This is a genomic window from Cupriavidus pauculus (assembly GCF_002858765.1).
GTDB classification, from domain to species: domain Bacteria; phylum Pseudomonadota; class Gammaproteobacteria; order Burkholderiales; family Burkholderiaceae; genus Cupriavidus; species Cupriavidus pauculus_B.
Genome location: NZ_PJRP01000005.1, coordinates 121,973 through 178,635 on the forward strand (window position 1 = coordinate 121,973; position 56,663 = coordinate 178,635).

General features: G+C 64.0%; 51 protein-coding genes and 1 tRNA gene (2 of these 52 running past the window's edge). 19 read left to right on the forward strand and 33 right to left on the reverse strand.

All coding sequences use genetic code 11. The features are described from left to right. A protein-coding gene (locus tag CYJ10_RS13245; protein ID WP_180862924.1) for a ribosomal protein uL16 3-hydroxylase crosses the window boundary here: on the reverse strand, nt 1-1,201 show its 5' portion. Its footprint begins 8 nt before the window's first position; the window shows 1,201 of its 1,209 coding nt (coding positions 1-1,201); it begins with the start codon at nt 1,199-1,201; the stop codon falls past the left edge of the window. A gap of 11 nt (nt 1,202-1,212) precedes the next feature. Here CYJ10_RS13245 and CYJ10_RS13250 point away from each other — a divergent pair, with 11 nt between their 5' ends. Further along, nucleotides 1,213-1,752 carry an FKBP-type peptidyl-prolyl cis-trans isomerase gene (locus CYJ10_RS13250; protein ID WP_101681956.1) on the forward strand — a complete coding sequence of 180 codons (540 nt, stop codon included), beginning with the start codon at nt 1,213-1,215 and terminating at the stop codon, nt 1,750-1,752. Nucleotides 1,753-1,922: 170 nt separating this feature from the next. On the opposite strand, the gene CYJ10_RS13255 is transcribed toward CYJ10_RS13250, so the two are convergent. The 4 genes from CYJ10_RS13255 to CYJ10_RS13270 form a co-directional block, all read right to left on the reverse strand. Continuing rightward, nucleotides 1,923-2,975 carry a hypothetical protein gene (locus tag CYJ10_RS13255; RefSeq protein ID WP_101681957.1) on the reverse strand — a complete coding sequence of 351 codons (1,053 nt, stop codon included), beginning with the start codon at nt 2,973-2,975 and terminating at the stop codon, nt 1,923-1,925. Beyond that, entirely contained in the window at nt 2,972-5,578 is a 2,607-nt protein-coding gene (mutS, locus tag CYJ10_RS13260) for a DNA mismatch repair protein MutS (protein WP_101682136.1), read from the reverse strand. Before mutS ends, CYJ10_RS13255 begins: the two co-directional genes overlap by 4 nt. A gap of 397 nt (nt 5,579-5,975) precedes the next feature. Beyond that, on the reverse strand, nt 5,976-6,380 hold the full coding sequence (locus tag CYJ10_RS13265) for a type II toxin-antitoxin system HicB family antitoxin (RefSeq protein WP_101682137.1): 405 nt from the start codon (nt 6,378-6,380) through the stop codon (nt 5,976-5,978). Between the two features lie 29 nt (nt 6,381-6,409). Next, nucleotides 6,410-6,592, reverse strand: a complete 183-nt coding sequence (locus CYJ10_RS13270) for a type II toxin-antitoxin system HicA family toxin (RefSeq protein ID WP_101681958.1) — start codon at nt 6,590-6,592, stop codon at nt 6,410-6,412. Nucleotides 6,593-6,904: 312 nt separating this feature from the next. On the opposite strand from CYJ10_RS13270, the gene CYJ10_RS13275 reads away from it, so the two are divergent. After that, nucleotides 6,905-7,426 carry a pilin gene (locus CYJ10_RS13275; protein ID WP_101681959.1) on the forward strand — a complete coding sequence of 174 codons (522 nt, stop codon included), beginning with the start codon at nt 6,905-6,907 and terminating at the stop codon, nt 7,424-7,426. A gap of 18 nt (nt 7,427-7,444) precedes the next feature. Here the strand turns inward: CYJ10_RS13275 and CYJ10_RS13280 are convergent, their stop codons facing one another. Then, nucleotides 7,445-8,278, reverse strand: coding sequence for an inositol monophosphatase family protein (locus CYJ10_RS13280; protein ID WP_101681960.1), 834 nt, complete (start codon nt 8,276-8,278; stop codon nt 7,445-7,447). A gap of 229 nt (nt 8,279-8,507) precedes the next feature. Between CYJ10_RS13280 and CYJ10_RS13285 the strand changes: the two genes are divergently transcribed. Next, nucleotides 8,508-9,398 carry an RNA methyltransferase gene (locus CYJ10_RS13285; RefSeq protein WP_101681961.1) on the forward strand — a complete coding sequence of 297 codons (891 nt, stop codon included), beginning with the start codon at nt 8,508-8,510 and terminating at the stop codon, nt 9,396-9,398. A 301-nt stretch (nt 9,399-9,699) separates the two neighbouring features. After that, nucleotides 9,700-10,443 carry a serine O-acetyltransferase gene (gene cysE, locus CYJ10_RS13290; RefSeq protein WP_101681962.1) on the forward strand — a complete coding sequence of 248 codons (744 nt, stop codon included), beginning with the start codon at nt 9,700-9,702 and terminating at the stop codon, nt 10,441-10,443. Between the two features lie 63 nt (nt 10,444-10,506). On the opposite strand, the gene CYJ10_RS13295 is transcribed toward cysE, so the two are convergent. The 4 genes from CYJ10_RS13295 to CYJ10_RS13310 all read right to left on the reverse strand — a co-directional run bounded on the left by CYJ10_RS13295 (nt 10,507) and on the right by CYJ10_RS13310 (nt 13,324). Continuing rightward, complete coding sequence (locus CYJ10_RS13295; RefSeq protein WP_101681963.1) at nt 10,507-11,298, reverse strand: UDP-2,3-diacylglucosamine diphosphatase; 792 nt, start codon at nt 11,296-11,298, stop codon at nt 10,507-10,509. Nucleotides 11,299-11,364: 66 nt separating this feature from the next. Continuing rightward, a complete protein-coding gene (locus CYJ10_RS13300) occupies nt 11,365-11,865 on the reverse strand; it encodes a peptidylprolyl isomerase (protein ID WP_101681964.1) in 501 nt (166 codons plus the stop codon). Between the two features lie 50 nt (nt 11,866-11,915). Further along, on the reverse strand, nt 11,916-12,524 hold the full coding sequence (locus tag CYJ10_RS13305) for a peptidylprolyl isomerase (RefSeq protein ID WP_101681965.1): 609 nt from the start codon (nt 12,522-12,524) through the stop codon (nt 11,916-11,918). An 83-nt stretch (nt 12,525-12,607) separates the two neighbouring features. Continuing rightward, nucleotides 12,608-13,324: a tetratricopeptide repeat protein gene (locus tag CYJ10_RS13310; protein WP_101681966.1), complete on the reverse strand. Its 717-nt coding sequence runs from the start codon at nt 13,322-13,324 to the stop codon at nt 12,608-12,610. A gap of 166 nt (nt 13,325-13,490) precedes the next feature. Here CYJ10_RS13310 and cysS point away from each other — a divergent pair, with 166 nt between their 5' ends. The 7 genes from cysS to mqo all read left to right on the forward strand — a co-directional run bounded on the left by cysS (nt 13,491) and on the right by mqo (nt 22,242). Next, nucleotides 13,491-14,879, forward strand: a complete 1,389-nt coding sequence (cysS, locus tag CYJ10_RS13315; protein WP_101682138.1) for a cysteine--tRNA ligase — start codon at nt 13,491-13,493, stop codon at nt 14,877-14,879. Further along, on the forward strand, nt 14,876-15,703 hold the full coding sequence (locus CYJ10_RS13320; RefSeq protein ID WP_101681967.1) for a DNA-3-methyladenine glycosylase family protein: 828 nt from the start codon (nt 14,876-14,878) through the stop codon (nt 15,701-15,703). Before cysS ends, CYJ10_RS13320 begins: the two co-directional genes overlap by 4 nt. A 135-nt stretch (nt 15,704-15,838) precedes the next feature. Next, on the forward strand, nt 15,839-16,810 hold the full coding sequence (locus CYJ10_RS13325) for an acetyl-CoA carboxylase carboxyltransferase subunit alpha (RefSeq protein WP_101681968.1): 972 nt from the start codon (nt 15,839-15,841) through the stop codon (nt 16,808-16,810). Beyond that, on the forward strand, nt 16,776-18,251 hold the full coding sequence (gene tilS, locus CYJ10_RS13330) for a tRNA lysidine(34) synthetase TilS (protein ID WP_180862926.1): 1,476 nt from the start codon (nt 16,776-16,778) through the stop codon (nt 18,249-18,251). The genes CYJ10_RS13325 and tilS overlap by 35 nt, the downstream gene beginning before the upstream one ends. Nucleotides 18,252-18,427: 176 nt before the next feature. Next, nucleotides 18,428-19,678, forward strand: coding sequence for an aspartate kinase (locus tag CYJ10_RS13335; protein ID WP_101681969.1), 1,251 nt, complete (start codon nt 18,428-18,430; stop codon nt 19,676-19,678). Between the two features lie 137 nt (nt 19,679-19,815). After that, a tRNA-Ser gene (locus CYJ10_RS13340) sits at nt 19,816-19,909 on the forward strand. A 617-nt stretch (nt 19,910-20,526) separates the two neighbouring features. Next, nucleotides 20,527-22,242 (forward strand): malate dehydrogenase (quinone), encoded by a 1,716-nt coding sequence (mqo, locus tag CYJ10_RS13345; RefSeq protein WP_101681970.1) that lies wholly within the window; start codon nt 20,527-20,529, stop codon nt 22,240-22,242. Between the two features lie 92 nt (nt 22,243-22,334). Here the strand turns inward: mqo and CYJ10_RS13350 are convergent, their stop codons facing one another. The 4 genes from CYJ10_RS13350 to CYJ10_RS13365 all read right to left on the reverse strand — a co-directional run bounded on the left by CYJ10_RS13350 (nt 22,335) and on the right by CYJ10_RS13365 (nt 25,362). Beyond that, nucleotides 22,335-22,778 carry a cupin domain-containing protein gene (locus tag CYJ10_RS13350; protein WP_101681971.1) on the reverse strand — a complete coding sequence of 148 codons (444 nt, stop codon included), beginning with the start codon at nt 22,776-22,778 and terminating at the stop codon, nt 22,335-22,337. 229 nt (nt 22,779-23,007) lie between these two features. Next, nucleotides 23,008-23,349: a YciI family protein gene (locus CYJ10_RS13355; RefSeq protein ID WP_257993301.1), complete on the reverse strand. Its 342-nt coding sequence runs from the start codon at nt 23,347-23,349 to the stop codon at nt 23,008-23,010. Nucleotides 23,350-23,441: 92 nt separating this feature from the next. Next, nucleotides 23,442-24,656: an MFS transporter gene (locus CYJ10_RS13360; protein ID WP_101681973.1), complete on the reverse strand. Its 1,215-nt coding sequence runs from the start codon at nt 24,654-24,656 to the stop codon at nt 23,442-23,444. 238 nt (nt 24,657-24,894) lie between these two features. Further along, complete coding sequence (locus tag CYJ10_RS13365) at nt 24,895-25,362, reverse strand: DUF6884 domain-containing protein (RefSeq protein WP_257993302.1); 468 nt, start codon at nt 25,360-25,362, stop codon at nt 24,895-24,897. A 219-nt stretch (nt 25,363-25,581) separates the two neighbouring features. Between CYJ10_RS13365 and CYJ10_RS13370 the strand changes: the two genes are divergently transcribed. After that, a complete protein-coding gene (locus tag CYJ10_RS13370; RefSeq protein ID WP_101681974.1) occupies nt 25,582-26,652 on the forward strand; it encodes a GlxA family transcriptional regulator in 1,071 nt (356 codons plus the stop codon). Here the strand turns inward: CYJ10_RS13370 and mug are convergent. Continuing rightward, nucleotides 26,649-27,215, reverse strand: a complete 567-nt coding sequence (gene mug / locus CYJ10_RS13375; protein WP_101681975.1) for a G/U mismatch-specific DNA glycosylase — start codon at nt 27,213-27,215, stop codon at nt 26,649-26,651. The two genes, CYJ10_RS13370 and mug, sit on opposite strands and share 4 nt — an antisense overlap. Before the next feature lies 1 nt (nt 27,216). After that, a complete protein-coding gene (locus CYJ10_RS13380) occupies nt 27,217-27,636 on the reverse strand; it encodes a hypothetical protein (RefSeq protein WP_146002037.1) in 420 nt (139 codons plus the stop codon). A gap of 335 nt (nt 27,637-27,971) precedes the next feature. Between CYJ10_RS13380 and aceE the strand changes: the two genes are divergently transcribed. The 3 genes from aceE to CYJ10_RS13395 all read left to right on the forward strand — a co-directional run bounded on the left by aceE (nt 27,972) and on the right by CYJ10_RS13395 (nt 34,326). Beyond that, nucleotides 27,972-30,683, forward strand: a complete 2,712-nt coding sequence (gene aceE, locus CYJ10_RS13385; RefSeq protein ID WP_101681977.1) for a pyruvate dehydrogenase (acetyl-transferring), homodimeric type — start codon at nt 27,972-27,974, stop codon at nt 30,681-30,683. Between the two features lie 242 nt (nt 30,684-30,925). Next, a complete protein-coding gene (locus tag CYJ10_RS13390) occupies nt 30,926-33,748 on the forward strand; it encodes a 2-oxoglutarate dehydrogenase E1 component (RefSeq protein WP_101681978.1) in 2,823 nt (940 codons plus the stop codon). Nucleotides 33,749-33,927: 179 nt separating this feature from the next. Continuing rightward, on the forward strand, nt 33,928-34,326 hold the full coding sequence (locus CYJ10_RS13395) for a winged helix-turn-helix transcriptional regulator (protein WP_180862927.1): 399 nt from the start codon (nt 33,928-33,930) through the stop codon (nt 34,324-34,326). A 105-nt stretch (nt 34,327-34,431) separates the two neighbouring features. Here the strand turns inward: CYJ10_RS13395 and CYJ10_RS13400 are convergent, their stop codons facing one another. From CYJ10_RS13400 to CYJ10_RS13415, 4 genes are all read right to left on the reverse strand, one after another. After that, nucleotides 34,432-35,970: an efflux transporter outer membrane subunit gene (locus tag CYJ10_RS13400; RefSeq protein WP_101681980.1), complete on the reverse strand. Its 1,539-nt coding sequence runs from the start codon at nt 35,968-35,970 to the stop codon at nt 34,432-34,434. Then, nucleotides 35,967-37,043, reverse strand: coding sequence for an HlyD family secretion protein (locus CYJ10_RS13405; RefSeq protein ID WP_101681981.1), 1,077 nt, complete (start codon nt 37,041-37,043; stop codon nt 35,967-35,969). The genes CYJ10_RS13400 and CYJ10_RS13405 overlap by 4 nt, the downstream gene beginning before the upstream one ends. A gap of 13 nt (nt 37,044-37,056) precedes the next feature. Continuing rightward, nucleotides 37,057-38,682, reverse strand: a complete 1,626-nt coding sequence (locus CYJ10_RS13410) for an MFS transporter (protein ID WP_101681982.1) — start codon at nt 38,680-38,682, stop codon at nt 37,057-37,059. A 122-nt stretch (nt 38,683-38,804) separates the two neighbouring features. Next, complete coding sequence (locus CYJ10_RS13415) at nt 38,805-39,479, reverse strand: antibiotic biosynthesis monooxygenase (protein WP_101681984.1); 675 nt, start codon at nt 39,477-39,479, stop codon at nt 38,805-38,807. Nucleotides 39,480-40,102: 623 nt separating this feature from the next. Between CYJ10_RS13415 and ilvB the strand changes: the two genes are divergently transcribed. Next, nucleotides 40,103-41,905: a biosynthetic-type acetolactate synthase large subunit gene (ilvB, locus tag CYJ10_RS13420; RefSeq protein WP_101681985.1), complete on the forward strand. Its 1,803-nt coding sequence runs from the start codon at nt 40,103-40,105 to the stop codon at nt 41,903-41,905. A gap of 25 nt (nt 41,906-41,930) precedes the next feature. Here ilvB and CYJ10_RS13425 read toward each other — a convergent pair whose 3' ends face one another. The 4 genes from CYJ10_RS13425 to CYJ10_RS34715 form a co-directional block, all read right to left on the reverse strand. Continuing rightward, complete coding sequence (locus CYJ10_RS13425) at nt 41,931-42,851, reverse strand: LysR family transcriptional regulator (protein ID WP_101681986.1); 921 nt, start codon at nt 42,849-42,851, stop codon at nt 41,931-41,933. Between the two features lie 204 nt (nt 42,852-43,055). Continuing rightward, nucleotides 43,056-44,132, reverse strand: a complete 1,077-nt coding sequence (locus CYJ10_RS13430) for a porin (RefSeq protein WP_101681987.1) — start codon at nt 44,130-44,132, stop codon at nt 43,056-43,058. A gap of 138 nt (nt 44,133-44,270) precedes the next feature. After that, nucleotides 44,271-45,773: a monocarboxylate uptake permease MctP gene (mctP, locus tag CYJ10_RS13435; protein WP_101681989.1), complete on the reverse strand. Its 1,503-nt coding sequence runs from the start codon at nt 45,771-45,773 to the stop codon at nt 44,271-44,273. Beyond that, complete coding sequence (locus tag CYJ10_RS34715) at nt 45,770-45,970, reverse strand: DUF3311 domain-containing protein (RefSeq protein WP_374703264.1); 201 nt, start codon at nt 45,968-45,970, stop codon at nt 45,770-45,772. Before CYJ10_RS34715 ends, mctP begins: the two co-directional genes overlap by 4 nt. A 392-nt stretch (nt 45,971-46,362) precedes the next feature. Between CYJ10_RS34715 and CYJ10_RS13445 the strand changes: the two genes are divergently transcribed. The 3 genes from CYJ10_RS13445 to CYJ10_RS13455 all read left to right on the forward strand — a co-directional run bounded on the left by CYJ10_RS13445 (nt 46,363) and on the right by CYJ10_RS13455 (nt 49,976). Next, nucleotides 46,363-47,289 carry a LysR family transcriptional regulator gene (locus tag CYJ10_RS13445; protein ID WP_257993304.1) on the forward strand — a complete coding sequence of 309 codons (927 nt, stop codon included), beginning with the start codon at nt 46,363-46,365 and terminating at the stop codon, nt 47,287-47,289. 30 nt (nt 47,290-47,319) lie between these two features. Next, nucleotides 47,320-47,670 (forward strand): hypothetical protein, encoded by a 351-nt coding sequence (locus CYJ10_RS13450; RefSeq protein ID WP_146002038.1) that lies wholly within the window; start codon nt 47,320-47,322, stop codon nt 47,668-47,670. 206 nt (nt 47,671-47,876) lie between these two features. Next, nucleotides 47,877-49,976, forward strand: a complete 2,100-nt coding sequence (locus tag CYJ10_RS13455; protein ID WP_101681993.1) for a TonB-dependent siderophore receptor — start codon at nt 47,877-47,879, stop codon at nt 49,974-49,976. 12 nt (nt 49,977-49,988) lie between these two features. Here the strand turns inward: CYJ10_RS13455 and CYJ10_RS13460 are convergent, their stop codons facing one another. The 9 genes from CYJ10_RS13460 to CYJ10_RS13500 all read right to left on the reverse strand — a co-directional run. After that, nucleotides 49,989-50,228, reverse strand: a complete 240-nt coding sequence (locus CYJ10_RS13460; protein WP_101681994.1) for a DUF2789 domain-containing protein — start codon at nt 50,226-50,228, stop codon at nt 49,989-49,991. Nucleotides 50,229-50,268: 40 nt separating this feature from the next. Then, a complete protein-coding gene (locus tag CYJ10_RS13465; RefSeq protein WP_101681995.1) occupies nt 50,269-50,466 on the reverse strand; it encodes a hypothetical protein in 198 nt (65 codons plus the stop codon). Nucleotides 50,467-50,546: 80 nt separating this feature from the next. After that, nucleotides 50,547-51,245, reverse strand: a complete 699-nt coding sequence (locus tag CYJ10_RS13470) for a hydrolase (protein WP_101681996.1) — start codon at nt 51,243-51,245, stop codon at nt 50,547-50,549. A 271-nt stretch (nt 51,246-51,516) separates the two neighbouring features. Further along, nucleotides 51,517-52,698 carry a DUF3300 domain-containing protein gene (locus CYJ10_RS13475; protein ID WP_257993305.1) on the reverse strand — a complete coding sequence of 394 codons (1,182 nt, stop codon included), beginning with the start codon at nt 52,696-52,698 and terminating at the stop codon, nt 51,517-51,519. Continuing rightward, a complete protein-coding gene (locus tag CYJ10_RS13480; RefSeq protein WP_257993326.1) occupies nt 52,695-53,597 on the reverse strand; it encodes a DUF2950 domain-containing protein in 903 nt (300 codons plus the stop codon). Before CYJ10_RS13480 ends, CYJ10_RS13475 begins: the two co-directional genes overlap by 4 nt. A gap of 32 nt (nt 53,598-53,629) precedes the next feature. After that, the gene (locus CYJ10_RS13485) at nt 53,630-54,007 is read right to left on the reverse strand and encodes a hypothetical protein (protein ID WP_146002039.1); all 378 of its coding nucleotides are present in this window, start codon (nt 54,005-54,007) and stop codon (nt 53,630-53,632) included. A 241-nt stretch (nt 54,008-54,248) separates the two neighbouring features. Next, nucleotides 54,249-55,196, reverse strand: a complete 948-nt coding sequence (locus tag CYJ10_RS13490) for a Bug family tripartite tricarboxylate transporter substrate binding protein (protein ID WP_257993327.1) — start codon at nt 55,194-55,196, stop codon at nt 54,249-54,251. 121 nt (nt 55,197-55,317) lie between these two features. After that, nucleotides 55,318-56,118: an SDR family oxidoreductase gene (locus CYJ10_RS13495; RefSeq protein WP_101682000.1), complete on the reverse strand. Its 801-nt coding sequence runs from the start codon at nt 56,116-56,118 to the stop codon at nt 55,318-55,320. A gap of 69 nt (nt 56,119-56,187) precedes the next feature. Beyond that, nucleotides 56,188-56,663, reverse strand: the 3' end of a protein-coding gene (locus CYJ10_RS13500; RefSeq protein ID WP_101682001.1) for a tripartite tricarboxylate transporter substrate binding protein. 493 nt of this gene lie beyond the right edge of the window; 476 of the gene's 969 nt are visible here — the last part of the coding sequence; its start codon lies off the right edge, out of view — the gene reads right to left on this strand; its stop codon occupies nt 56,188-56,190.

The following is a 56,663-nucleotide window of genomic DNA, read 5'->3' on the forward strand; positions in this document are numbered from 1 at the left end:
GTGCCGGCGCAATCTGCAACCAGCCTTCCATGGCCCAGTCGTGAAACGTGTCCATGAGATCCGGAAGCGCAGCGCACGCCGTCACTTCCTCGGCGGTGAGCTGACGCAGGTCTGCCAGGCGGCGCAGCCATTTAGCCAACGCTGGCGGCGGTTCGTACGCTTCGCCGTTCAGGAAGAAGTTCGTGCGGTCGTAGAGCGCAATAGAGCCGGGAGCAAGGACCACGCCATGCGCCTTGGCAAGCTTTGTGTACTGCTTCAGGCTGATTTCGGCGATTTCGTCAAACTGGACCGATTGCTTGGGCTCCGACAGGTACGACCCGAGGAATTCGGACACCATGCCGCTATTCCATTTCAGCGCCTGCAGCCGCTCGGCCACGGCACGCGCCAGCCCGGCGGGCAACTGGGCCGGGGTAGCGGTAGCGGACTCGCCGGCATCGGCGTAGCGGCCGTCCAGATCTTCATTGCCTTCGACCGTTTCAGACAGCCAAGCCAGGAAGTGGCCCGCCAGTTCCCGGTAGGCGGGCGCACGGAAGCCGATCGAGGCGGTCATGCACTCGCCCTCCGACACGCCATCGTGCGCGTATTGCGGCGGCAGGTAGAGCATGTCGCCGGGCTCCAGCACCCATTCCTCCTCGGTGCTAAAGTCAGACAGGATCTTGAGTGGCATGTCGGGAATCAGGTCGAGTTTCGTCTGTGACGAAATACGCCAGCGGCGTCGGCCCGATACTTGCAGCAGGAACACATCGTAGGAGTCGAAATGCGGGCCCACGCCGCCGCCGTCGGTGGCGTAGCTGATCATCACATCGTCGAGCCGCGCGTCCGGGACGAAGCGGAACTGGCTCATCAACTCGGCGGCCGCGCGGTTGTGCAGGTTCACCCCCTGCACCAGCAGCGTCCACTTGCCAGACTTGCGTGACGGCAGGTTGTCCTCGGCGAAAGGACCATGTTCGAGCTTCCAGCGGTTGCGAAAGTACGACACCAGGCGCGATTCCACATCGTCCCGATCGGCCAGTTCAAAAAGCGCTTCGCGCGACACAGGGGGCACAATTCCGGGCACGGCCTGTCGAATCAGCAACGGTTTGCGGTGCCAGATGTCACGCATGAATGCCGCGGGCGTCATGCCCCCGAGCAGCGTGAGCGGTGCGTCGGGATCAATGGGGCCCGCAGGCAGGGCCTGCGCGTATAATGCGGAATCGCTCATGGAGTCAAGAATTGAAAATCGCTAAGAACACGGTGGTGTCCGTTGTGTACAAGCTGTCGGACGCGCAGGGCAATCTCATCGAGGAATCCGATGAGCCCATGGTCTATTTGCACGGCGGGTATGATGGCACGTTCCCCAAGATCGAGGAAGCGCTTGACGGCCACGATGCCAGCTTCGAGACCGAGCTCCAGCTGGAGCCCGAAGACGCGTTCGGCGACTACGATGCCGACCTGGTAAAGGTCGAGCCGCGTGACCGCTTCCCCGAGCCGCTGGAAGTCGGCATGCAGTTCGAGGGTGTGCCCGAAGACGGTGATGACGAGGATTCGATCATCTACACGGTGACCGACGTTGCCGAAGACAAGGTTGTGCTGGACGGCAACCACCCGCTGGCCGGCATGGCGCTGCGCTTCTGGCTGAAGGTGTCCGAGGTGCGCGAAGCCACCGCCGAGGAAGTCGAACACGGTCACGCGCACGGCGCTTCGGGCATCGAAGTCGTCGACGAAGACGAGGATGAAGGCGGCGAGGGCAACAGCCCGCGCACGCTGCACTGATTCGATACCGGATCCCTGCCAGTCGAGCGATACGCGACAGGTCATCGCGAACATGAAAGAGCCGGCAATTTGCCGGCTTTTTTCTATTTTGGGCTGACCTGGGCAGGCGGGAGCAGGGGGATGGAGGCGCAGCAAATGCATGACGGATGCATGACACACGTCAATTTTCCCTAGTTGGGCTTCGGTCCGTCCTGCAGCTCCACCTGGAACACCGACCGCGTGCCGGGTGTGATGGTCAATTCGACCCAGCGCGACGGATTGCCGATGGGCAGCGCCACGCGTGTGAAATTTCCCACCACCTTGCCTGCCGCATCGCGCAAGGGCTTGTCGACGCTGAAGCCGCTGTCGCTGGCATGTACGAGCAACACCTGACCGGTAAACTTGGCTGTCAGGTCACGCAGTTGCCGCTTGAATTCCAGATAGCCGTCGCGCGTGCCGCGTCGCAAGAATCCATCGAGCAGTGAAGGCTTGCCGCGTTTTTCCCACCCGTTGCCGAACATCGGGTCGGCGTGCACCACCACGAGGATGCCTGGCAGGTCGCGCTGGGTGGCTACCGAGAATGCCCTGCCCAGCCATTGGCGATTGGCTTCGCGCCGATCCTCGAATTCGCCATTGCGGCCGCCTTCGCTGCGATAGTGATTGTTGTCCCCGGGCAGGTTCAGCCCGACCACCATCACATTGCCGGCCACCAGCCGCACGTTCTCGCGAAAGCTGCGGAACATGGCCTGGTCAGATTGGCGTACCACGGGAATTGTGCGTCGGCCGAGCGTGGCGTCGACCGGAAAGAACAGCTCCCGCAAACGATTGAGCCGCTCGACCGCGTCAAATCGGCCGTTGACGGCCTTCTGGCATTCCGCCCAGTCAGTTTCCCCCGGGACGTACAGCACGGGTGCGGGCGAGTAGTCGAGGGCCTGTTGCCGGGCGCCCAGCACGGCATCGCCGCAGGATTCTGTGTCGCCCTTGATGCCGCCAGCGTGAATGATGAGCGCTACCTGTTGCGCGTTCATCTGCTCGAACAGCGTGGCCATGTCGGCTTCCGCAGCGGGCCATTGCGGCACGTCGGCGATCAGCGCCATGCGCGTCGACGGTACGGCCGGCACCGGTGGTGGCGTCACCTTGCTGGTGCGAGCTGCCTGGACGGCGGCAGGCGCCGTCAGGCAGACGCAGCCCGCCAGCATGGCCGCTGCCAGGGCTACGCGTCCGGAGCCATGCCAAGTGTTCATGCTTTACCGGCCGATTCCGCAATGGCCTTGAGCCGGTACAGTGCCTCCAGCGCGTCGCGCGGCGACAGATTGTCCGGCTCGATGTCGGTCAGCGCCTCCAGGGCCTCGCGCGCGGCTGCCTGTTCTGCCGAAGCGGGCACTGCGTCAGCTACTTCATCGTCATCCGGCGGCGTGGCCGGTGCTGCGAACAGGTCCATCTGCGGCGTGGGCGTGGCGTCGGCCGATTGCTGTTCCAGCCAGGCCAGGTGCTTGCGTGCGGCGCGAATCACCGGTTGGGGCACGCCAGCCAGTTGCGCGACTTGCAGGCCGTAGCTCTGGCTGGCCGGGCCGTCCTGCACGGCGTGCAGGAAGACGATGCCGTCGCCGTGCTCCACGGCAGAGAGGTGGACGTTCGCCGCCTGCGTAAACTCCTGTGGCAGCTGCGTGAGCTCAAAATAGTGCGTGGCGAACAGCGTGTGACTGCGGTTGTGCGACAGCAGGTGGCGCGCAATCGCCCATGCCAGCGCCAGGCCGTCGAAGGTCGACGTGCCCCGGCCGATTTCGTCCATCAGCACCAAGCTGGAAGGCGTGGCGTTATGGAGGATGCCGGCCGCCTCGGTCATTTCCACCATGAAGGTGGACCGTCCGCCGGCAAGGTCGTCTGCAGCCCCGATCCGCGTAAAGATGCGGTCGATCGGCCCAATCCTGGCTTGCCGCGCTGGCACCCACGCGCCTACGCAGGCCAGCAGCACGATCAGTGCCGTCTGACGCATGAACGTCGACTTGCCGCCCATGTTCGGGCCGGTAATCAGCAGCAGCTTGCGCGCCTCGTTGAGCTGGCAGTCATTGGCGATGAAAGCGATCGATTCCGCCGCCAGTTGGCCTTCCACCACCGCATGCCGGCCCTGCGCGATGTCGACCACGTTTTCGCTGACCCGCTCCGGCTGGGTCCAGTCGAGCGTGCGGGCGCGTTCGGCCAGCGTGGTCAGCACGTCAAGCCGCGCGAGCGCACCCGCCACGCGTTGCAGGCCACTGATGTGCGGGAGCAGCGCCTGCAGCAGGGCTTCGTAGAGCTGCTTCTCGCGTGCCAGCGCACGGTCCTGCGCGGACAGGGCCTTGTCCTCGAAGGCCTTCAGTTCCGGCGTGATGTAGCGCTCGGCATTCTTCAACGTCTGGCGGCGACGATAGTCGTCAGGAACCTTGTCGGCCTGGCCGTTCGTCACCTCGATATAGAAGCCATGCACGCGGTTGTACTCGACACGCAGGTTCGAGATACCGGTGCGTTGGCGCTCTCGCGTTTCGAGTTCGATCAGGAACTGGCCGCAGTTTTCCGAAATGTCTCGCAGTTCGTCGAGTTCGGCGTCGTAGCCGCGTGCCATCACGCCGCCATCGCGGATCACCGTCGAAGGCTCCTCGGCCACGGCGCGCACCAGCAGCGACAGGCAGTCAGTTGGGACTTCGAGTTCGTCGATCGTCTGGGCCAGCAACGGAGACTCGTGTGCGGCGCTGACGCTGGCCCGCACGGCGGGCAGTGCCTTGAGCGTGTCGCGCAGCGACGACAGGTCTCGAGGCCGTGCGGACAGCAGCGCCAGCCGCGCCGTCACGCGTTCGACATCGCACAGCCTGCGCAGCGTGGTGCGCACGATTTCCGGATCCTGCGCGATCAGTATGCCGATGGCCTGCTGGCGCGCACGCGGCAGCGCGGGGTCGCGCAGCGGGTGATGCAGCCAGTGGCGCAGCGCGCGGCTGCCCATCGTGGTCGAACAGGTATCGAGCAGCGAAAACAGCGTTGGCGATTCGCCGCCACGGAGCGTTTCGGTCAGTTCGAGATTGCGCCGTGTGGCGGAATCCAGCCCGACGAACTCGGATTCGCGCTCGACGGTCACGCCCTGCACGTGGCGCAGCGATTGCCCTTGCGTGGTGGCGGCGTAGTTGAGCAGCGCACCGGCCGCGCCAAGGGCGGCACCCAGTCCGGCGCAGCCAAACGGTTCCAGACTGGCTACGCCAATTTGCTCGCGCAGCCGGCGCGTGCCGGCGTCCTGGTCGAAGTGCCATTCGGGCAGGCGGGTGCGGGCACACGCCAGCACCGGCAGATCGATCCCGTCCGCATACAGCAGCTCCGCCGGACGAATGCGTTCGAGTTCGCGCGACAACTGGGCGGCATCGCATTCCATCAGGCGCAGCTCGCCACTGGCCAGGTTCAGCCACGCGAGGCCCGTCTTGCTGACACCGCGCCGCGTGGTCTGCTGGTGCACGGCCATCAGGTAGCTGTCGGTCTTGTCGGGCAGCAGCGCAGCATCGGTCAGGGTACCCGGCGTCACGATGCGTACTACCTTGCGCTCCACCGGGCCCTTGCTCGTGGCCGGATCGCCAATCTGCTCGCAGATCGCCACCGATTCGCCAAGCTTGACCAGGCGCGCCAGATACTGATCGACGGAATGGAACGGAATGCCGGCCATGCGAATCGGCACGCCGCCGGACTGGCCGCGCGATGTCAGCGTGATGTCGAGCAGGCGTGCGGCCTTCTCGGCGTCGTCGTGGAACAGTTCGTAGAAGTCGCCCATCCGGTAGAAGAGCAACGTATCCGGATGATCCGCCTTGATGCGCAGGTACTGCATCATCATGGGGGTGTGCTTTTCGGCCTTCTCGGCCTTGCCCGACTTGCCGGCTGTTCCGTTGCGCGCGCTCCGGCCTTCGGCAGCAGCCAGTGCATCGGCCGACAGGCCGTCGTCGTCGGCTGGGCGGATGGCATCCTCGCGCGGGGTCTCGTCGGGCGAGGTCGTGGACAGGTTGGAAAGGGCTTCGGCGGACATGCATTCCTCTCGGGTGGCGCCACAACGGGGCCACCGGTATATCGGTTGCCGCGGGTCAGGCAAGTTGTCTGGCAGGCGCTCGGGGTTTCCCCGGCGTCACCGGCCTGTCCTGGGCTGCGGCGCAAACCGGCATTTTACTGCCAGCCCATCCCGGAACCTTGTCCCGAATTCTCATTTTTGCTCGGGAGTTTGGCGCCTTGGTGCCAGCTCATGCTTCACTGGCCATGGCTTCCAGCGCGGCGCGGGCCAGAAAGCCGCTGCGGGTCTCGTGGCGGGCGCCGACAAAGGTGTCGATCCTGTGCAGCACGAAGCGGGGCAGGCTGATGTTGATGCGCTCGGGCCGGTTATCGAGCTTGGTCAAGTCGACGTCAGCCAGTGCCCAGACCGCCTCGGCAAATTCGGGCCGCGCCGCCAGTTCGGCAATCGGTGTCGCCGAGAGCGTGATTTCCTCGCCCAGTGACAACAGCACCTCGAAGTGGCTGATGATCGCCTCGCGTGCATTGCGAATGGCGTCCTCAATGGTGTCGCCGGACGAATAGCAACCCGGTACGTCGGGCACGGTCACGCCGTAGATGCTCTCGGGGTCCTTGTGAATGGCAATCGGAAATTCCATGTCGTTGCTCTCCATGCGTTGCGCGGCGGTCATATCAGCCGCGCCGTCCTCATGATGCTGCGTACCGTGCCGGTCGGCAGGTCCTTCTTCGGGTGCGGGACCGTGACGATCTGTACGCGCGACGGATGCTTGTAAGTGAGATGGCTGCCCTTGCTGCGCACCAGGCGCCATCCCTCATGTTCCAGCAGGCGGATCAAGGCCGATGAATGCAAAAGTGCCTCCTTCAGGCGATCCGTGTGTAAAGATACACACGATAGTGAAGGGGGCGCAAGCGGTTTGTGTATGGAGGGAGACTCTACGTGGCGCAGATCAAGAAGTCGTGGGCCGGATTCTCAAAATGCAGGCAGGCGACGGGATTTGTCACCAAGCCATGCGGCGCGCTGCAAACTTGTCAGTCATCACAGTCTGTAACCAGATGTTTCCGACAAAAACTGTCACCTGCGACGTCAGATCGGCCTGGCACGATCCTTGGATAGGTCAGGTGAGCCAGCACGCAGAGGCCGGCAACCAGACGGGTCGCAAAAATGAAAAAAGCACGGACGGGAAGATGGCCGGGGAGGGCCGCGGCAGGCGTCCCGGTGCAGTGCATGGCCTGGCGGCCATCACTAAACCGCGGATTCACGCTGATCGAGGTGATGATCGTGGTGGCGATCGTGGGCATTCTGGCCGCGATCGCCATTCCGACATATCAGAACTTCTTGGTGAAGGCCGAAATAGGCCGCGCGCTATGGGAAGCGTCGGCCTACAAGATTCCGGTCGAAGAGCGACTGGATAATGGGGTGCACGAGTTTGCGAACCCGACCGATTCGCTTGGCTACGTCAAGTCGTCGTCGACGGCGACCGCGAACCGGTTCACGTTCAATGCGGACGGCTCGGGCAGCATCGTCGTCACGCTCGACGGCAATGTGCATCCGGCAGTCAAGGGTACTCGCATTACGGTAGGGCGCCTGTCAGACGGTACGTGGAACTGCGCGGTGCGGGGCGGCACGGATGCCATCACCGCCGTGCACCTGCCGCTGTCATGCTCCCTCGACACTTCGAGCTGAACTGTTGCGCCCGGCGGCTCAGTCCGCGATCGGCTTCAGCTTGGGCTTGACGTTGTCCAGCGAGAACGGCGACAGCAGGCGCACCATCTGCGCGAACGCCTTCGGGTTGCCCGCCAGCACTTCGCCCTGTTCCATCTGGCGCGATTCGCCGTTGTAGTTGCCCACCAGGCCGCCCGCTTCGGTGATCAGCAGCATGCCGGCAGCCATGTCCCACGGCTTCAGGCCACGCTCGAAGAAGCCATCCAGGCGGCCGCATGCTACATAGGCCAGGTCCAGTGCGGCAGCACCCGGGCGACGCAGGCCGGCGCAGCTGCGCGTCATCAGCGCGAAGATTTCCAGGTATTCGTCCATCCCTTCCAGGTCGCGGAACGGGAAACCCGTGCCGATCAGGCAGTCGGCCAGCTTGTCGCGGCGCGTGACGCGGATGCGGCGGTTGTTCAGGAATGCACCGGCGCCCTTGCTGGCCGTGAACAGTTCGTCGCGCGTGGGATCGTAGACCACGGCTTGCGACGGCACGCCCTTGTGCAGCAGGCCGATGGACACTGCGTATTGCGGAAAGCCGTGGATGAAGTTGGTGGTGCCGTCCAGCGGATCGATCACCCAGGTGAATTCGTGCTGGTCGTCGCCCTCGGCCCAGGATTGGCCGGACTCTTCCGCTAGAATGGCGTGCTCGGGGTACGCCGTGCGGATGATCTCGATGATGGCGGCTTCGGCCGCGCGGTCGACTTCGGTCACGAAATCGTTGTGCTGTTTGCGCGAAACGCGGACCAGATCGACGTCGATCGACGCACGGTTGATGATGGATCCCGCCTTGCGGGCCGCCTTGACGGCGATATTGAGCATCGGATGCATGAATCTCTCCAGGGGCCGCACGGACGTGATTCGCGACAGCAGCATCCACCGGCAGTGGGTGGTTGGCGCGCGAACCGCCCGGCATTGGCCGAACAGCACAACAGATTGTAGAAGAACGAGGGGCGTCGCCCTGTTGGGCGCCGCACCGCAATTGGAAGGCGCCATTGTATAGGAACCCGGCCCGCTGTACGAGCCGACGACGGCAAAGGCCGTGGCAAGGGCATCCCAGATGACTGAAGCATTGAATTCCCAGGTGGGACCCATTTCCGCAGACGTCGTGAGTGGCGTTTCGAGCATTTTTGACCGTGTGCGCGTGGTGCTGGTGGAAACCAGCCACCCAGGCAACGTGGGCTCGGTGGCGCGGGCGATGAAGACCATGGGCTTCGGCGACCAGCCTGGCAGCCTGGTACTGGTATCGCCTCGCGAGCCGGGCGTGCTGACGCACCCGGATGCCGTGGCGATGGCCAGCGGCGCCGATGACGTGCTGGCCGGCGCCCGCATCGTCGACAACGTGGAAACCGCGCTGGCAGGCACGGCCTTTACCGTGGCGATGACCGCGCGGCAGCGCGAATTTGGCCCGCCGCGGCTGTTGCCGCGTGCCGCCGCCGCGCGGGCCCACGCCGTGCTGGCGGCCGATGGCGGGGGCGCCATTGCCTTCGTGTTCGGCAACGAGCGCTACGGGCTGCCCAACGAGGCGGTGCTGCGCTGTTCGGCCGTGACCCATATTCCCGCCAACCCTGCGTACGCGTCGCTGAACCTTGCGCAAGCGGTGCAACTGATCGCCTACGAGATGCGGCTGGCACTGCTGGAAGGGCAGCCGATGCCGGGCGAGGCGCCGGACGGCGTACCGAATATCGGCTATGCTGGGGAGCCCGCCACGGCGGAGCAGGTCGAATCGATGTTCGGCCATCTGCAAGCCGGGCTGGTCGCCATCGGATTCCTCGATCCGGACAACCCGCGCAAGCTGATGCCGCGTCTGCGGCGGATGTTCGCCCGGGCCGGGCTCGAACGCGAAGAGGTCAACATCCTGCGCGGCATCGCCAAACGCATGCTGCTGACGGGCGATGACGACGGCAAGGGCCCACAGGGCGGCCAGACAGACGGCAACAAGGAAAGCTGAACCGTGATTTCCATCCCGGCATACGACATGCGCAACGATTCCACTGGCCTGCCCCCCGGCCAGATCGGTCTTCGCGCGTGCGTGAGTCAGCCGGCGCGATGTTGAAGCCGTCGCGACCCGAAAAGCCCTGATGGCCTCAGGGCCCGGCGGCGGGCGCACAAATCTCTTACACTCCCTGCTCGCACGCGCCCAGGCCGTCCCCCACGCAATCAAGAAGCACAATACCGGCTCCTGACCGCGCCGGCGACCGTTCGCACGTTGGGCGAATGGCGCATCGGCGCGGCAACACGACACGACGAAGATGTTCACTCGCCTGAAGGAAGATATCGATGCCATCATGCGGCGCGACCCCGCCGCACGCAGCCGCCTGGAAGTGCTGACCTGCTACCCGGGTCTGCATGCGGTGATATTCCATCGCGTGGCCCACGCTTGCTGGGGCGGCGGATTTCACTGGCTCGGCCGCTGGATTTCGCACTGGTCGCGCTGGCTGACCGGGATCGAGATCCATCCGGCGGTCAAGCTGGGCCGCCGCGTATTCATCGACCACGGCATGGGTGTGGTGATCGGGGAGACGGCCGAAATTGGCGACGACTGCACGATCTATCAGGGCGTCACGCTGGGTGGTACGTCGCTCTACAAGGGTCAGAAGCGCCATCCGACGCTGGGCGCTGGCGTGGTGGTCAGTGCCGGCGCCAAGGTACTCGGCGGATTCGAGGTGGGCGACGGCGCCCGCGTCGGCTCGAACGCCGTGGTGCTCAAGCCGGTGCCGCCGGGCGCCACCGCGGTGGGTATTCCGGCCCGCATCATCATGCCGGACGCGCCGCCGCAGCAGCAGGGCGCCAGGCAGGAATTCTCGGCCTACGGCATCACGCCGAACGCCGACGATCCGGTATCGCTGGCGCTCAAGAGCCTGATCGACAACGCGGCCAAGCAACATGACCGCATCGAGGCCGTGCTGGCCGCGCTCGACCGCCTCGGCGAACATCTCGAGAACACGCCGAACGACCGCTTCGACGCGAGCGAACTGCGCAAGCTGATGAAATAGGCGTACGGGCGACAGACTGGCACGCCGTGCGGTGTGGCACGGCTCGCGGGGTGGATGGCATCGTCAATCCACCTGCGGCAATAACGTGAAACCGCCAGTATCCAGTTGCAGCACGGCCGCCCGTGGATGGCGGCCATCGAGATCCCAGTCGGTGAGCACCCAGCGGTCGCCGCGTGCGTGCGCGTGGCGGGCCGGCCGGTGCGTGTGGCCGTGGATCAGCGTAGGCGCGCCGCTGGACGCCAGCAGCGCATCGACGGCTGCGGGTGTGGCATCGCCGTAGTCTGGTGGCGCAGCGCCTTCGGCCTGGCGTGCCCGGCCTGCCTCGCTGTCGGCCCGCAGCCGGCGCGCGATCTTCATCCGCGTGGACATCGGCAGTGCCAGGAACAGTCGCTGCACCCAGCGCTTGCGGGTCCAGTTGCGGAAGCGGATGTAGCGCGGATCGTCGGTGCAGAGCATGTCGCCGTGGCTCAGCACCACGCGCTGACCGGCGCAATGGATGACCGAAGGGTCCGGCAGCAATGCGGCGCCGGCCGCATCGGCAAAGCGTCGGCCAATCAGAAAATCGCGATTGCCGTGCATCAGGTAGACCGGCACGCCGGCATGGGCCAGCCGGCGCAAGGCGGCCGCCACCTCCGCCGCGAACGGTGTCCCGGTTTCCTCGTCGCCCACCCAGAACTCGAAAAAATCACCCAGGATGAACAGCGTTCCTGCCTGCCGGGCGGCCTGGTCCAGCACGCGCTGGAACGCGGCCAGCGTGCGCGGCATGCCGGGCGTCAGGTGCAGGTCGGAAATGAACCACGCCGGCGCCTGCACCTGGATCGGTGCGGCCGCCGGCGTGCGGTCGGATGCGGTCATGCGTTTCGAAAGAGGTGTGTTCACCACGAGCGGCATGCCGCCATCGACAGGAACGTTGCCGTCGGATTACTCGACGATCGTGGCCTTCTGGATCACCACGTCGTCCATCGGCACGTCCTGGTGGAAGCCCGAGCTGGCGGTGCGCACGCCCTTGATGGCGTCCACGACGTCGGTGCCTTCCACGATCTTGCCGAACACGGCGTAGCCGAAGCCTTGCGGCGTGGGCGAGCTGAAGTTCAGGAAGTCGTTGTCCACCACGTTGATGAAGAACTGGGCCGTGGCCGAATGCGGCGCGTTGGTGCGGGCCATGGCAACCGTGTAGCGGTCGTTCTTCAGGCCATTGCCGGCCTCGTTTTCGATCGGGGCATCGGTGTCCTTCTGCTTCATGCCCGGCTCGAAGCCGCCGCCCTGGATCATGAAGTTCTTGATCACGCGATGGAAGATCGTGTTGTCATAGTGGCCCTTGCGCACGTACGACAGGAAGTTCTCCACCGTCTTCGGGGCCTTTTCGGCATCCAGTTCGATCGTGATGACGCCTTGCGTCGTTTGGAGTTGTACCTTGCTCATGGGTTACCTCTGTTCTGTGACGGTTATGGCCACGCGCGATGCGCGCGGTATTACTTGGTGACGACGGTGGCGGACTCGATCACGATCGGTGCGGCCGGCACGTTGCGCATGGCGCCGTAAGCCGTGGTCGGAGTGGTCTTGATCTTGTCGATCGTGTCCATGCCCTCCACCACCTTGCCGAATACGGCATATCCGTTGCCATCGGGCTGCGGGTAGTCGAGGCTCGGATTATCCACCACATTGACGAAGAACTGCGCAGTGGCCGAATTGGGATTCGACGTGCGCGCCATGGCAAGCGTGCCGGCCTTGTTCTTCAGGCCATTCTGCGCTTCCAGCGGAATCGGGGCGCGCGTGGCCTTTTCCTTCATGTCGCGGTCGAAGCCGCCACCCTGCACCATGAAGCCATTGATCACGCGGTGGAAGATCGTGCCGCCGTAGAAGCCGCTCTTCACGTATTCCATGAAGTTGGCGACGGTCTTCGGGGCGGCGTCGGGGTACACCTCGACCGTGAACTTGCCTGCGCTGGTGACGAACTGCACACGCTCGGTCTTCGGCGCGGCGGCGGCCGGGCTGGCGCCCTGGGCCATGGCGGCCAGCGGAGACAGTGCGGTGGCGGCGGCCACCAGGCCAGCCAGGACGATGCGGCGGGAAAGGTTCATCTGTGGAACTCCGTCTTGCAATACAGGTAAGCGGATCGGGCAGGCGGCCGGCGCCAATGACGCCGGCACGGCTGCCTGGGTGTCTAGCGGGCCGCCGGCGCGCTGGCCGGTGCCTTGCGCGATCTTGGGGCGGCGGCCGGGGAAGCAGCTGGTGCCGGAGCCGGGGCTGCGGCCGGGGTCCCGCCTACTTGGCGCAAGCCTGCCGCGGCGCGTGCGTCGGCCGGATTGCGGCGTACCGCATCGCCGTATGCCTTTTCGGCCAGGCGGCGATAGACATCGCCCAGGTTGCTGTAGGCGATGGCGTAATCGGGCTTGGCATCGATGGCCAGCAGCAGTTCGGCCTCGGCGCGCTTCAGGTCGCCGCGCTTGGCGTAGAGCAGGGCGAGGTTGTTGTGCGGCTCGGGCAACTCGGGAAAGTCCTGTGCCATTTCGGCAAACGCCTGGATGGCCTGGTCGTCATGGCCTGCCTGCGCCATGGCCCATGCGCGCTGGAAGCGGGCCTGGGCGTTGCGCGGGTTGCTGGCAAGCACCTTGTCGAAGCCCTTGATGGCGTCCTCGTAGCGCTTGTCGTTGACGGCCTTCTGCGCCGGCACCATGCCGGAGTCCGTGGACGCCACGCCGCTGGTGGGTGCCGGCGGGGCCGGCACGGACACCGGCCCGTTCTGCGCCAGGGCCGGCGCGGCAGCCAGGGTCGCCGCCATCGCCAGCGCGCCGCCGGCGGCACGAAGGGCGGAGCGGCCGGACAGGCCGGCGCCGCGGCGGGCCGTTGCAAGAATGGTGAGAGGCAGAAGCAGGCTCATGTAAGGGCGGTCCGTTATACTCCGCGGCATTCTAGCAAAGCGGCAGGGCGTGCAGGACAGGGCGCAATGCCGAGGCCCGCCTCAGGTCGTCCCGACAAGCTTCCGGTAAGATATGGGGCCCGTGCGCCATCGCGCGCACCGCATCGTCACCCAATCACATCGCTCCATGCAGCAACTGAACATCTACAACACGCTTGCGCGTGAAAAGCAGCCTTTCGTGCCTATCGAACCCGGCAAGGTCCGCATGTACGTGTGCGGCATGACCGTGTACGACTACTGCCACGTGGGCCACGCACGCGTGATGGTGGTGTTCGACATGGTGCATCGCTGGCTGCGCGCCGCGGGCTACGATGTGACGTACGTGCAGAACATCACCGATATCGACGACAAGATCATCCGCCGTGCCGCCGAAAATGGCGAGACCATCGGCCAACTGACCACGCGTTTCATCCAGTTCATGCATGAGGATGCTGCCGCGCTGGGCGTGATCCGGCCCGACTACGAGCCTCGCGCCACGGAATTCGTGCCGCAGATGCTCAACATCATCGAAAAGCTCGAGGCGAAGGGCCTGGCCTACCACGCGGCCGACGGCGACGTGAACTACTCGGTGCGCAAGTTCCCGGGCTACGGCAAGCTTTCCGGCAAGTCGCTGGAAGACTTGCGGGCCGGCGAGCGCGTCAGCGCCAACGACGCCAAGCAGGACCCGCTGGACTTTGTACTCTGGAAGTCGGCCAAGGAAAGCGAGCCGCCCGAGAGCAAGTGGGACTCGAAGTGGGGCAGCGGCCGGCCGGGCTGGCACATTGAGTGCTCCGCCATGAGCTGCACGCTGCTGGGCGAGCACTTCGACATCCACGGTGGCGGCGCCGATCTGCAGTTCCCGCACCACGAGAACGAGATCGCGCAGTCGGAAGGCGCCAGCGGCAAGCCGTTCGTGAACATGTGGATGCACAACGGCTTCGTGCGCATCAATGACGAGAAAATGTCGAAATCGCTTGGCAATTTCTTCACGATCCGCGAAGTCCTGAAGCAGTACGACCCGGAAGTCGTGCGCTTCTTCATCCTGCGCGCGCACTACCGCAGCCCGCTGAACTACAGCGACGCCCATCTGGATGATGCGCGGCACGCGCTGACGCGCCTGTACACGGCGCTCAAGGAAACGCAGCCCGGCGGCTGCGCGGTGGATTGGGCCGAACCGCACGCCCAGCGCTTTGCCGACGCCATGAATGACGACTTCAACACGCCGATCGCCATGTCGGTGCTGTTCGATCTGGCCAGCGAAGTCAATCGCACGGGATCAGTCCAGGCCGCCCACCAGCTCAAGGCCCTGGCCGGCACGCTGGGCCTGCTGGAGCGCGACCCGCATACCTTCCTGCAGGGCGGCGCGGCAGCCGATGGCCTGAGTGCCGAGCAGATCGAAGCGCAGATCGCTGCACGCCGTACGGCCAAGGCCGAGCGCAATTTCGCCGAGGCTGACCGCATTCGCGCGGAGCTGCTGGCGGCCGGCGTGGTGCTGGAAGACAAGCCGGGTGGCGCCACCGAGTGGAGGCGTGCTTGAACGCTGCCGTGCGCAAGCCGAAGTCCGCTGCCGTGGCGCCGAAGCCTGCCGGCAAGACTGCGGCCAGGCAGGCGCCCAAGGTGCCGGCGAAAGGGCTGGCCAAGGACGTCGCCAAGGTATCCGCGACGGCCAGGGGCAAGGCGCGCAAGCCTGACATGCCCGAGGCGCAGGCCGTTCCGCTACCCGTGGAGACGGTGGTGGACGCTGTGCGGCCCGCCTACTGGGACGAAGCCTGCGCGGACCTGATGAAGCGGGACCGCATCCTGCGCAAGATGATTCCGACGTACGGGCCCGCGCACCTGGTGTCGCGCGGCGATCCGTTCATTACGCTGGCCCGCTCGATCGTCGGCCAGCAGATTTCGGTCAAGGCCGCCCAGTCTGTCTGGGAGCGCCTGGTGACGCTGTGCCCGCGCGTGACGCCGGCCCAGTTCCTGAAGGCCGGCACCGAACAACTGGCCGGCTGCGGCCTGTCGAAGCGCAAGGCCGAGTACATCACCGATCTGGCCGAACATTTCAAGGCTGGCACTGTCCATGTCAAGGAATGGGCCGGCATGGATGACGAAGCCGTGATCGCTGAGTTGACGCAGATCCGTGGCATCGGCCGCTGGACGGCGGAGATGTTCCTGATGTTCAATCTGATGCGGCCCAACGTGCTGCCGCTTGATGACGTCGGTCTGATCAATGCGATCTCGACCAACTATTTCAGCGGCGAACCCGTCACGCGGAGCGAGGCGCGCGAGGTGGCGGCGAACTGGGAGCCCTGGCGCACCGTGGCCACCTGGTATATGTGGCGCAGTCTGGACCCGTTGCCAGTGACGTATTAGGTACTGGATCGGGTGCATTGCAGCAGTGACAGCGTTGATTCTTGCTAAATATGCATAAGAATCAACATATTGGGCGGCGGATTTCCGGATTTTTTCCGGTAGAATGCGCCCCTTCACAGACAGGTCCGCGTTTTTATGAAAACCACCTTCCTGGATTTCGAGCAGCCAATTGCCGAGCTCGAGGCAAAGATCGAAGAACTGCGTTTTGTGCAGGACGATTCGGCTGTCGATATTTCCGAAGAGATTTCGCGGCTGGCCGGCAAGAGCCAGCAGCTGACCAAGGATATCTATGCCAACCTGACCCCGTGGCAGGTTGCGCAGATTGCGCGTCACCCCCAGCGTCCGTACACGCTGGATTACGTGCGCGAGATCTTTACCGACTTCCATGAACTGCACGGCGACCGTGCGTTTGCCGACGATCTGTCGATCGTGGGTGGTCTGGCGCGCTTCAATGGCCAGGCCTGCATGATCATCGGTCACCAGAAGGGCCGCGACACGAAGGAACGCGCGCTGCGCAACTTCGGCATGTCGAAGCCCGAGGGCTACCGCAAGGCCAAGCGCCTGATGGAACTGGCCGACAAGTTCGGTCTGCCGATCTTCACGTTCGTCGACACGCCGGGTGCGTTCCCGGGGATCGATGCCGAGGAGCGTGGCCAGTCGGAAGCCATCGGTCATAACCTATATGTGATGGCTGGCCTGAAGGTGCCCCTGATCGCCACGATCATCGGCGAAGGCGGTTCGGGCGGCGCACTGGCGATTGCCGTGGGCGATGTCGTGCAGATGCTGCAGTTCGCCACGTACGCGGTGATCTCGCCGGAAGGCTGTGCGTCGATCCTGTGGAAGACCGCCGAGAAGGCGCCGGAAGCCGCCGAGGCCCTGGGCCTGACCGCGCATCGCCTGAAGGCGCTGGGCCTGATCGACAAGATCATCAACGAGCCGCTGGGCGGCGCCCATCGCGATCCGAAGGGCATGGCCACGATGCTCAAGCGCACGCTGGCCGAATCGCTGCGCCAGTTCCAGGGCATGAGCGTCAAGGAACTGCAGGCCCGTCGCCACGAGCGCCTGATGGCCTATGGCAAATTCAAGGAAACCGGCGCCCAGGAGTAATGTGAGCGCTGAAGACTCGACGCACCTTACCGCGCGTCTGACCGACAAGGTCGCACAGGCTGTCCAGGCCAGTGCGGCCTTTGTTGTTTCTGAGGACGGCCGGCCCTTCACCGTTGCCGTGGCGCTGTCCGGTGGCCGCGATTCGGTGGCGCTGCTGCACGCGACACGCGATGCGCTGGCCGCGGCATGGCCGCTGGCGCGCGTGGTGGCGCTGCACGTGCATCACGGCCTGCAGGCGCAGGCCGACGACTGGGATCGCTTCTGCGCCGTGCTTTGTACCGACCTGCGGGTGCCGCTGGCGAGCACGCGCGTGACGGTGCAGGCCACGACGGGCGAGGGCATCGAAGCTGCGGCACGGCGTGCCCGGCATGCGGCGCTGGGACGCATGTGCCGCGAGCAGGGCGCCCGGCTGCTGCTGTTTGCCCATCATCGCGACGATCAGGTTGAAACCGTGCTGCTGCGGCTGTTTCGTGGCACTGGCGTGGCGGGCATGGCCGGCATGCCCGCCAGCCGGCCGCTCGATGCCTTGGGAGATGCCAACGGCGAGGTCCGGCTGCTGCGACCGTGGCTGGACGTGCCGCGCGCCGACATCGATGCCTACTGCGCGGCACACAGCCTGCGCTGGATCGACGATCCCTCGAACACCGACACGCGCTTTGCGCGCAATGCCTTGCGCGCCCAGTTGCCGGCGCTGCTGCAGGCGTTTCCTGCCCTCTACGACAACGTTACCCAGGCGGCCACGCACTTTGCGCAGGCCGCCGGCATGCTGGACGCACTGGCCGCGCAATCGCTGGCCACGCTGGTCTGCAGCGGCCGCGATGCCGATACCCTTTCCGAACTGGACCTCGCTGGCCTGCGCGCGTTGCCTCCAGAGCATGCCGATGCGGTGCTGCGGCACTGGCTGCGCGATCTCGGCGCCCAGCCGCCATCGACGGCCCGGCTGGCTGCGATGCGTAGCCAGCTGATCGCCCATACAGGCGGCGAGCCGGCCATTGCGCATGATGGGCTGGTGCTGCGCCGCTTTCGAGACCGCGTACTGGCCTGCCACGCCGTGCCGGCCGGGGTGCCGGCGCCGTTCGCCTTCGCGTGGCGTGGTGAGGCGCGCTTCGTGGTGCCGGCCTGGCGAGGCGAACTGCGCTTCGACCGGGATGACACCTTTGGCGTGCCTGAGGCCGTCCTGCGGGCGCCGCTGCACCTGGCGGCGCGGGCAGGGGGCGAGCGCATCGTGTTGCGTCCGGGCGGGCCGGCTCGCGCGCTGAAGCAGGCTTACCAGGAGGCGGACATCCCCGCCTGGCGGCGCGCCCATCTGCCGCTACTGTGGAGCGGCGACACGCTCGTGCTGGCCGCGGGGGTGGGCATGCACCGCCGCTGGCCGGCCGCTGCGCCGCACGCGCCCCGCTGGCGGGTGGAGTGGGTAGGGCAGCCCGAGCGGCACGGATAGCGCGGCCTCTCGCTTATAAGTGGGGACAGATCGAATTTTCTATGTGAATATTATTCACATAAAAATCGCGTCAAATGTGCGACGTTTTTGCGGGATTTTCGCCCTTCGGCCTTTACGGGTAGCCACTCTTGGTGTAATTTCATCGGCTTTGCACAATCGCTGGCATCGACAAGAAGATGGCTCTCATCGTTCACAAATACGGCGGCACTTCGATGGGTTCCACGGAACGCATCAAGAATGTCGCCAAGCGCGTGGCCAAGTGGCACCGCGCTGGTCACCGCGTTGTCGTGGTGCCTTCGGCCATGTCGGGCGAAACCAATCGCCTGCTGGGCCTTGCCAAGGAAATCTCCGCGCAGCCTGACCCGCGTGAACTGGACATGCTGGCCTCCACGGGCGAGCAGGCCAGTGTGGCGCTGCTGGCCATCGCGATGCACGGCGAAGGCATCGACGCGGTCAGCTATACCGGCTGGCAAGTGCCGGTGAAGACCGACTCGGCCTTCACCAAGGCCCGTATCGAGTCGATCGACGACGAGCGCATCCTGGGCGACCTGGATGCCGGCAAGGTGGTGGTGGTCACTGGCTTCCAGGGCATCGACACCGAAGGCAACATCACGACGCTGGGTCGCGGTGGTTCGGACACCTCGGCCGTGGCCATCGCCGCCGCCATCGAGGCGGACGAGTGCCTGATCTATACCGACGTGGATGGCGTGTACACGACCGATCCGCGCGTGGTCGAGGACGCCCGCCGGCTGGACCAGATCACCTTCGAGGAAATGCTGGAAATGGCCAGCCTGGGCTCGAAGGTGCTGCAGATCCGCTCGGTGGAATTCGCCGGCAAGTACCGCGTGAAGACCCGCGTGCTGTCGTCGCTGACCGACCCCCTGATGCCGCTCGAACAGGAAATGCATTCGGGCACGCTGATTACTTTTGAGGAAGAGTCTGAAATGGAAGCAGCCGTCATCTCCGGCATCGCCTTTGCCCGTGACGAGGCCAAGATCACCGTGCTGGGCGTGCCGGACAAGCCGGGCATCGCCTACCAGATCCTGGGCCCGATCGCCGACGCCAACATCGACGTCGACATGATCATCCAGAACCAGTCGGTGGACGGCAAGACCGACTTCACGTTCACCGTGCCGCGCGGCGACTACCAGCGCGCGCTGACCATCCTGAACGACAGCGTGAAGGCCCATATCGGTGCCGCCAGCGTGTCGGGCGACCCGAAGGTGTCGAAGGTGTCGGTGGTGGGCGTGGGCATGCGCTCGCACGTGGGCATCGCCAGCAAGATGTTCCGCACGCTGTCGGAAGAGGGTATCAACATCCAGATGATCTCCACCTCGGAAATCAAGATCTCGGTGCTGATCGACGAGAAGTACATGGAGCTCGCCGTACGCGCGCTGCACAAGGTGTTCGAGCTGGATCAGGCGTGATCCGCTTCTGAAAATTCTGGCGCGGTGGGATTGCCGTGATTTTTGTCACAGGTCATCGAAAATTCATTGACCAGTTGAGACTGTCTCGCTAGAATACGCGCTCTGTTGTGCAGCCTCCCTTGCACAACAAAAGTTTGGGAGACGTGGCCGAGAGGTCGAAGGCACTCCCCTGCTAAGGGAGCATCTGGGCCAAAACCTGGATCGAGGGTTCGAATCCCTCCGTCTCCGCCAGTAATGGCGGCGAACCCCGGAAGATCGCGGTCTTCCGGGGTTTTGTTTTTTTGGGGCAGCGTTCAGGCGGTACACGATGCTGCGCAGGTATTTCTCCAGTACCTGCGAGAACCCGATTGGCGACCGACATCCCGCTTCGCGCCAGTATTTAAAAACTCCATCGCAAAATCCCTCTGGAAGTCATCGAGCAACGCAGCCGCAAGCGCGCGAGCTTGTCCGCAGCTTGGGCTTGAAGAGCCGGGCTGGAGTTTGTGGCATGGACCTGCGCAACTGGCGCAGCGGACGTTGCCGGGGCATCGCGCTGACTAGATGAAGAGGATGGGGCGCGTACTGCCGCCTGCTTCGTCGCTACGGTGGATGCACAGGGACCGTAGGCTCCCTGGCTGGCACGGACGTTGTTGGCACGTTCGGAGCGGTCTTATCCTGTATTAGGGTTTTCACCTACAATTTGCACCGCCTGCGTTACAATCCCGCGCTTTCTCGTATCGCCCGGCTTGTGGAATCGCTTGCGACCCGCCGTGCATAGACAAGACAGCGCCCCCCCAGTCTGAATCAACGTCGGCAAGGCCCGGCTTGGTCAGTCTGTCGACGCTGCACGCAAACTTGAAGTGACACCCATGACTCAAACGGACAACAAGACCGCAGCAGGCCGCGGCCGCAAGCCTTTCACCCGTCGTAAATTCCTTGCAACCGCTGTCGGCGCCGCAGCCGTATGGGGCGGATATTCGTACTTTTTCGGCAGTCAGTATCGTGCCGCGAAGGCGGACCGCAAGGTCGATGTGCTGCTGATTGGCGGCGGCATCATGAGCGCAACGCTGGGCGTCTACCTCAAAGAGTTGGAACCGAACTGGACGTGCGAGGTTTTCGAGCGCCTGGACAAGGTCGCGGAGGAAAGCTCGAACGGCTGGAACAACGCCGGCACCGGACACTCGGCGCTGTGCGAGCTGAACTACACGCCGATGGACGACAAGGGCAACGTCCATATCGCCCAGGCCATCAATATCAACGAGAACTTCCAGATCTCCCGCCAATTCTGGGCGCATCAGGTGCGCAAGGGCGTTCTGGGCAATCCGCGTGAGTTCATCAACTCGACACCGCACATGAATCTTGTCTTCGGGCAGGAGAATCGGGCGTTCATTCGCAAGCGCGTCGAGGCGCTGAAGGCTTCGCCCCTGTTCGCTGGCATGGAAATGACGACCGACCCGGCGAAGATTGCCGAGTGGATCCCGATCATGATGGAGGGTCGCAAGCCTGACGAGGTGGTCACCGCCACGCGTTCGCCGCTGGGTACGGATGTGAATCTGGGCGAAATCACGCGTCAGTTCTACAAGCACCTGTCCGGCAATTCGGGGGTGAAGGTCACTACCGGGTATGAAGTGCGTTCGATCACGCGCAACGAGGATGGCACCTGGCGCGTGTCCGCGTTCGACACGCAGGACGGCACCCAGATCCAGACGGTAGACGCGCGCAACGTGTTCATTGGCGCCGGTGGTGCTGCATTGCCGCTGCTGCAACTGTCAGGCATTCCCGAGGCGAAGCAGTACGGTGGCTTCCCCGTTGGCGGCGAATTCCTGGTCACCGAGAAGCCTGAGATTGCCTCGCGCCATTTGGCAAAGGTCTACGGCCTCGCGGATACCGGCTCGCCCCCGATGTCGGTCCCTCACCTGGATACCCGCGTGCTCGATGGCAAGCGGGTGATTCTGTTCGGGCCGTTCGCCACGTGGTCCAGCAAGTTCCTCAAGAACGGCTCGTACTTCGACCTGGTCAAGGCAACGACGCCGTCGAACGTCATTCCTCAGTTGCAGGTCGGCGGTCACGAATTCGCGCTCGTGAAGTATCTGGCGCAGCAATTGGCGCTCTCCCGCGAAGAGAAGATGGCCGCGCTGCGCCACTACATGCCCGATGCGAAGGACGAGGACTGGCGTCTGTGGGAGGCGGGCCAGCGCGTGCAGATCATCAAGAACGACCCGGAGAAGGGTGGGGTGCTGAAGCTGGGGACGGAGGTCGTGGTGTCTGGCGACCGTTCGGTATCGGCACTGTTGGGCGCCTCGCCGGGAGGCTCGACGTCGCCGGCGATCATGCTGTCGCTGCTTGAGCGCGTGTTCCCCGAGCAGATGAAGACGCCGGCCTGGCAGCAGAAGATTCGCGAGATCGTGCCCAGCTACGGAAAGAAGCTCAACGAGAATCCGCAGCTTCTGGCAAAGGAATGGGCAACCACGGCCGAAACGCTGCAACTGGCGATCGCGCCGCCAAGCCTCGATGGCGTCGTGCCGGCCACCGGCCCGATGACGAATCCGGGTGTAGTGAAGAAGGTGCCGGATATGGCCTTGTAAGGCCTGCGTTGCGCGTTGGGAGGGCACGTCATCGCAAGCAACCCGTACAGGGCTTTCGGCGTGCGACGCGATGCGTGACCTACCGAGCCGCGTTACTTGACAATCGTCACGCCGCATTCCTGCGCGACCCCTAGCAAGGTCTGCAGGTCTGCGGTGCCAGGGGGGACTGCCTCGTCGATCTGCGCAAACAGGCGTGACGCGTTTCCACCTTGGCTGGTCACGGAGATCATTTCGCCGCCGCCTGAGCCGAACCGGAAGTAGTGAATGGTCTGGGCCGGGACATGGACAAACGTCCCAGCGCTGGCGGTCAGCACCTGTTCGCCGTATCCAATCTCTATCACCCCTTTGGTGACGTAGAACGATTCATCCCAATCGTGGCAGTGCGGCGGCGGCCCGCTGCCTTCCTGACCTTGCTGCAGGAAGACTTCGTAACCCTGCGTGGCGGCACTGGACGCCAGGACCGTAATTTTCTCGCCCACGACATCGAAGGCGCGTGGATACCCGGCAGGGGTGACCGCAAATGGCTCTGGCTTCATACTCGGCTCCAGTCAGGTTTCAATGCCCCGGTCAGTGCGAGTGCGCTTGGGAACCTGTGCCAGGTGATGCAAGCAGGCATCCTGCTATTGCGGCGGACACAAGGTCGCTACCGATCCATCCCGGTCTTCCTGAGGATGCTGGTGCGCACGGTCAATGGTCTAGGCTGAGTGTAGGCGACGCTCATGCCCATGGACAGGAGCGAACGCCGCTCGCGCCCGCACTGGTCCGTCAGCTCTCCGGGTCATATCCGAATTCGCGGAGTTCCTGCGAGCACCGGCAAGCCTTGGCAATTTTTGCGGCCCACAGGATGGCGGCTTCGCGCGACGGCAGTTCCAGGACACAGAAGCCGCCGTCGAACGCCTTCGTCTGGGGATAGGTTTCGCTTGTGACCGCGCCGTCTGATGCGACCATGAGCGGCGCGGCATCTTCGCGGATACCACCACCGAACACGTACACGCCTGCCGCCTTTGCCTCGCGTATGACCTCGCGCGCAGCTTCCCCGACGGCGGCAAAGTCATCGGCGGGGACATCCATCGCCGCTGCAGGAAATGAAACAAGGAACTTCGTCATCGTTCGGTCCTTGGGTTGAGGTCGGTGCTGTTTGAGAAGCCTGACCTGTCTTCGGGTGAAAGATAACGCCCGGGCGTACCTGCCATGTCACGTCAAGTCGACTTCAGCACGCCACGGGGCGCACTTGCCCAGTGCAGGACGGACGCGGCGACGCCGAGGGCGATACCAAAGACGACGATGCCGGTCCAGCCAAAGCGCGTCATGAGCCAACCGCTGATCATCACGCCGACGGCACCGCCAAGGAAGGTCGCCGTCATGTACAGGCTATTGATCCGGCCCTGCGCTTTAGGGTCCACGGCGAAGGCGCGTGTCTGGTTGGACACGAGCCCTGCCTGTACGCCAATATCGAGCACGACGACGCCGATCACAAGAAGTATCAGCGACGACTCCGCGCCCGCCAGCAGCAGATAGGAAAGCGTAACGAAGCCGATGCTCGCGGCGATGACGGTCCGTGGGCCCAGCCGGTCGGTAGCGCGGCCGCCCAGCGAGGCGGCAAGTGCGCCAGCAGCGCCGATGATGCCAAAGCCACCCGCCCAGGCACTGCTGAGATGCAGCGGGCCGTCGGCGAGCAGGGCAGCCAGGTTGACCCAGAAGGCGTTGAAGCAAGCCCACAACAGCGCCTGGATGATCATCGACTGGCGAATGGGAGCGTTGTCCCGAGCCAGCGGCCAGAGCGAGGCAAGCAACCGTCCATACGAAAGGTTCGTACTCGGCAAGCCGCGAGGAAGCAGCGAGGCGGCGGCGATCCAGACGGGGACCATGAACATCGCAGCCAGGCCGTACACGGCGCGCCAACCATAGGCAGCGCCGACCACACCGCTGATCGTCCGACCCAGCAGGATGCCAACCATGATGCCGCTCACGACCGTCCCGACGGAGCGCCCGCGCTCGCTTGGCGACGACATGACGGCCGCAAAGGGCACCAGTTGCTGGGGCACGCAGCTCACCACGCCGAGGCCGAAGGACGCAAGGATCAGGGGCCAGATGCTTGGCGCGAGTGCTGCGGCCAACGCGAAACAGAACGCAAGCGCGATCTGGATCAGCACGAGTTTGCGGCGGTCGAACCGGTCACCGAGCGGTAACAGCAACGCCAGGCCGGTGGCAAAGCCGAGCAGGGCCGCGCCAGCAACGAGATCGACGGTGGTCACGTCGACCTTCATGCCGGAAGCGATCAACGGCAGGATCGGTTGGGTGCAGTAGATATTCGTAATCACCGCGCCCGCAATGATCGCCATCATGACAATCTTGGCGCGGGAGGCGACCGGCGGAGCGCTCGCGGCGGACGAGGTGTCGGGGAGCGCGCTCATGGCAGTCTCCTCGTCAAGGCGGCGTGGCGCACCATGCGCGCCGGCGCGTGGGCGATTGGACCGTGGTTGCAGTGTCGAAGCATGTGGTTCTCCAGGCGGCTAACGCAGACCCGCTTGTGGGTGCCGCGTTCTGTCCTGAAGGCTACGCTCGTGCACTGGCAAAGAGAATGCCGCAGTAGCGGGAATCTCTATTTCATGGTTTGAGAGGGTGACGTCGCGCGCCGTCGCCAGTGGGCTGTCATTGGTCGCCCGCACGTAGAAACGCGCCCAGTTGCGCGCGCTGTTGGCCGATGCCACCCGACGTTTCGCTCGCGAAGGGCAGCGCTTCCGGATAGAGCGCCGAAAGCATCGCCCGCATGACGCGCCGGGACTCGGCGCCGCCAGCGAGAAGGGCCTTTCCGATCTCGCGTGGCCATGCTGCGTGCACGTTGAACTGACGGAGGTCCGCCAGCATTTCATCCGCGCGGGCAACGGTCATGCGTCTGTTGTACGGTGCGATAACGATATCGGGCGACAAGAATCCATGCTCCGCAGAAAGAATCATGACGCTCGGCGGTGCGTCGGCGCTCTTGTGCTTGGCGAACGTGCTGTACATGACGCCTTTGTACAGCGCAATGGCCTTTGCCGGCCGATCGAGTTTCGTTCCCGAGCACGCCAGGAGCAGCAGCGGGCGTGCGGAAGGCGAGTATGCGAAGAAGGGGCGCATCAGACAGTTGGCATAAGCACGAATAGGCTGGCAAGTGAACCTGCCTTGCAGAGGTGACCGGCGGCAAGCATACCGAGGCCACCTCCGGGAATTTGTCTCGATCCCTGGAAGAATGCTTCTCAGATACTTCCTCTAATCTCTCTGGGCGAAAGCGCATACCATCCCTCTCAACGGGGCGGCCCGCCTCGCGAATTGGCGTCGTTAGTGACGTAGAAGCGGATGAAAGTAGCTCTTGTTGTGTTCGATGGTGTCCAATCGCTGGATGTGGCCGGCCCGATGGACGTGTTTGCGGAAGCCAATGCACTGCTGCCGCACCACAAGCGATATGAGGTCACGCTGGTTGGCGTCAGGCCGCATAGCGTGACCTGTTCCAACGGCATGCACGTTGGGGTGCATGTCGACTATCGACACTATGCCGATGAATGCGACCTGCTTCTCATGGCAGGAGGTCCGAAGGCGCCGGGCATGCAGCCCGACCCCGATTTCCTTTCCTGGCTGCATGACAAGGCGTTGACCGCAAACCGGTTCGGCGCCGTCTGCAATGGCGTATTCCTGCTGGCCCACGCGGGATTGCTGGATGGGCGTGAAGTCACCGCGCATTGGTCGGATACGAAACGACTGCAGGATCATTTCCCGCGGGCCCAGGTCCGCCCGGACAAGATTTTCGTGCGCGACGGCAACCTCTTCACCAGCGGCGGCGTCACGGCAGGCATCGACCTGTGTCTGGCGCTTGTTGCCGAGGACTTCGGGCATGCGATTGCGGTGAAAGTCGCAAAACGTCTGATCGTGTATATCCGTCGCGACGGCGGGCAGTCCCAGTACAGCCCCTACCTTGCCGTTGGACCGGAAGAGGACTCCATCGTCAGTCGGGCCATGCGCTACGTCAACGACCATATTGCGGAGGCCTTTTCGATCGAAGAACTGGCTGATGCGGTGGGGGTGAGCCGTCGAACCTTCAGTCGCACCTTCGCCAAGCACGCGAAGGTCTCGCCGTCGGTATTCGTGGAGCAAGTACGGGTCGACTTCGCGCGCAAGCTGCTCGAACAAACCGACGTGCCGCTGAAAACCATTGCGTTTCGGAGTGGGTTCCATAGCTCGACGCATATGCGGATGATATTTTCCCGGCGTCTCGATATCACGCCGAAGGATTATCGCCAGCGTTTCCAGGATACCGAGGGCAGTGCGCAGACCACGCCGGAAAGACCTGGCACCGGTGCGCAGATCGTGTTGCCATCCTCGACGAGGCGGGAGCATCCCCAGCATCGACCTGTCGCTGCGACTGCGCATTAGCCTGCCGGACACGGTTCCACGTCTCCCACGGCTGCCAGGCGAAACTCGCGATAGGCTTCGACCAGTTCGGCGAGCGAGAAGCCGCGGTTGCGTCCACTCGGGTTCGGAAGCAACCAGACCTTCGCGGTGCCCAGCGGCTCGTGCTGCAGGCCCCAGGTGACGTGCTTCCGCTGGCTCATGGTGGCGTAAGCGTCCTTGCCCAGGAAGGCGATGTAGGTTGGCCGGAAGCGATTCAGTCGACAAAGCAGCCCCTCCGCAGCCGCGACGTACTCGTCCTTCGATAGCTCGGAGGCGCTGGCGGTTGGCCGACAGACCACGGTTGCGAGACCAAATCCATACTTCAAAAGCTGCACGTCTTCGGCGGGCTTCAGTTCGCGTTCGGTAAATCCGGCAAGGTGAACCGCTCGCCAGAATCGATTGCCGCGCCCTTCAAAGTGGTGGCCGACAGCAGCGGCCGCCAAGCCGGGATTCAGTCCGCAGAAGACCCCCGACAAGCCCGGCACGATCAGGTCGGGTAACGCGGTTCGTGCTTCCCGTGCAGCGATAACGTTCTGATCCGTCATTTCATTTCCACAGTACGGGTTCGATATAGACCCTGAGCACTGACCCGCCGGCATCCGAAGCGCCGCACGTGGGTTCATCCTGCCGGAGTTCGATCACGCCTGCCGTTCGTCGCGCGAAGCAATCGCTTGCCGCGCGTGCCAGAAGATCTTCAGCCTGCGGGTTGTCGACGCGGCCTGCGAGCAAAGCGCCGTCCGTAGAAAAGACGGCGATGTCCTCGGAACCCTCGCAGGTCCGGTCCGTTTGGTTAGCCGTCGGGCCCAGCGTCAGCGCCACGACGAAAGGCTTTCTGATCTCAATTAGCGCCGCAGCCATGCCGATCGGGTCGTCGGATACCGCGCCGGTCCATTCACGACGCTCGCCGCCCCCACAGGCACCGCCAATGGGGCGATGTCCTGGACTACCGCATTCTTCGCGTTTCATCGGACCCTCCTGCTGCTCGCGAGTACATCTGGCCGTTACCGTGACTATAGAGATCGTCGTGCTTCGCAGCGTCAGAGGATCGGTCGGATTTCGGCCAACATCGAGCGTTTCCCGGCCACGGGTTCTCGTCACGGAGACATCTGGCGGCTGGAAGCAGGCCGTCCTGGCCCCACGTGACCACAGCCGAATCGCCGGACGTTGCAGTTTCGGGCCAAGTTGTCGCGCGTATCTGCCGCGATGCCGCTCCCGTCCCTGTCGCTACCTAGAATGGCCTTCAACGGTGGCGCGCTTTCGCGAACCCACCCGCAACCTACGCATGACGCAGGAGGTGCCAAATGGCTGCAGTACCCAATGACGGATCGATGGACGTGACGAAGTTTGGCCAGGACCCGCGCGACGATGATGATCCTCAGGAAACCGCCGAGTGGCTCGATGCGTTGGACGGTGTCGCGTCCCACGTTGGCATGGACCGCGCACGCTTCCTGATTCAACGGCAAATCGAGTTCGTGCGGACGAGTGGCGAGTATGCTCCGTTCTCTACCGCGACACCCTATGTCAATACGATTCCGCCGGGCAAGCAGGTTGCCATCCCCGGCGATCAGGCCACGGAGCACAAGATCCGGTCGTACATGCGCTGGAACGCGATCGCGATGGTGCTCCGCGCGGGCCGCGAAACCAATGTGGGCGGGCACATTGCCTCTTTCGCTTCGGCCGCTACGCTTTACGACGTCGGCTTCAATCACTTCTGGCACGGCGCCACTGCAGATCATGGGGGCGATCTGGTCTTCTTTCAGGGGCATTCCTCGCCGGGCATCTACTCGCGTGCCTTCCTGGAAGGTCGGCTGACCAGCGCGCAACTGGACAACTTCCGTCAGGAAACGGGTGGGCAGGGCATGCCGTCTTATCCGCATCCCTGGCTGATGCGGGACTTCTGGCAGTTCCCCACGGTGTCGATGGGACTCGGCCCTCTCATGGCGATCTATCAAGCCCGCTTCATGAAGTACATCGAATCCAGGGGTGTCGTGACGACGCAAGGTCGCAAGGTCTGGGCGTTCCTTGGCGACGGCGAGATGGACGAACCCGAATCGCTGGGTGCCATCGGCATGGCGGCCCGCGAGCGGCTGGACAACCTGATCTTTGTGGTCAACTGCAATCTCCAGCGCCTGGACGGGCCAGTGCGCGGCAATGGCAAGATCATCCAGGAATTGGAGCGCCTCTTCAGCGGCGCCGGATGGAACGTCATCAAGGTGATCTGGGGAAGTCGCTGGGATGCGCTGCTGGCGCGAGATCACCATGGCGCCCTGATGCGCCGGATGATGGAAGTGGTGGACGGGGAGTATCAGACCTACAAGTCCAAGTCGGGGGCACACGTGCGCGAGAAGTTCTTCAACACGCCCGAACTCAAGGCCATGGTGGCGGACTGGACTGACGACGACATCTGGGCGCTGAACCGTGGCGGACACGATCCGCACAAGATCCATGCGGCTTACGCGCAGGCCTCGACTCCCAATGGTCGACCAACGGTAATCCTGGCCAAGACCATCAAGGGATACGGGATGGGCGAGGCCGGCCAGGCCATGAACAACACGCATCAGCAGAAGAAGATGCAGGTAGAGCAACTGAAGGCGTTCCGCGACCAGTTCAAGCTCCCGATCACTGACGAGGCCATTGCAGACGTTCCCTATCTGAAGTTCGACGAAGGGTCCGATGAATGGGCCTATCTGCAGGCACGCCGGCAGGCGCTTGGCGGCTATGTGCCGGCGCGCCGCCAAAAAGCGGCGTCACTGCCAACGCCGGACCTGGGTGCCTTTGAAGCGCTGCTCAAGGGCACGGGCGAGGGCAGGAAGATGTCGACGACCATGGCCTTCGTGCGCTTTCTTGGCGTGCTGCTCAAGGACAAGGCGCTTGGCAAGCGCGTCGTGCCGATCGTGCCCGATGAGTCGCGGACGTTTGGCATGGAGGGCCTGTTCCGGCAGATCGGTATCTGGAATCAGGACGGTCAGCGCTATGAGCCGGAGGATTCGGGGCAACTCATGTTCTACCGGGAATCCGAAACCGGGCAGATCCTTCAGGAAGGCATCAACGAGGCGGGTGGCATGTCAGACTGGATCGCTGCAGCGACGTCGTATTCGACGCACGGCGAAACGATGATTCCGTTCTTCGTGTTCTATTCCATGTTCGGATTCCAGCGTGTCGGCGATCTGGTATGGGCAGCCGGGGACATGCGCTCACGCGGCTTCCTGCTGGGCGGGACGGCGGGCCGGACCACGCTGAACGGCGAAGGGCTGCAGCATCAGGACGGTCACTCTCTGCTGTGGGCATCGAGCGTGGCAAATTGCATCAGCTACGACCCGACGTTCAGCTACGAACTCGCAGTGATCATGCAGGATGGCTTGCGGCGCATGGTGACGGAACAGGAGGATGTCTTCTACTACGTCACCGTGATGAACGAAAACTACGAGCACCCGCCGATGCCTGACCGCGAGGATGTGGCGCAGGACATCATTCGCGGCCTCTACCTGTTCAGGAAGTCGACGGCCGACAGCGCAATGCCCCGCGTGCAACTGATGGGCGCCGGCACCATCTTCAACGAGGTCATCGCCGCCGCCAGCCTGCTGGAAGCGGACTGGTCGGTGGCGGCGGACTTGTGGAGTGCCCCGGGCATCACCGAGTTGGCCCGCGAAGGCCGCGAAGTCAAGCGCTGGAACTTGCTCCATCCCACGGAAGTTCAGCGCGTCTCGCACGTCGAGCGGCTGCTGTCCGGCGCCCAAGGTCCGGTGATCGCCTCGACCGACTACGTACGGACACTGACCGAGCAACTCCGGGAGTTCATCCCGCAGCGCTTCGTCGTGCTTGGCACCGATGGATTCGGGCGGTCCGACACGCGGGAAAAGCTGCGGGACTTCTTTGAAATCGATCGCTACTGGATTACGGTTTCCGCGCTCAAGGGCCTTGCTGACGACGGCAAGATCGCGGCCAGCGTCGTGGCGGATGCCATCAGGAAGTACGGACTGGATCCGTCAAAGCCCAATCCGATGGGCGTATAGGCCAGCCTGCAGGCCAGCGTGTCGGCAACGTCCGCGCGCCTGACTGGCCCCCGTCGCCGTTGTGGCGTCGGGGGCCAGTTTTCGGATGGGCCCACCCAGGCCGGTAACCGCCCCGAAACGACTGGCCGGGAATCGGTAGCAGATGTCCCAAAACCAGCATCACCAGGGCGTCGTCGGAAGCGGCAAATTTCTAGACTTTAAGCAACGGGCAATCGCCCAGTCTTGCGACAGGTCTAGTCATCATGATGATCGAGAATCGGAACGCCTCCTTCCTGTTTGGCGGCAACGCTCCCTACGTTGAGGAGCAGTACGACGCGTACCTGGCAGACAGGTCCGCGGTGTCTGAAGAGTGGCGCGGGTACTTTGACGCGCTCCAGGCGGTGCCCGCGGTGGATGGGTCGAGCAGCGCCGACGTAGCGCACAGCCGCGTCGTTTCGCGCTTCGTCGAACTGGCGAAGCAGGCGCGGCCGGGAGAGCGGCCGGTGCGCGAGCGTCCAGGATTCATCCGCAAGCAACTCGCCGTCCAGGCAATGATCCTGGCTTACCGCATGGTCGGCACCCGCCATGCGCGTTTTGACCCGCTGCGCTGGATGGAACCCGTCCCGGTTCCAGACCTGATCCCGACCTACTACGGACTCTCGCAGGCCGATCTGAAGACGAAGTTCGACCCATCGGACACAAACTTCTCCGATGAAGACATGACGCTCGAGGACATGGTCGAGGCCCTGTCCGAGACGTACTGCGGGACCCTGGGCGCGGAATTCATGTACCTCGCGGACCCGGGCCAACGAAACTGGTGGCAGATGCGACTGGAGTCCACCCGATCGAAGGCTGCCCTGACCGCCAGCGACAAGCGCCATATCCTGGAAAAGCTCACGGCGGCGGAAGGTCTCGAAAAGTACCTTCATTCCCGTTACGTCGGGCAGAAGCGCTTCTCGCTTGAAGGTGGCGAGTCGCTGATCGTTCTGCTGGACGAGCTGGTCTCCTACGGTGCGTCGCAGGGCATCCGGCACGCCATACTGGGTATGGCGCACCGGGGTCGACTCAACGTGCTGGTGAACATCGCGGGAAAGCCCGCCGCGGCGCTCTTCGACGAGTTCGACGGCAAGAAATCCGTGGATCTGCTCGCGGGCGACGTCAAGTACCACAAGGGATTCACTGGCACGATCGCTACGGAAGCGGGGCCGGCCGAGGTCACGGTCGCCTTTAACCCTTCCCACCTCGAGATCGTGAATCCGGTGGTGCAGGGCATGGCCCGGGCGCGCGCCGAAGCGCTGGGACTGGGGTCTGGCGCGGTGCTGCCCATCGAGATCCACGGTGACGCGTCGATGTCCGGGCAGGGCATCGTCATGGAGACGATGAACCTGTCCAACACGCGCGGATACGGCACCGGTGGCACGATTCATATCGTGGTCAACAACCAGGTTGGGTTCACCACATCCCGGCCTCAAGATGCACGGTCGTCCTTCTACTGCACGGATATCGCCAAGATGATCGAGGCGCCTGTGCTCCACGTGAACGGTGACGATCCGGAGGCCGTGGTTGCCGCCACGCGCATGGCTATCGATTTTCGCGCGGTGTTCGGCCGCAGCGTGGTGATCGAACTGGTTTGCTTCCGCCGCCACGGGCATCAGGAGCAGGACACGCCGAGCATCACGCAGCCGCTGATGTATCGCTCCATCTCCGGTCATCCTGGTGTGCGGTCCCTCTATGCCTCGAAGCTTGTCGATGAACAGGTGGTGAGCGCCGAGGACGTCGAGCGCCTTGGCATGGACTATCGCGCTCGGCTGGACGCAGCCCAAGGCGACGCGGTTCATCAGGCATCCGATGACGGGCAGGGTGTGGCGGCGTCGCTGCAGGTACTCCTTGCGGAAACGCCGGCCGCCGTGCCACTGACGCAGCTCCAGGCACTCGGGCAGCGCATCACGCACGTTCCGGATCATTTCTCGTTGCACCCGCTGGTCGAGAAGGTGATCGCCGCCCGTCGCGAGATGGCCGCGGGAACGCGCGCGCTTGACTGGGGCATGGCCGAGCACCTGGCCTACGCGTCGCTGCTGTCCGCGGGGGTGAACGTACGTCTCAGCGGGCAGGATAGCGAACGCGGAACATTCAGCCATCGACACGCCGTTCTCCATGACCAGAAGCGCGTGGCACGGGATCAAGGCTTCCATACGCCGCTAGCGCATGTCGCCGATGGCCAAGGCACTTTCGCGATCGCCAACTCGACGCTGTCCGAAGCTGGCGTTCTGGGTTTCGAGTATGGCTATTCGCTGGAGCGGCAGGACTCCCTGGTGCTGTGGGAAGCGCAGTTTGGTGATTTCGCGAATGGCGCCCAGGTGGTGATCGACAACTTCCTGTCCGCTGGCGAGGCCAAGTGGGGGCAGCGCAGCGGCATCACGTTGCTGCTGCCGCATGGCCAGGAGGGGCAGGGCCCCGAGCACGCCTCCGCGCGGCTCGAACGTTATCTTCAGCTTTGCGCACAGGGCAACATGCGAGTTGCCCAGCCCACCACCCCGGCGCAGATCTATCACCTGCTGCGCGAACAGGCATTGGGCCAAGACCACGTTCCGCTGATCGTCATGACGCCGAAGTCGTTGCTTCGTCATCCGGACGCGGTCAGCAGTCTCGACGCGCTGGCCAATGGCAAGTTCGAGCCGGTACTGACCGAGCCGCGCACCCAGGCTGAGGCCGAGAAGGTGGACACGCTGATCCTGTGCTCGGGAAAGGTCTACTTCGAGCTGCTCGCGCGTCGTCGCAAGGCAGGCAAGGACAACATCGCGCTGCTTCGGGTGGAACAGCTGTATCCGTTCCCGGACCTGGAGATCGCAAATGAGCTGGCGCGCTACCCAAACCTCAAGCACGTGGTGTGGTGCCAGGAAGAATCGAAGAACCAGGGCGCATGGACCTTTGTGATGGAGCGGATGCTGGACATCGTGAAGGTGCCGGGCATGCTGCGCTACATCGGGCCCGAAGCCGCGGCGTCGACAGCGCCAGGCTACGCATCGATGCATACCGCGCGGCTGGATAGCTTTCTGCAGGCCGCCATTGGGGATGCTCGCGAGTAAGGGGAGATGGGGCGACAAGGCATTGCCGACGTGCCCCATCCAGTTTTCGTCTTCAGTCAGCAAGAAGGAGTCGGCGCCGATGGCGCCGATTTTGTTTGCCTCCACGCACCCGTGGCCGCTTGCTGGAACAGTCAAAACGCGATCTGTCGAGATCGCGGGCAATCAAAATGGATAAAGCCATGTCGCAAACCTACCCGCCGACGTCCGCGCCGACGTCGTGCTCGAAACCCGAGAGCCCCCAAGAGGACATCCGATTGATTGGGCGTGCGCTCGATATCGTGGGCGACGCCTGGACACTACTGATAGTCCGCGAGGCGCTGGCGGGCACGACCCGCTTTGGCCAGTTTCAGCGTCACCTCGGGCTTGGCCCGAACATCCTTGCCGCGCGGCTGCGCGCGCTGATCGAGCACGGTGTGCTAACGACACAGGCGAGCTGCCAGCGGGCGGATTGGAGCGATTACGTTCTTACGGAGAAGGGCGCGCGCTTGCAAACCGTCCTGGCGGCGCTACGCGAATGGGGTGGCGATCATTGTGTTGCCGCCGGGGACCATGGCGCGCCGATGCGGGAGGCGCAGTAGCTCGGCCGCTTTGACCGGCCATCAAGCACTGCGGCACCTTCCGGCATGACGCCGGAAGGTGCCGCCCGAGCCTGGAATCGTCATCCAGGCCAGTGATGCGCGCTGTCAGTTGACGACGGTGGTCTTGCCGTAGGTCGATTCCCAACCCCCGCCCAGCACCTTGCAGAGCACGATCAGATTCGTGGCGGCCGCGGCGCGGCTCTCCTCGAGATTGCGCTGGGACTGCAGGAGTTGGCGCTGAACATTGAGCACGTCAAGATAGTCGACGGCGCCCGCCTTGTATCGCTGTTGGGCGATGGAAAGTGCCCGCTGGTTTTCTGAGACTACCGTCACGAGCTTGTCGCGCCGCCGTTGCTCGGCATCGTATGCAACCAGGGCGTCGTCAACCTCGCGCCATGCCTTGAGTACGGTATGCCGATATTCGATGGCTGCCTCTTGCTGCTGCGCTTCGCGCAGATGCAACGTGCCCTTGAGTCGGCCGCCCTCGAAAATCGGAATGGAGATCGACGGGCCGATGACAAACTGCCGCGAGGCCCAATCGGCCAGGTTGGAAAGCTGCAAGCTCTGGAACCCCGCGCTGCCATTCAGGATGATGCGCGGATAGAAATCGGCTTTCGCCATGCCGATGGACGCTGTCGCGGCGTGAAGGTGCGCCTCGGCACGCCGGATATCGGGTCGACGCTGCACGATTTCGGACGGCAGGCCAACCGGGACACTTGCGGGCAGCGCTGGCATGTCGCGCGCCTCGCCCAGCTTCTGCCGAAGGGCGCCGGGCTCCTCGGCCAGCAACAGGCCAATCGCGTTGATCATGGCATCACGCCGCGCCTCGAGCGTCGGAATCAGGCTCTCGATCGACGCCACCTGCGCAGAGGCGTTGGCGACATCAAGGTCGGTCGTCACCCCTTCGCGGGACCGCACCTGCGTCAGCTTTGCGGTGTCGCGGGCGATGGCCAGGTTCTGCTTTGCGATCTCCAGTAGCGACTGGATGTCGCGCAATTCGACATAGTCGCGCGCCAGTTCCGCGCGGACAGACAACAGGACGGCATTGCGGTCCTCGAAGGACGCCTCGGTGAGCGCGCCGGCAGCTTCGACACTGCGTCGCACACGGCCCCAGACATCAATTTCCCAGGAAGCGTCGAAGCCGAACTGGTAGACATCGAACGGCGGCGAGCCGCTTGATCCCGGCATCGGCGCGACGCCGGTCGGGGAGCCGCCAGACGCCGACTGCGTCTGACTTGCGTTGGGCGCGACGCCGAGCAGCGAGAGAATCCCGTTGGGACTGCCGCGCTCACGGTAGTAGGAAGCGGCACCATCCAGCTTTGGAAGCTGGGCGGCCCCGACCACCTGCTGCGTCGCCCGGCTCTGTCCCAGGCGTGCCGAGGCCGCCGCCACGTCCAGGTTTGCCTGTGCCAGGCGACCCTCGAGTTCGTTCAGCAGGGGATCATTGAGCAACGTCCACCAGTCTGCATTGAACTGGGTGTCAACCGGCCGGCTTTCGGACTGCGCGGACTGGAGTCGCTGGAAGACATCCGGCGTGGACGATTCCGGACGCTTGAAGTCCGGGCCAACTGCACAGCCGGCCAAGGCGAGCGATGCGAGTAACGCGAGCGCGGTGGTGCGCAGGGGGAAGGCATTGGTGTTCATGGCTTGGTGCCCCCCTGGCTGGGCGCTTCACTACGTTGTCCGATATCCACGTCGGCCACCACAGAGAGGCCCACGCCCAACTCGGTGGCTGCTTTCTGGTCATGGTCGATCGTGATCTTCACCGGCACGCGCTGGACGATCTTGGTGAAGTTGCCGGTCGCGTTGTCGGGGGCGATCGCTGCAAAGCTGACGCCGGTGGCGGGAGCCAGGCTGTCGATATGCCCCTGGATCTCGACGCCGGGAAGGCTGTCGACCCGGATACGGGCACTTTGGCCGGGCCGCATGTGCGTGATCTGGTTCTCCTGGAAGTTCGCGACGACGTACGCATCGGAGACGGGAACAATCGCGAGCACCGGGCTGCCGGTCGTGACGTACGCACCGACGCGTGCCGAGCGTCGCCCGATCTTGCCGTCGACGGGTGCATGGATCTCGGTGTAGGACAGATTCAGCCTGGACTGTTCCAGCGCTGCCTCGGCGCGCGCCTGGGCGCCCAGCGCCTTGTCCCGCTGCGTGCGCAACACGTCCAGATTCTGTTCGGCGGCACTCAACGCCGCGCGATCATGGGCTTGCAGCGCGAGCTGCTCCGCGAGGGCACTGGACGCGCGCTGTTGCTCCTGTGCCGTGCCGGCGCCGGCCTCCGAGAGATTCTGGTACCGGGAGGCATTGGCGCGCGCGAACGAGATGGACGCGTCGTCGGACTGAAGCTTTGCCTTGGCCTGCAGGACGAGTGCGGGGTGCCTGGCGATCTCCGCATCGAAGTTGGCGACGAGCGCCTTGGCGGCCAGTACGTCGGCCTGGGCGCTTTGCCACGCGGCCCGGAAATCGCGGTCATCAAGGCGGACCAGCAGTTGACCTGCCTTGACCCACTGGTTGTCCTCCACCAGCACTTCGGAGATCTGGCCAGCCACCCGCGGGGCGACCAGCGTGAAGTCGGCGGCGACATAGGCATCGTTGGTGGACTCGCTGTTCGATCGGAACATCAGGCCGGTGCAGGCCCAGACAACGACGCCAGCGGCAACGATGGCCGCGGCAAGGCGGACATTCTTGAGGGGGGGACGTTTTGCGGAAGACATGATTGACCTCTACTCAGTGTTTGGAAGGCGGAGTGGTGCACCAGGGCGGATAGATCCGCACGGGAAGAAGGGGGACGAGGGCCAGAAGTCCAATGGCAAGGCAAGCCATCAGGCGGTACAGGTCTGCCGACGTGAGCACGAGCGCCTGCTCGTGAACGCGATGGGCGAGCTGTCCGAGGTGCTGCGCCGTGTCGAGACTGCGCCCCGTCATGCCGAGATGGTTGCCAACGTGATCCACGAGCATGTTCGAGTGGAAGCGCTCGCGTCCCGTGCCGATTCCTTCAATCAGCGCCGTCGCGGCAGCCGCCGAGAAGGTCTTGAGGGAGTTGAACATCGCGGATGCGAACGGGCCCTCGGTAGGCGGCAAGCCAGTGGTGACCCCCATCAGGATCGCGAGGATCAACATCGGTTGCGCGACGATCTGCAGCGACTGAAGCCAGAAGAAGTTGTCGCGGATCCATTCCGACGTCACGTAGCTGCCAAGCAGGCACGTCGCGACCATCAAGCACAGTCCCGTCGCCATGACCCATCGGGAGTCGACTCTGCGGACGTTCAGAATCGCTGCCGTCAGCGGGAGCGTCAGCAGCAGCGGCAGTGCAACGAGCAATGACAGCGGTGCCGTCTGGAGCGGTCGGTAGGCGTGCAGCCTGGCCAGATGCTGGCCGGGAATGGCGGCCACGCCGACCAGCAGGATCACCGCGCCGGCAAGGGTCATCAGCCCGTGAGCGAAATTCCTGCGCGCAAGCAACTGGAGCTTGAAGAACGGCAGCGGGTGAAACCACTCGTTGAAGAGGAACACGACCAGCAGCAGGGTGCCGCCGCCAAACATCACGCGGATGAAGTGCGAGTGCAACCAGTCCAGACGGTCGCCTTGCATCAGACCGATGACCAGCATGGCCACGGCGGGGAAGCCGGTCAGGAATCCGGTCCAGTTGAATGCGGCAAGCCGTTCCAGCTTGCTCGGATCGTCCGGAAGCCCCCATCGCACGGCGAAGCAACTCACCACGCCAAGCGGCACGATTTGCCAGAAGACCATGTGCCAGCCGACGTACTCGGTCCACAGCGCCGCGAGCGGTGTGCCAAGCGCAGGACCGAACGTTGCGGTCATGGCGTAGCCTGCGAGCCCATACAGCTTGACCTTTGGCGGCAGATAGCGGAGTGCCACGATGATCAGCATGGGCGGGAGGCAGCCGCCGGCCACGCCCTGTAGGATGCGCAGCACATACAACGCATCGAGGTTCGGGGCGAAGGGGCAGAGCACCCCCAGGCACATCGTCGCCAGCACCGCACCAATCGTGAACCGCTTCAGCGTGAAGGTGATGCCAAACCATGGCGCAAAGACCATCGTCGCAACGTTGGCTGCCTCAAACAGCGTAGTGATCCACGTGCCGTCATCGCGCCCCACCAGGAATGCGCCTTGGACATCGGCAAGAGCCAGGGCGGTGACCTGTTCGTTGAGGATGGCCAGCAACGATGCCAGCAGGACCCCGACCAGGCCCGTGGCGACCCGCAGCGAAAGCGTCGCCTGGGCGGCGGCAGGTTGAGCGGGAGGCGATGCGGGCGGCGGGGCAGGGGGAGGGGACTGCTGCCCGGCCGGCAGCATCTCGTCGGCCGGCTTGGAATTGGAGGCGGTATTCATGAAAATTCCCTGACAATCGATGGGTCTTGGATGTGGGCGATCGAATCGTGCTTCCGACTTGAGGCGACTTGAGGCGACTTGAGGCGACTTAAGGCATGGCATTCGGCGCCGTCGCGAAGGCGTCAGGCTTCGCGGCGTACCTCGTCGAAGTACTGCGGTGCCTCGCGGCGGTCGAACATGCCGTACTCGCGGACGATGCGGATCGTGCGCTGGCGCACGTCGTTCGGCACGCGGGCACTCATCTCGTAGGCCAGCGCCGCGGATTCGTCGCGCCAGGTGGCCACCGCGATGACTTCGTCAGGCGCCTGCAACGCCCTGAACACATCCCACGAGATAAGGCCCGGCGATTTGGGATTCAGACCCACGGAAATGGCGACTTCATCGGCGCTTGCGCCATCGAGCCAGCCGGGGGAGCTTTTGGCGTCCAGCAAGATCACGGCCTTGCCGGCGCCGGATGCGGTCACATCAAGGCGCTGCGTTGTCAGGGCCTGGCCAGGTGGGAGCCGCGTATCGCGGGCGGTCTCGCCAATCCGCAGGCGATAGTCCGAGAACACCCGGTCGCGCGCCGCCTGCTGGACCTTGTGGTGGCTGGCTGTGGTCCGCCACCGTACCAGCGCTTTTTCGTCGCGCCAGCTCGACAGGGAGAGGAGCCAGCCATCACGGGTCAGGCTTGCATAGCGGGTGTTGTCAATGAAGCCGTCTATCTTGTCGAGCTCGGGGCGCAGTACCCTGGCCATGCCAAGATACGCATCGGACTGCTCGGGAAAAGGACTGACTTCAAGCATTGCATTGAACACGACCGACTCCTGTTTCTGGCGGCATAAGGCGCGTCTTGCTGTGGTGGGGCTTCCACGCCTTGCAGCACGAATGTTGGTGCGTTCAATGTACGAGATCGAAAGTATTTCTTGCGACCGAAGCGCGTCGGTATCGGGCCAACTTGTACGCGCTTTTTGCCAAGCGGCGTCGGCAGTCCTTCCTTCACATCCTCATGCGAATTACTCTTGTTCTCCGCATGAAAAAGTCGCAAGGTCGCGCGCTGTGTATTGGCCCGGAGCGGCCAAATGTTGCTTGAGTCATGGCGAGGGCCTCGTGGCCAGGAACTGCTCATGTTTGGCCTGCAAGGCGCGCATCGTGGCGAGCAGGGCGAGCGAATCGTTGACAGAATTCGACGTAGCCCCCTCACGATTTCCCGGAAGCACACTGAACCGGTGTGCGTTGGACCGCAAGGCGCGGAGAACCCGTCAATGCGCGTCCACGGCCTGGCGCTGAACATACGCTGTTCTCAAGTTGGAAGGGAGAGATTGCCCATACACCCCGGTGGCTGCAGATGCGGTGCCGATCTCCTTGTCAATGACCCGTGCTCCAACCTACACAATCCCCTTCTTCTCCTACCGAAACATCGACGGCCACCGCCGAAGTGATGTCCGGTGCCGACATCATCCTTCGCGTGCTCAGCGAGCAAGGCGTCGATACGGTGTTCGGGTATAGCGGTGGCGCGATTCTGCCGACCTACGACGCCGTGTTCCGCTTCAACGCCAGGCACGAGGCCACCCCGGAGCGTCAGATCAACCTGGTGGTGCCGGCGAACGAGCAGGCCGCCGGATTCATGGCTGCAGGCTATGCCAGGGCAAGCGGCAAGGTCGGCGTGTTCATGGTGACGTCCGGCCCGGGCGCAACGAATGCGGTGACGCCGATTGCCGATTGCAATGGCGACTCGGTGCCCGTGGTGCTGATATGTGGCCAGGTGCCGCGTGCTGCCATCGGCAGCGATGCCTTCCAGGAGGCGCCCGTCTTCAACATCATGTCGGCCTGTGCAAAACAGGTGTTTCTCGTGACGGACCCTGAAAAGCTTGAGCACACGCTCCGGACCGCGTTTGAAGTGGCCCGCACGGGGCGACCGGGTCCGGTAGTCGTGGACGTGCCCAAGGATGTGCAGAACTGGATTGGCCGCTATCACGGGCACGGCACGCTACAGTTCCGCGGTTACTCGGAGCGCCTCAAGCGGGTGGCTCACGGCGACAAGCTCGAAGGAAAGAAGCGCGAAAGATTCTTTGAACTGCTGCGCCAAAGCCGGCGCCCGCTGCTGTACGTCGGCGGCGGCGTCATCGCCGCAGGGGCAACGGCCGCGTTGCGTCAATTCTGCGAGCGCTATGGAATTCCCGTGGTCTCGACGCTCATGGGGCTCGGCGTCATGCCCCCAGAACATGAGCGGTATCTGGGCATGCTGGGGATGCACGGCGCGGCATCCGCAAACTATGCGGTCGAGGATTGCGACTTCCTGATTGCCATTGGTGCGCGTTTCGATGACCGCGTGGCCGGTGGGCGGCCCGACGCCTTCGCGCCGAATGCACGCTACGTCGCGCATATTGACATCGACGCCGCCGAGATCAACAAGGTGAAGCGGTCGCACTGGAACCATGTTGGCGACGCGAAACGTGCGCTGGGATCGCTCATGGAGCACGGGGAGATCCATCTGGCACATGCGCCATGGTTACAGCACGTGGGCGAACTGAAGTCACGCTATCGCATGAACTACGATCGCGCCAATCCCAGGATTCAGCCCCATTTTGTCGTGGAACTGCTGGGTGAAATCACGGGCGGCCGGGCGATTATCAGCACCGGCGTTGGACAGCACCAGATGTGGGCGGCCCAGTACTTTCCGTTTGGCGAAGCCCGGAGCTTTCTGACGTCGGGCAGCATGGGAACCATGGGCTTCGGATTGCCCGCCGCCATCGGTGCGCAGATTGCGCGCCCGGACGCGCTTGTCATCGATATTGACGGCGACGGCAGTATCCGGATGAACCTGGGCGAGATGGAGACCGCGACGACCTATGGCGTGCCGGTGAAGGTGCTGCTGCTGAACAATCGCGGCGACGGCATGATCCGGCAATGGCAACGCCTGTTCTTTGACGGACGCATGTGCGTGAGCGACAAGGCGTTGCATCGGAAGGATTTTCTCCTGGCGGCGCAGGCGGATGGCTTCGCGTTCGCGCGGCGGGTGGAACATGTGGACGCGCTTGAAGACACCCTGAAGGCCTTTGTTGAATTCAAGGGGCCGGCGTTCCTGGAGGTGATGATCGATGAAGATGCCGACGTGTTTCCGATGGTCGGCCCAGGCCAGAGCTATGGCGGGATGATCACAGGTCCGTTTATTCCATCCCGTTCGCAACCGGTAGCAGTCGACCACCCGCCAATTGGTCAATCTGCCGCTGACATGTTCTAGTCTGGTCACCGCGGGTACGCAGCCGTCATGCGCCCGCGGTGGCGGCCAGCAGGGACGCGGTGCGTGATCGCAGACGTGGCGTGACGAAATCGAGAAACGCTCTGAGTTTCAGCGGGAGCGGTCCCTTTCCCTTGTGCACCAGGCTCACCGGCAGCGGGGCAGACTCGAATGCTTCGAGCACAACGGCAAGGCTGCCACTGCGTACGGCATCGTTGACCTGGTAGGACAGGACTCTGATGAGTCCAACACCCAGCGTTGCCGCTGCGATAGCGGCTTCCGCCGTGTTGACGGTAAGCCGCGATTGCACGGGGACGGCGATCTCCCGTCGTCCCGTGCCAAACACCCAGGCGCGCATGGACGCCATAACGTCGAATGTCACGCACTGATGCGTCGCAAGGTCGCGTGGTGCGGCGGGGGCGCCGTGCGCTTTCAGGTAAGCGGGGCTACCGCATACCACCCGGCGGACGCTCCCGACGCGCGTCGCGATCAGCGTGCTGTCGGGCAATTCCCCGATACGAACCGCCACGTCGGCGTGCTCCTCCATGAGATGGACCACACGGTCCGTGAGCACGAGGTTGATGTTGATCTCGGGGTACTCGGCCAGGAATTCGGCAACCACCGGCACGACATGCAGCCGCCCGAAGTTCACGGGGGCGGTGATGACAAGTTCTCCGCGTGGGGATGCATGCTCGCCTGCGGCAGCGCGCTCTGCCTCGCCCACCTGCTCCAGGATGCGTCGACAGGCTTCAACGTAAGCGACGCCGGCCTCCGTCAAGGACAACTTTCGCGTTGTGCGATGCAGCAGTCGTGTGCTGAGGTAGGACTCAAGGTCTGCCACCTTGCGGCTGACGGTCGGCAGTGGCACGCCCAGTTTGCGCGCAGCGGAGGAAAAGCTGCCCGCATCGACAACCGCTACCAGGAGAGACATCGATTCAAACTGGTTCATCTCATTGTCTCGCCGGACGGGAGGAAGTTCTCTGATTTTCTGGAAATATCTCGTGGCACGCAAGTGCCTGGGAATCCATGGGCGGCAGCCAGGAAAAGGGCGTGGTGCCAAACGGGCCACCACGCCAATCGGAGGAAAGTGTTTCACCACCGAATGAAGAAACCTGTCGTCAGGTCGTCCGGGGCGGGTCAGCCCAGGTTTGTCCTAGAACCGATGTCGGACCCCCATCACCGCGCCGAACTGGTCTTTGCCCGGCTGCACGTTGTAGACCGCAGCCGTTCCGCTGCCGCTGTTGAAGCCGTTCACGCCGAGCTGCGAATTCGCCTTGTTGAGCGCATACGACATCGATGCATACACGTCGGTGCGCTTGGACAGGGCGTAGTCGCCTGTCACGACGAACTGCCACGGATCGGACCCGGTCTTGCTGTAGTCCTGGTAGTACGCGGTACCCATCAGCGAGAGCGCCGGCGTCAGCTTGTAGGTCATGCCGACCCAGTAGAAGCTGGATCCCGCATCCGGCGCCTGGGCACCTGTCAGCTTCGCGCCGTCGTACGCTTTCGCCAGGCGGTATCCCGCGAACACTTTGGCAGCCCCCAGCGCATACGTACCCCCAACGGAAACACGTCGGATGACTGGCGCCTGGTTTGCCGGTGTCCCCGCATGGATGTCGTCATAGGCCAGACCTACCGAGTACGGACCCGTTGCATAGTTGACGAAGGCGCCGAACTCCCGCCCGAACACGTTGCTGCCGGCCACTTCCGCGCCGTTGGACTGGAACGCGTAAAAGGCCTGTGCGGTCAAACCGCCAAATGCGGCAAGGTACTTGATGGCATTGTCGGCCCGCGCGCCAAACTCCGGCACCATCGCCAGAACGCCATAGCGATCGGCAATGACAGAGGGATCGTAGGCAGTGCCGAACTCGCGCATGGACGTTTGCTGCCGGCCGAGGCGCACCGCACCGTACTGGCTCTCGAGACCCACGTATGCATCACGGCCAAACAGGCGTCCGCTCTGCCCGGAATTCCCGGTGTCGATGTCAAAGCCACTTTCCAGTTGCAGGACGGCCTTCGTGCCGCCCCCCAGGTCCTCGACGCCCCTCAATCCCCAGCGCGACCCGGACTGGTTTCCGGATGTCACGCGAGCGAGACCATTCCCATTCTTTCCTGAATGATTGATGTACTCGACGCCGGCGTCGGCCACGCCATAGAGCGTGACGTTCGTCTGCGCATACACCACATTGGCGGCGACGGATGTGGCAATCACCGCAACAACCTTCTTCATCGAAACTCCTCCTGCTTCTATTGGAAATAACAAAATGCAACGACTCGACCAGCTCCAGGTCTGGGATTCCATCCCTGAACGACTTTCCATTGGCCGGCCCACGCCACTTCCCGGACGAGCGGCGTGGATACCGGAGACCTACTTGCTTGTCGCGGCGCCGACGACCTGGTTGACCCGGCGTCCCTGCGTCAGCCCCGAGACCACGAGCGACACCACGATATTCAGCGCGAGCGCGATCACGCCGACATAGGTGGGATACACGCCATCGCCAATGTGCAGTGCATAAACGGGCTTCAGACCGAGCGAGATGGCCATGCCGGTGCCGACGACGATGCCAACCGTCCAACCCGCCAACAGACCGGGGGCCGTGAGGCGTCGGGTGTAAAGGGTGAACACGACGGCGGGGAAGATCTGGAGAATCCAGACGCCGCCCAGCAACTGCAGGTCGATGGCGTATTGCGTGGGCAGCACGACGATGAAGAGCAGGGCGCCGAACTTGACCACGAGCGAGAACAGCTTGGCGGTCTTTGCTTCCTTCTCCGGCGTGACGTCGGGCGAGACCAACGGCTTGTACAGATTGCGCGTGAAGAGATTCGCTGCGCCGATCGACATGATGGCGGCCGGGACAAGTGCGCTGATCGCGATGGCCGCCGCGGAGAAACCGACGAACCAGGACGGGAACAGCTTCAGGAACAGCGCGGGCACCACGTCGGATGCGGAGGTGACATGCACCCCGGCGGCGATCGCCATGTAGCCGAGTACGGCAATCAGGCCCAGTAACAACGTATAGGCCGGGAGGGCGATGGCGTTCTTGCGCACCGTATTTGCCGAGCTCGACGACAGCACGCCAGTCATGGTGTGGGGATACATGAACCCGGCGAGCGCAGAGCCAAGCGCCAGCGTCGCATACGCCGTGAACTGCGACGGCTTGAGAATGATGCCGGTCGCGCCGCCCTTCGCCTGGAAGAAGGTGTCCGCGGCATGGAACAGCGCCCCATATCCACCGAGCTTGCTCGGGATGATGGAGATCGCCGCGATGACCACGATATAGATCATGATGTCCTTGACGAAGGCGATCATGGCGGGGGCTCGCAGTCCGCTCGAATAGGTGTACACGGCCAGGATGACAAAGGCCACGATCAACGGCAGCTCTCCATCCACGCCGAGACCCTTGATCACGACCTGCATGCCAATGAGTTGCAGCGCGATATACGGAAGCGTTGCAACGATGCCCGTCACGGCGACCACCGCCGGCAACCACTTGCCGCCGATTTCACCCTGTACGTAGTCAGCGGCGGTGATGTGGTTCTTTCGATGACACACTTCCCACAGCTTCGGCATGACCGCGAATACGAACGGGTAGACGATGATCGTGTACGGCATCGCGAAGAAGCCATACGCGCCGACGGAATACACCAGGGCGGGCACCGCAATGACGGTATAGGCGGTATAGAAGTCGCCACCGACGAGGAACCAGGAGATGACGGTTCCGAATTGCCGGCCACCGAGTCCCCATTCGTGGAGTTGTGACAAGTCTCCGCGCTTCCATCGGGCTGCGACAAAGCCCAGCACGGTCACCAGGGCAAAGAAGGCAATGAACACTGCCATCGCCACGCTATCGATCTCTGCGATATGGATCATTTCATGCTCCGGTACGCGATGTAGAGCAACAGCGAGGTAACGGGCACCCACAGGAACTGATACCAGTAGAAGAACGGAAATCCAAACCACGCTGGCTGGGCGCTGCTATAGAACGGCGGCCACAACAGACCGATGTAGGGGGCGAGGAGGAGGACCCACAGCCATCTGCGGCCTCCGTTGTCGGGCGATTTCACGATAGTTCTCCTGCTGTGCTTGGGGCGGATACCGGTATTCGCCCATCGAGGGGATGGCGTGTGGAAACACTGCGCCCCCGTGAGAAGGATGGTAGTGAAACGTGCGCCCACGGTGCCGAACAAGAATCGCGATATCTGGCCAAAGTTGGCGAACATCCGGCCAGCGACGCCGTCGTCTCATGTCGGTGTCCATGGCACTGGTCTGGGAAATAAATCACGGTGTGATGCAATAGGCGAATCGAAGGGCCTTGCATTGCGGGTTGGCGTGATTCGTGAACAGACTGGCCAGGTAGTGCTATGGATGATTCTCTGAAGAAGGCCCCGGCTTCGTACCATTCATCAGGTGCCGAACAGGAACAATCCTCGGCGGTGAGTCAACGAATGGGGCGGCAGCGGTGCCGTACAAATTGATGCTGCAAAAAAGATCTGACGAGGCTGCGTACTGGAACGACTGGGAGAATTTCTGCTGGGTTGTCGAGGCCGGCAGCTTTACCGGCGCCAGCGATATGACCGGCGTTCCAAAGTCATCAATCAGTCTTTCGCTTTCCCGCCTGGAAGATCGACTGGGCAACAGGCTGCTGGACCGGACAACCCGAAAGATCCGGGTCACCGATTTCGGCCAGACGTTGTACGACCGCATCAAGCCGTTGCTGGATGAACTGCGGGAAGCGGACAACGATGCGAGATCCAACCAACAGAAGGTATCGGGGACGCTACGGCTGGCGGCGCCGTACGAGACCGGATGGCTGCACTTGGCGCCGGCGCTGGGAAAGCTGCTCAAGGCGCATCCAGAGCTGCGGGTCGAAATCGACGATACGCGGAAGATCCCCAACCTTCTCGAGCAACGCTATGACATCGCTTTCGTGAAGACTGACGCGCGCCTGCCTGACAGCTCGTTGGTCAGCAAGCGTGTTGTGGCGATGGAACGCGCATTCTTCGCGGCGCCGGAGATGATCTCGAGGCGAGGCCTGCCTCGGAAGCTTCAGGATATTGCGTCGTGGCCGACCATCGTTGACATGGACGACGAGTACTGGGACCTCATGGAGGATGGCCAGGAGGTGGAGCGTATCGCGCTTTCGCCAACCATCCGTACGTACAACGTGGAGATGCGCGTGCGGGCCGCGGTGGATGGCCTCGGCGTCGTGCGGTTGCTACCCGCCTATATCGAGGACCAGCTCAACAGCGGAAAGCTTGTTCGACTGTTCCCACACCATCTTTCGTCGCCTCTCAAGGTGTACGCCCTGACACCGGCACGCCGACTCGTGCCGGCGAAGGTTCGCGCGCTGCTGGAAACATTCGATGCCGCCGGGACGGATCGGTGAGTGCGGCGGCGCGCGCAGGGAAGGGCTGAGATGGGCTGGATGAGCTGGGATGGGTGCTTCGACGGTTCGTTCACCACGATGGACGGTCTGTCAATCGTCGGCCGTTGTTGCGTGCTCGGTGGCGACATAGAGTGGCTTCACGGCTGCGGCCCTGCAGCTTCCTTCAATTCTATGGAGATCATCATGTTCAGACTTCTACTGGTCGGCGTTGCACTCACTGCTCTCTTTGGTTTCGCATCGGGCGCCAACGCGTCGTCGCTGATGACGGATCGCGATCGGCTCGACGGCAGCCAGGGATGCGTGACCACGCAGTCCGTCGTGGTGGATGCCTTCAATCGTTCTGCCACAGAGCCGCGGGATCCGTACACCGAAGGGGCGTGAGCCACGCGTATCGGTGAGGGCGGCGTTCGGTGGCCGCGAACGGCAGGGCTGCACGCCGGTCCTTCGTGCACCCGCAGCCCCCTTGTCTCATTTCGGAAACATTCAGCAATCTGTCATATAAATACGAATCATTCGTATTTATAATACGGCGCTTTCGTCTCTTTTGACTTGCTCGCGGCAAGTCGCGCCTTGTCGGATTGCATTGAATGTCTCCTCGCTGTCTTCTCACCCCCGCGGCCATTGCCTGCCTGTCCCTGTTTGCAACCGCTGCCCACGCCAACGATGCCGGGGCGGTTCTGCCCGCCGTCACCGTCAGTGCGGCTAACAACGCCGCTGACGACATTGGCTTCGCCACGCGGCGCCCAGCGGGCGTCACCAAGTCGAACGAATCGGCGGCGGACAGCGCCCAGTCGATTACGGTCGTGACGAGAGACCTGATGGACAGCCAGCAGTCCCAGACCCTGAGCGACGTGCTGTGGAATGCGGCGGGGGTGTCGGCCAACACCTATGGCCGCCGGGGTTGGGACGACTTCATCATTCGCGGCCAGCGCGCGTCGGAGTCGATCTTTGCCGATGGTCTGCTCGTGGATACGAACAACCGCGTGGCCCAGGAAGTGTTTGGCGCAGAGCGCGTGGAGATCCTCAAAGGCCCGGCCTCCGTGCTGTTTGGCCAGGTGCAGCCGGGTGGCCTGGTCAATATCGTGACCAAACGACCGCGTCCCGAGCTGTTCGGAGAGTTGGGCCTTACCGTCGGCAACTATGGATTGCGCCAGGTGACGGCCGACGTGGGCACGCCCCTGAAGCCGGACAGCAAGGCGGCATTCCGGTTGACCGCACTGGCGATGAACAGCGACGACGCCACCGACCACGTCTGGTTCCGCAACCGCTATGTCGCGCCGTCGCTGACGCTGGATTTCGGACATCGGACCGACTTCACGATCCTGACCAGCCACAATGAACGCCACTATGTACGCCAGCAAGGCTTGCCCGTGAATGGCACGCTGGTATCGAACATCAATGGCGTGGTGCCCAACTCGCGGTTTATCGGCGAGCCGAACGCCGCCCCCTATGACGGCGAGCAGAACCGCATCGGCTACGCCTTGACGCACCGGTTCGATTCCGGCTGGACCGTCAATCAAAACCTGCGCTACCAGACTTCGTCGTTGACCGGCATGTTCGTCACGGCCGGGACCATGGCCGTCAACAGCCAGACTTTGAATCGCAGCGCCACCCAGCAGGATTTCTCCGGCGACTCGTTCGGCGTCGACACGAACGTGCAGAAGACCTTCGCCTTCACCGGCCACCAGCACGCGCTGACGTTCGGCGTCGACTATCGCCGCACCAACGAAGACCGGCTCCAGAAGACATGCCGGGTGGCCGCCCTGAACGTCTACAGCCCGGTGTATGGTGCAGCGATCAACTGCCCGACGAACTTCAGCACCGACAGCACCGACACGCTCAACGCACTGGGCCTCTACCTGCGCGACCAGATCCGCATTGCCGAGCGCTGGACGGTCACCGGCGGCGTGCGCTACGAATCCGCGCGCACGGGCAGCACCAACCGGCTCAACGCTTCGCGCACCGACAGCGACGACAATGCCGTCACCGGCAGCGCGGCGGTGATGTATGACCTGACGCACTGGGCCCGTCCCTACGTCAGCTATTCCACGTCGTTCCTGCCGAACGCTGGCACCGACGTCAACAACGCACCGTTCAAGCCGGAGAAAGGTCGTCAGGTGGAAGTGGGCGTGAAATTCGATACACCGAACAAGAATGGCCTGCTGACGCTTGCGGCCTTCGACCTGGTCCGCAAGAACGTGCTTTCGTCCGATCCGGTCAATACGGGCTTCAGCGTGGCAGTGGGCGAGCAGCGATCCCGGGGCCTGGAAGCCGAGCTGACCCAGGATCTGGGCAATGGCCTGAGCGTCATGGCGGCCTATGCCTACATCGACAGCGAAGTGACTGACGACACGGTTGCCGCCAACGTCGGCAAGCCGTTGAATGCGGTGCCGCGCCACAGCCTTTCGTTGTGGACGCAGTATCGTTTCCGCGGCCCCCTCGCGGGCTGGTGGGCAGGCGTCGGCGCACGCGGCGAGAGCGCCAAGCGCGGCTATAGCTTCAACTACACCGTGCCGGGCTATGCCGTGGCGGATCTGGGGTTTGGCTATACCGCCAATCACTGGCGCGCAGCGTTCAACGTGAAGAACGTGTTCGACAAGTCGTACTACGCCGGTGGACTCAACAACAACGTTTTGCCGGTGGGCAATCCGCGCGTGGCGATGCTGAACGTTGTCGTGAACTACTGAGGCGTCAAGCGTTCAGGCCGCACCACGCAGCGCAAGATTCAATTGATCGACGGCGGGCGCCCAGTCGGCGTCGTCGATGAACTCGTCCCGCAGCAGGGCGGCTTGAGACGGCGTCCAGAATGGCGCCTCGCACAAATCGACGCTGCGCGGCAAGGGCGAGTGGTCGGCGATGAACTGCGCGATGGCGGCTTCGTCATCGGGTAGCCCGAGTTGGGCGAACAGGTCGGCGAAGGTCGGAAACTGCTGGGTCATGATGGATTTCTCTTTGGTACGCGTACCGCGACGTGGGTCGTCATGCCTGGGCGATCAACGCCAGGCCCGCTGTCTGTGGGCGCTTGTTGAACGTGCTGCGTGCGACGAGGGCGCAAACCGCCAGCGTTCCAGCCAACATGCCGAGGGACGACGAGGTATGCCCGTGCGATGAAAATCCCGTCGCGAAGGCGACGGCGGCCATTTCCAGCTTACGACCAAGTTTGTGATTGCGTGTCATAGCGGTTGCCGCCTTTCTCTTTTCGCCTGTGTTCATTCAGGGTGGCCCGACATTTGATGTCGCGCCACCGGCCGTGGATATCAGGACTCGATCACCGGCGCATGCACCGGGGCAATCGACGGGTGCGCGGTCTGCGTGCGCTGGGCGGCCTTGTGCACCATCGTGTAGGCGTAGTCGATGCCCATGCCGTAGGCGCCCGAGTGTTCCTTCGCCAGACCGGTCACGGCGTCATACGTTTCCTTGTTCTTCCAGTCGCGCTGCCATTCCAGCAGTACCTGCTGCCACGTCACCGGCACCACGCCGGCCTGGATCATGCGCTGCATGGCGTAGTCGTGCGCTTCCTTGGTGGTGCCACCCGAGGCGTCGGCCACCATGTAGATCTCGTAGTCGCCTTCGAGCATCGCGCTCAGGGCGAACGTGGTGTTACAGACTTCGGTCCACAGGCCGGCCACGACGATCTTCTTGCGGCCGTTGGCGGCCAGCGCGTCGCGCACCTTCTGGTCGTCCCACGAGTTCATCGACGTGCGTTCGAGCGTTTCCTTGCCCGGGAAGACGTCGAGCAGTTCGGGGTAGGTGTAGCCGGAGAACGATTCGCTTTCCACCGTGGTGATGGTGGTCGGCACGTCGAAGATCTTGGCTGCCTTGGCCAGGCCCACCGCGTTGTTCTTCATGGTCTGGCGGTCCATCGACTGCACGCCGAAGGCCATCTGGGGCTGGTGGTCGATGAAGATCAGCTGGCTGTTGCGCGGGGTCAGGACTTGCAGTTTGGCGTTCGACATGGTGTTGCTCCGGAATGAAAGATGATTCAATAAGTTTGAGGTTTTGTCGGGCGGCGCTGGCTTCGCTTCGTTTGTTTCGCTGCGTTGCTGCGCTGTCCATGTGCAGAACTATAGCGACCGCCACCTCGGAGAAAGTGGGCTATCGTCGTCATAGTTATTCAAAATAATTGAATATAGAGTGGGCCCGAAATGCGGGCCGCATGGTCGACCTGATGGTTTTGCTGCAGAAAGGCGCGGCGAGGCCGCGCCATCGGTGATGTCGGCGCCGTGCCTACCGCCGGCCGCCCCGGCCGCCGCCCCCGCCGAACCCACGGCCGCCGCCCCCGCCTCCACGGAAGCCTCCCGCGCCGCCGGCGGCATTGCCGCGCTGCGAGCCTGAGCCAAGGCTCGAATTGCCGCGGTTCATGTCGCGTTGCATCTCGCCACGGCCATTGCCGACGCCGTTGAAGCCGCTGTCCCGGCCCGAACCGCCGTCGCGGCCGCGGAATCCGTTACGTGTGTCCGCGCCAGGCGAGCTACGGCCGAATTTCTCCCGCGATGCGTTATCGCGGTAGGCCACGCCCTGGCGATGGCGGGCGTCATGCTGCCAGCGGTCTCCGCTCAGTTTGCTGGCGTCGAAGTTGCGGTCGATGTTGCGGGCCTTGTGGTGCTCGACGTGTACGTTGTTGTTATTCCAGTCGCAGTTGCCGAAGATCGCCGCCGCCGTGATCAGCCCCACGCCGAACGCGATGCCCGAGCCGTAGCCGGGATAGTAGGCGGGGTAGGGCGGCCAGTAGTAATACGGGTAGGCGGGATAGGCCCACGGGCCGTACACGACGCCGGGGTCGTACGCCGGAACGTAGATCGTTTGCGGGTTCGCGGGCTCGATGATCACCACGCTCTGGCCCGCCGCGGTCGTTTGGGTGGTCACCGTCTGCTGGGCATTGGACTGCAGGTTGCCGGCCTGCCGCGCCTTCGCGCGCAGCCGCTGGATGGCGTCGAAGACGTCCTTCTGCTGCGCCAGGAAGGCGTCGCCGAGATTCTGCGTCCAGTCGATCTTGTCGTTCATCGGCTCCAGCACCTGCGGAAAGGCCAGCATCGACTTGACACTGGCGTCCCACGGCTCGTTCTTTGCGGCCTGGATGGCGGCGTCGCCTTTCAGGTCCGGGTGGGCCTTCAGCCAGCGGGCGGCCAGGACGATTTCCATCGGGTACGTGGAAGCCATCAGCACCTGCGAGAGCAGGGTGTCCGGATACAGGGCGATCGGCGCGACCAGTGCCTCGATCTCCTCGGGCTTGTACGCGACGCCGGCCGGCTTCTGCACGGCGGCCAGCCGCGCCTGATCGAGCGCCTGTGCCTGAGCGGCGGCCTGGGATGGCGCGGAGGCATCGGCGGCGCCGGTCGATGGCGGATTCGTCTGACACCCCGCCAGCATCAGGGCGATACAGCCCGTCACGGTTGCCAGGCGCTTCATGGCGATACCCGCCTCCAGCCCGGGGCTGGATCGAATGTCTGGGTGCCGGATGCCTGCGTTGCCGTCTGCGGACCGAGATTGCGCTCGTAGACAACGCCAAGGTGGTTGACCATGAACGTCATCACGCCGGTGTCGCCATAGCGGACGGGCCAGGCGATCACCGCGAATCCGCCGAAGAGCTTGCCGTCCACCACGTAGTTCATTGCGCCGGACTGTGCATGCTTGCCCTGTGCGGTGAGCAGCTTGAAGCGGTATCCGTTGTAGCCGTCCGCGCTCTGGTTGGGCCCGCTGGCGTCGCTGAAGGCCTCGCCAAGCGGGCTCGGGGGCTCGTTGGGCCCGGTCGGCCAGTACAGGCCGTCTTGCTTGCCCGGCGAACTTGCCAGCTTGCTCGCATAGACGTGGAGCTTTTCGCCGTCGTGCGCGGTCTCGGCGTAGTCGTCCTGGGCGTCGCGAATGGCCAGCAGGGTCTGTATCGCGGCGAGTTCGTTCCGTCCGATCCGGCGAACCCGCATTTCCTGCAGGCCGGCGTGGGTGTCGAACTGCCAGCCCGTCGCGCGTTTCACCAGCGGGACGGGCAGGGTCCATCCGTTGTCACCCACCACGATGAAGGCCTGGCCATTGGTGGTCCGAACCGTGTGGGACACATTCCACGCGCGCACGAACGTCTCGCGGGCCGCGTCGCCGACCGGCGGGACGATAGTCCGGAAGTCAGTGCCAAGCATCTGCGTGAGCGCGGCCTGATCGTCGGTCAGCACCGCCTGGCCGAAGGCGCGCATGCCGTCCTGGGCCGTGTCGAAATGCTGCTGGGCAAACGCCACCTGGGCCAGCAGGGAGAACACCGTCGCCAGGCCCCATGATCGTGGCGAGGCAAGGCGCATTCGGAACAGACCCGGCCGCATTGTCATGACATGGGTTCCTTTGCGCGCGGACGTCATCGTCCCATGCGTCGGTTGTAGGCGTTGTAGATGCGCTGCAACAGATCGTTGGCTTTCGGATCCGGCGAGGCGAACTGAACGTTGAGGGTGCCATCGGCCTGCCTGCGGAACGCGGCGCTGATGGGTGTCGACCCTGCACGGCCGGTGATGGACCCCGCTTGCCGGTCTGCATTGATGTCGCCCACGCCTTCATCGCGGAACGCGCGCAGGGCGGCACTGAAAGACCGATCGAACGTGGTGAGCGGGGCGCTGGAGAACGTCGCCGGAATGATGCCGGCGGTGGCCGCCAACGCTTCGCCGCCGCCTAGCACGAGTGCCAGGAGCGAAAGCCCGATGAGGGGCCGGCACTGCCATGATCGTCCGAGCGTGTTCATGACGGCGTGGATGACGCGATTCAGTTGGTGCGATGCGGTTGGCGCGGCGCTTGCCGCCGATTCGACCTCGGAAAGCGGTCTACCCGGCACAAGTGCCAGGCATCGGCGGGAGCGGGCGGCGGCAGTCCGGGCGGACCTGCTGGACCGCCCACGACTTCATTTTATGAGCCGGCGAACGGGCCGCAATGGCACTTTGGGGTAACAGCACACCGTCTCGGGGCGGTGCCGGTTACTCCGGACGTCATTCGACCTTGATATTTGCCGTCTTGACGACCTCGCCGTATCGCTTCAGGTCGGCCTGAATCTGCTTGCCGAAGGCCTCGGGCGAGTTGCCGATCGGCACGATGCCCAGCGTTGCCAGCCGTTCGCGCGTGTCAGGCTGGTTGACCACCGCGTTCAGTTCCCTGGAAAGCCGGTCGACGATCTCTTTCGGCGTCTTGGCGGGGGCCAGCAGCCCGACCCAGGATTCGCTGACCAGGCCCGGAACACCCGATTCCTCCAGCGTCGGCACCTCCGGCAGCGCCGGCACGCGGCTGGCGCCGGACACCGCAATGGCCGTGGCCTTGCCGGACTTCACGTACTGCTGGGCCCCGGCCACGGCGGTGTAGAGCACGGGCAGCGTGCCGCCCACCAGGTCGCCCATGGCCTGTCCGCCGCCCTTGTAGGGAACGTGCATCATCTTCAGGCCCGTGCGGGCCTTGAGCAGTTCGCCGGCCAGGTGGGGCGTGCTGCCGGTCCCCGCGCTGCCATACGACAGGCCTTCCGGCCGCGTCTGCGAGTAGGCCACAAGTTCCTTCAGGTTCTTGGCCGGCACGGAGGGATGGGTAATCAGGATCAGGGCCGCGTCGCCGATCTTGCCGATCGGCGCGAAGTCCTTCAGCGGATCGAATGGCACCTTCGGGAAGACATGCGGATTGATGACGATGGTGCCATCGAACCCCAGCAGCAGCGTGTAGCCGTCCGGCGCGGACTGGGCCGCCATCGCCGAGCCGATATTGCCCGATGCGCCGGGCTTGTTGTCGACTACGACCTGCTGGCCCAGCCGCTGGCCGAGCTTGTCTGCGATCACGCGCGCGCTGGTGTCCGATACGCCACCGGGGGCGAACGGCACGATCAGGCGGATCGGACGCGAAGGGTAGTCTTGCGCAAACGCGCCGGTGCCGAATGCGCCCGAACTGGCGACGGCCATGGCGCATAGCGCCCTGGCGAAGGTACGACGATGCATGTTGTCTCCTCCTGCTGCAGCAGTGATGGTTGGCGTGATCGCCTTCTTTTGGAACAGCTTGACGACGGGTATGGCGTTGGCGCGATCAGACGACGATGGGCGTGGTGGCGCCATCGATCGACAGGATGGCGCCGGAGATATACGCCGCCCGGGCCGAGGCCAGGAACAGCACCGCATCGGCGATTTCCTCGGGCGCGGCAAGGCGCCCCAGCCCGGTACGCTCGCCGGCCCTGTGCAGCGCCTCGTCGACGGTCGTGCCGGCCAGCCGGGCTTCCGCCGCCAGGCCTTGCTGAAGGCGTTCGGTACGCGTGGCCGACGGATTCACCGCGTTCACGCGCACCCCGAAGCGGCCATAGGCACTGGCGAGCCCCGCCGTGGCCAGCATCAAGGCGGCATTGGCCGCGCCGCCGGGCAGATGCGTCGGGCTGGCAACCTTGCCGCCCATGCCGATGACATTGACGATCGTCCCGCTGCCGGCCTGGGCCATCCGCTTGATGACGGGATCGATGACATGGATGTAGCTGAAGTACTTCGCGTCCATGGCATCGCGCCACGCCTGCGGCGTCAGTTCCGCCGGCGGCGTGCGGCGGGCGCCGCCAGCGCACGTCACCAGGATGTCGATGCCGCCGAGCGCGGCCGCAACCGTTTCGACCGCTTGGGCGGCCTGTGCCGCATCGGTGAGATCGACCGCGACGGTGAAGGGGGAGGGGGCCGCATCGGGCGCATCGGCCGCCAGCGTCGTGGCCGCGGCGGCCAGGTTGTGTGCGCTGCGTCCGAAGATGGCCACCCTGGCCCCTTCGCGCTGGAATGCCCCGGCGCAAGCCAGGCCGATGCCGCGACTGCCGCCGGTGATCAATACGCGTTTGCCGCTGAGTTCAAGGTCCATGTTGCGCTGTGTCCCAGGTCGGAATCGATGGGTGTTGCCGCAAGGCGGCGCCGGGTGGATGCTTCTGGCTTATTCCGGCTGGATGCCGCCGCGCTTCGCCACGTCGGCCCATTTCTGGGTTTCCGCGCCAAGGAAGGCACGGAATTCCGCCGGCGGCGTCAGGACGATGGTGGCGCCCTGGTCCTTCATCTGCTTGGCCAGCGCAGGGTCCTGCGTGACTTGCTGCAGGTCGCGATGGATCTGGTCGACGATGGCCGGCGACATGCCCGCCGGCCCGAACAGGCCGTACCAGTTCAGCGATTCCACGCCATCCAGCCCGGCCTCCTTGAACGTCATCGCGTCAGGGAAGAGGGCCATGCGCTCGTCGGCGGCCACGCCGATCACACGCAAATTGCCGCTCTGCACGTGGGGCAGCGCCGTCAGCACGCTGGTGAAGCCCGCGCCGACGTGGCCGCCAATGACATCGACCATGATCTGCGCGCCCCCCTTGTACGACACCGGAATGGTCTTGAGATTGCCCGCCTGGCGCAGCAGCTCGCCGGTCA

Bases quoted from the DNA above. Each gene is read 5' to 3' on its own strand.
- CYJ10_RS13430 (WP_101681987.1), bottom strand. From the start codon at position 44,132: ATGAAGAAGGTTGTTGCGGTGATTGCCACATCCGTCGCCGCCAATGTG.
- CYJ10_RS13370 (WP_101681974.1), top strand. From the start codon at position 25,582: ATGAAAGTAGCTCTTGTTGTGTTCGATGGTGTCCAATCGCTGGATGTG.
- mutS (WP_101682136.1), bottom strand. From the start codon at position 5,578: ATGATGATGCAGTACCTGCGCATCAAGGCGGATCATCCGGATACGTTG.
- CYJ10_RS13295 (WP_101681963.1), bottom strand. From the start codon at position 11,298: ATGACCGCATCCGACCGCACGCCGGCGGCCGCACCGATCCAGGTGCAG.
- CYJ10_RS13365 (WP_257993302.1), bottom strand. From the start codon at position 25,362: ATGCGCCCCTTCTTCGCATACTCGCCTTCCGCACGCCCGCTGCTGCTC.
- CYJ10_RS13450 (WP_146002038.1), top strand. From the start codon at position 47,320: ATGGGCTGGATGAGCTGGGATGGGTGCTTCGACGGTTCGTTCACCACG.
- mqo (WP_101681970.1), top strand. From the start codon at position 20,527: ATGACTCAAACGGACAACAAGACCGCAGCAGGCCGCGGCCGCAAGCCT.
- CYJ10_RS13325 (WP_101681968.1), top strand. From the start codon at position 15,839: ATGAAAACCACCTTCCTGGATTTCGAGCAGCCAATTGCCGAGCTCGAG.
- CYJ10_RS13455 (WP_101681993.1), top strand. From the start codon at position 47,877: ATGTCTCCTCGCTGTCTTCTCACCCCCGCGGCCATTGCCTGCCTGTCC.
- CYJ10_RS13470 (WP_101681996.1), bottom strand. From the start codon at position 51,245: ATGTCGAACGCCAAACTGCAAGTCCTGACCCCGCGCAACAGCCAGCTG.
- CYJ10_RS13425 (WP_101681986.1), bottom strand. From the start codon at position 42,851: ATGAACCAGTTTGAATCGATGTCTCTCCTGGTAGCGGTTGTCGATGCG.
- CYJ10_RS13265 (WP_101682137.1), bottom strand. From the start codon at position 6,380: ATGGAATTTCCGATTGCCATTCACAAGGACCCCGAGAGCATCTACGGC.
- CYJ10_RS13400 (WP_101681980.1), bottom strand. From the start codon at position 35,970: ATGAACACCAATGCCTTCCCCCTGCGCACCACCGCGCTCGCGTTACTC.
- aceE (WP_101681977.1), top strand. From the start codon at position 27,972: ATGGCTGCAGTACCCAATGACGGATCGATGGACGTGACGAAGTTTGGC.
- CYJ10_RS13255 (WP_101681957.1), bottom strand. From the start codon at position 2,975: ATGAACACTTGGCATGGCTCCGGACGCGTAGCCCTGGCAGCGGCCATG.
- mug (WP_101681975.1), bottom strand. From the start codon at position 27,215: ATGACGGATCAGAACGTTATCGCTGCACGGGAAGCACGAACCGCGTTA.
- CYJ10_RS13475 (WP_257993305.1), bottom strand. From the start codon at position 52,698: ATGAAGCGCCTGGCAACCGTGACGGGCTGTATCGCCCTGATGCTGGCG.
- CYJ10_RS13495 (WP_101682000.1), bottom strand. From the start codon at position 56,118: ATGGACCTTGAACTCAGCGGCAAACGCGTATTGATCACCGGCGGCAGT.
- CYJ10_RS13275 (WP_101681959.1), top strand. From the start codon at position 6,905: ATGAAAAAAGCACGGACGGGAAGATGGCCGGGGAGGGCCGCGGCAGGC.
- CYJ10_RS13350 (WP_101681971.1), bottom strand. From the start codon at position 22,778: ATGAAGCCAGAGCCATTTGCGGTCACCCCTGCCGGGTATCCACGCGCC.
- CYJ10_RS13305 (WP_101681965.1), bottom strand. From the start codon at position 12,524: ATGAACCTTTCCCGCCGCATCGTCCTGGCTGGCCTGGTGGCCGCCGCC.
- CYJ10_RS13285 (WP_101681961.1), top strand. From the start codon at position 8,508: ATGACTGAAGCATTGAATTCCCAGGTGGGACCCATTTCCGCAGACGTC.
- ilvB (WP_101681985.1), top strand. From the start codon at position 40,103: ATGTCCGGTGCCGACATCATCCTTCGCGTGCTCAGCGAGCAAGGCGTC.
- CYJ10_RS13300 (WP_101681964.1), bottom strand. From the start codon at position 11,865: ATGAGCAAGGTACAACTCCAAACGACGCAAGGCGTCATCACGATCGAA.
- cysS (WP_101682138.1), top strand. From the start codon at position 13,491: ATGCAGCAACTGAACATCTACAACACGCTTGCGCGTGAAAAGCAGCCT.
- CYJ10_RS13405 (WP_101681981.1), bottom strand. From the start codon at position 37,043: ATGTCTTCCGCAAAACGTCCCCCCCTCAAGAATGTCCGCCTTGCCGCG.
- cysE (WP_101681962.1), top strand. From the start codon at position 9,700: ATGTTCACTCGCCTGAAGGAAGATATCGATGCCATCATGCGGCGCGAC.
- CYJ10_RS13410 (WP_101681982.1), bottom strand. From the start codon at position 38,682: ATGAATACCGCCTCCAATTCCAAGCCGGCCGACGAGATGCTGCCGGCC.
- CYJ10_RS13465 (WP_101681995.1), bottom strand. From the start codon at position 50,466: ATGACACGCAATCACAAACTTGGTCGTAAGCTGGAAATGGCCGCCGTC.
- CYJ10_RS13490 (WP_257993327.1), bottom strand. From the start codon at position 55,196: ATGGCCGTCGCCAGTTCGGGCGCATTCGGCACCGGCGCGTTTGCGCAA.
- tilS (WP_180862926.1), top strand. From the start codon at position 16,776: ATGGCAAATTCAAGGAAACCGGCGCCCAGGAGTAATGTGAGCGCTGAA.
- CYJ10_RS13460 (WP_101681994.1), bottom strand. From the start codon at position 50,228: ATGACCCAGCAGTTTCCGACCTTCGCCGACCTGTTCGCCCAACTCGGG.
- CYJ10_RS13380 (WP_146002037.1), bottom strand. From the start codon at position 27,636: ATGAAACGCGAAGAATGCGGTAGTCCAGGACATCGCCCCATTGGCGGT.
- CYJ10_RS13310 (WP_101681966.1), bottom strand. From the start codon at position 13,324: ATGAGCCTGCTTCTGCCTCTCACCATTCTTGCAACGGCCCGCCGCGGC.
- CYJ10_RS13335 (WP_101681969.1), top strand. From the start codon at position 18,428: ATGGCTCTCATCGTTCACAAATACGGCGGCACTTCGATGGGTTCCACG.
- CYJ10_RS13360 (WP_101681973.1), bottom strand. From the start codon at position 24,656: ATGAGCGCGCTCCCCGACACCTCGTCCGCCGCGAGCGCTCCGCCGGTC.
- CYJ10_RS13485 (WP_146002039.1), bottom strand. From the start codon at position 54,007: ATGAACACGCTCGGACGATCATGGCAGTGCCGGCCCCTCATCGGGCTT.
- CYJ10_RS13480 (WP_257993326.1), bottom strand. From the start codon at position 53,597: ATGCGGCCGGGTCTGTTCCGAATGCGCCTTGCCTCGCCACGATCATGG.
- mctP (WP_101681989.1), bottom strand. From the start codon at position 45,773: ATGATCCATATCGCAGAGATCGATAGCGTGGCGATGGCAGTGTTCATT.
- CYJ10_RS13390 (WP_101681978.1), top strand. From the start codon at position 30,926: ATGATGATCGAGAATCGGAACGCCTCCTTCCTGTTTGGCGGCAACGCT.
- CYJ10_RS13395 (WP_180862927.1), top strand. From the start codon at position 33,928: ATGTCGCAAACCTACCCGCCGACGTCCGCGCCGACGTCGTGCTCGAAA.
- CYJ10_RS13355 (WP_257993301.1), bottom strand. From the start codon at position 23,349: ATGACGAAGTTCCTTGTTTCATTTCCTGCAGCGGCGATGGATGTCCCC.
- CYJ10_RS13280 (WP_101681960.1), bottom strand. From the start codon at position 8,278: ATGCATCCGATGCTCAATATCGCCGTCAAGGCGGCCCGCAAGGCGGGA.